53 protein-coding genes (1 of these 53 only partly in view) are annotated in these 57,671 nt (G+C 36.2%); 9 read left to right on the top strand and 44 right to left on the bottom strand.

The genetic code is table 11. From position 1 onward, the window contains the following. Positions 1 to 261: 261 nt before the first annotated feature. The gene (locus LC454_RS20115; RefSeq protein WP_223584195.1) at positions 262 to 2,127 is read left to right on the top strand and encodes a M60 family metallopeptidase; all 1,866 of its coding nucleotides are present in this window, start codon (positions 262 to 264) and stop codon (positions 2,125 to 2,127) included. A 194-nt stretch (positions 2,128 to 2,321) separates the two neighbouring features. Here LC454_RS20115 and LC454_RS20110 read toward each other — a convergent pair whose 3' ends face one another. From LC454_RS20110 to LC454_RS20100, 3 genes are all read right to left on the bottom strand, one after another. Then, a complete protein-coding gene (locus LC454_RS20110) occupies positions 2,322 to 3,230 on the bottom strand; it encodes a DUF4625 domain-containing protein (protein WP_223584194.1) in 909 nt (302 codons plus the stop codon). 361 nt (positions 3,231 to 3,591) lie between these two features. Further along, positions 3,592 to 4,179 (bottom strand): hypothetical protein, encoded by a 588-nt coding sequence (locus LC454_RS20105; RefSeq protein WP_223584193.1) that lies wholly within the window; start codon positions 4,177 to 4,179, stop codon positions 3,592 to 3,594. Positions 4,180 to 4,305: 126 nt separating this feature from the next. Beyond that, complete coding sequence (locus LC454_RS20100) at positions 4,306 to 6,216, bottom strand: polysaccharide biosynthesis protein (RefSeq protein ID WP_223584192.1); 1,911 nt, start codon at positions 6,214 to 6,216, stop codon at positions 4,306 to 4,308. Positions 6,217 to 6,659: 443 nt separating this feature from the next. On the opposite strand from LC454_RS20100, the gene LC454_RS20095 reads away from it, so the two are divergent. Together LC454_RS20095 and LC454_RS20090 are read left to right on the top strand one after the other, a co-directional pair. Then, positions 6,660 to 7,571 carry a hypothetical protein gene (locus LC454_RS20095; protein ID WP_223584191.1) on the top strand — a complete coding sequence of 304 codons (912 nt, stop codon included), beginning with the start codon at positions 6,660 to 6,662 and terminating at the stop codon, positions 7,569 to 7,571. Between the two features lie 362 nt (positions 7,572 to 7,933). Next, positions 7,934 to 8,062, top strand: coding sequence for a transposase (locus LC454_RS20090; protein ID WP_223584190.1), 129 nt, complete (start codon positions 7,934 to 7,936; stop codon positions 8,060 to 8,062). Between the two features lie 545 nt (positions 8,063 to 8,607). On the opposite strand, the gene gldN is transcribed toward LC454_RS20090, so the two are convergent. From gldN to LC454_RS20065, 5 genes are all read right to left on the bottom strand, one after another. Continuing rightward, positions 8,608 to 9,660, bottom strand: coding sequence for a gliding motility protein GldN (gene gldN / locus LC454_RS20085; RefSeq protein WP_223584189.1), 1,053 nt, complete (start codon positions 9,658 to 9,660; stop codon positions 8,608 to 8,610). A 36-nt stretch (positions 9,661 to 9,696) separates the two neighbouring features. After that, positions 9,697 to 10,992, bottom strand: a complete 1,296-nt coding sequence (locus LC454_RS20080) for an SUMF1/EgtB/PvdO family nonheme iron enzyme (RefSeq protein WP_223584188.1) — start codon at positions 10,990 to 10,992, stop codon at positions 9,697 to 9,699. 35 nt (positions 10,993 to 11,027) lie between these two features. Beyond that, positions 11,028 to 11,720, bottom strand: a complete 693-nt coding sequence (locus LC454_RS20075) for an outer membrane beta-barrel protein (protein WP_223584187.1) — start codon at positions 11,718 to 11,720, stop codon at positions 11,028 to 11,030. A 134-nt stretch (positions 11,721 to 11,854) separates the two neighbouring features. Next, on the bottom strand, positions 11,855 to 14,263 hold the full coding sequence (locus tag LC454_RS20070) for a GumC family protein (RefSeq protein ID WP_223584186.1): 2,409 nt from the start codon (positions 14,261 to 14,263) through the stop codon (positions 11,855 to 11,857). Between the two features lie 8 nt (positions 14,264 to 14,271). After that, the gene (locus LC454_RS20065) at positions 14,272 to 15,054 is read right to left on the bottom strand and encodes a polysaccharide biosynthesis/export family protein (protein WP_223584185.1); all 783 of its coding nucleotides are present in this window, start codon (positions 15,052 to 15,054) and stop codon (positions 14,272 to 14,274) included. A gap of 244 nt (positions 15,055 to 15,298) precedes the next feature. Between LC454_RS20065 and LC454_RS20060 the strand changes: the two genes are divergently transcribed. After that, entirely contained in the window at positions 15,299 to 16,402 is a 1,104-nt protein-coding gene (locus tag LC454_RS20060; RefSeq protein WP_223584184.1) for a nucleotidyltransferase family protein, read from the top strand. A gap of 40 nt (positions 16,403 to 16,442) precedes the next feature. Here LC454_RS20060 and LC454_RS20055 read toward each other — a convergent pair whose 3' ends face one another. The 35 genes from LC454_RS20055 to LC454_RS19885 form a co-directional block, all read right to left on the bottom strand. Continuing rightward, a complete protein-coding gene (locus tag LC454_RS20055) occupies positions 16,443 to 17,579 on the bottom strand; it encodes a DegT/DnrJ/EryC1/StrS family aminotransferase (protein WP_223584183.1) in 1,137 nt (378 codons plus the stop codon). Between the two features lie 5 nt (positions 17,580 to 17,584). Continuing rightward, a complete protein-coding gene (locus tag LC454_RS20050; protein WP_223584182.1) occupies positions 17,585 to 18,184 on the bottom strand; it encodes an acetyltransferase in 600 nt (199 codons plus the stop codon). Positions 18,185 to 18,197: 13 nt separating this feature from the next. Beyond that, positions 18,198 to 18,803, bottom strand: coding sequence for a sugar transferase (locus LC454_RS20045; protein WP_223584181.1), 606 nt, complete (start codon positions 18,801 to 18,803; stop codon positions 18,198 to 18,200). Positions 18,804 to 18,822: 19 nt separating this feature from the next. Beyond that, entirely contained in the window at positions 18,823 to 19,935 is a 1,113-nt protein-coding gene (locus LC454_RS20040; protein WP_223584180.1) for an acyltransferase family protein, read from the bottom strand. Positions 19,936 to 19,966: 31 nt separating this feature from the next. Further along, positions 19,967 to 21,079: a right-handed parallel beta-helix repeat-containing protein gene (locus LC454_RS20035; RefSeq protein WP_223584179.1), complete on the bottom strand. Its 1,113-nt coding sequence runs from the start codon at positions 21,077 to 21,079 to the stop codon at positions 19,967 to 19,969. 1 nt (position 21,080) lies between these two features. Further along, positions 21,081 to 22,214, bottom strand: a complete 1,134-nt coding sequence (locus LC454_RS20030) for a glycosyltransferase family 4 protein (RefSeq protein ID WP_223584178.1) — start codon at positions 22,212 to 22,214, stop codon at positions 21,081 to 21,083. Positions 22,215 to 22,219: 5 nt separating this feature from the next. After that, positions 22,220 to 23,380 carry a glycosyltransferase gene (locus tag LC454_RS20025; protein WP_223584177.1) on the bottom strand — a complete coding sequence of 387 codons (1,161 nt, stop codon included), beginning with the start codon at positions 23,378 to 23,380 and terminating at the stop codon, positions 22,220 to 22,222. A 2-nt stretch (positions 23,381 to 23,382) separates the two neighbouring features. After that, positions 23,383 to 24,417, bottom strand: coding sequence for a hypothetical protein (locus LC454_RS20020; protein ID WP_223584176.1), 1,035 nt, complete (start codon positions 24,415 to 24,417; stop codon positions 23,383 to 23,385). Further along, complete coding sequence (locus tag LC454_RS20015) at positions 24,407 to 25,573, bottom strand: hypothetical protein (protein WP_223584175.1); 1,167 nt, start codon at positions 25,571 to 25,573, stop codon at positions 24,407 to 24,409. Before LC454_RS20015 ends, LC454_RS20020 begins: the two co-directional genes overlap by 11 nt. 2 nt (positions 25,574 to 25,575) lie before the next feature. Beyond that, a complete protein-coding gene (locus LC454_RS20010) occupies positions 25,576 to 26,178 on the bottom strand; it encodes a DapH/DapD/GlmU-related protein (RefSeq protein WP_223584174.1) in 603 nt (200 codons plus the stop codon). Next, on the bottom strand, positions 26,175 to 27,629 hold the full coding sequence (locus LC454_RS20005) for an oligosaccharide flippase family protein (protein ID WP_223584173.1): 1,455 nt from the start codon (positions 27,627 to 27,629) through the stop codon (positions 26,175 to 26,177). The genes LC454_RS20010 and LC454_RS20005 overlap by 4 nt, the downstream gene beginning before the upstream one ends. Positions 27,630 to 27,633: 4 nt before the next feature. Continuing rightward, positions 27,634 to 28,488 carry a glucose-1-phosphate thymidylyltransferase RfbA gene (gene rfbA / locus LC454_RS20000; RefSeq protein ID WP_223584172.1) on the bottom strand — a complete coding sequence of 285 codons (855 nt, stop codon included), beginning with the start codon at positions 28,486 to 28,488 and terminating at the stop codon, positions 27,634 to 27,636. Between the two features lie 27 nt (positions 28,489 to 28,515). Then, positions 28,516 to 29,364 (bottom strand): dTDP-4-dehydrorhamnose reductase, encoded by an 849-nt coding sequence (gene rfbD / locus LC454_RS19995; protein ID WP_223584171.1) that lies wholly within the window; start codon positions 29,362 to 29,364, stop codon positions 28,516 to 28,518. A gap of 3 nt (positions 29,365 to 29,367) precedes the next feature. Beyond that, entirely contained in the window at positions 29,368 to 29,922 is a 555-nt protein-coding gene (gene rfbC, locus LC454_RS19990) for a dTDP-4-dehydrorhamnose 3,5-epimerase (protein WP_223584170.1), read from the bottom strand. A gap of 1 nt (position 29,923) precedes the next feature. Next, positions 29,924 to 30,976 (bottom strand): dTDP-glucose 4,6-dehydratase, encoded by a 1,053-nt coding sequence (gene rfbB, locus LC454_RS19985; RefSeq protein ID WP_223584169.1) that lies wholly within the window; start codon positions 30,974 to 30,976, stop codon positions 29,924 to 29,926. Positions 30,977 to 30,986: 10 nt separating this feature from the next. Further along, on the bottom strand, positions 30,987 to 32,276 hold the full coding sequence (locus LC454_RS19980) for a nucleotide sugar dehydrogenase (RefSeq protein WP_223584168.1): 1,290 nt from the start codon (positions 32,274 to 32,276) through the stop codon (positions 30,987 to 30,989). Continuing rightward, positions 32,273 to 34,105, bottom strand: coding sequence for an acyltransferase family protein (locus LC454_RS19975; RefSeq protein WP_223584167.1), 1,833 nt, complete (start codon positions 34,103 to 34,105; stop codon positions 32,273 to 32,275). The genes LC454_RS19980 and LC454_RS19975 overlap by 4 nt, the downstream gene beginning before the upstream one ends. Continuing rightward, entirely contained in the window at positions 34,105 to 35,073 is a 969-nt protein-coding gene (locus tag LC454_RS19970; RefSeq protein WP_223584166.1) for an SDR family oxidoreductase, read from the bottom strand. The genes LC454_RS19975 and LC454_RS19970 overlap by 1 nt, the downstream gene beginning before the upstream one ends. A 14-nt stretch (positions 35,074 to 35,087) precedes the next feature. After that, positions 35,088 to 35,606, bottom strand: coding sequence for an ArsR family transcriptional regulator (locus LC454_RS19965; RefSeq protein WP_223584165.1), 519 nt, complete (start codon positions 35,604 to 35,606; stop codon positions 35,088 to 35,090). Positions 35,607 to 35,833: 227 nt separating this feature from the next. Beyond that, positions 35,834 to 36,211, bottom strand: coding sequence for a hypothetical protein (locus LC454_RS19960; protein ID WP_223584164.1), 378 nt, complete (start codon positions 36,209 to 36,211; stop codon positions 35,834 to 35,836). 360 nt (positions 36,212 to 36,571) lie between these two features. Beyond that, on the bottom strand, positions 36,572 to 37,570 hold the full coding sequence (locus LC454_RS19955; protein WP_223584163.1) for a mannose-1-phosphate guanylyltransferase: 999 nt from the start codon (positions 37,568 to 37,570) through the stop codon (positions 36,572 to 36,574). Between the two features lie 6 nt (positions 37,571 to 37,576). Continuing rightward, entirely contained in the window at positions 37,577 to 37,999 is a 423-nt protein-coding gene (locus LC454_RS19950) for an adenylyltransferase/cytidyltransferase family protein (RefSeq protein ID WP_223584162.1), read from the bottom strand. Beyond that, entirely contained in the window at positions 38,000 to 38,464 is a 465-nt protein-coding gene (locus tag LC454_RS19945) for an adenylyltransferase/cytidyltransferase family protein (protein ID WP_223584161.1), read from the bottom strand. It abuts the gene before it with no gap. Positions 38,465 to 38,580: 116 nt separating this feature from the next. After that, positions 38,581 to 39,102 (bottom strand): 3'-5' exonuclease, encoded by a 522-nt coding sequence (locus LC454_RS19940; protein ID WP_223584160.1) that lies wholly within the window; start codon positions 39,100 to 39,102, stop codon positions 38,581 to 38,583. Positions 39,103 to 39,152: 50 nt separating this feature from the next. After that, entirely contained in the window at positions 39,153 to 40,274 is a 1,122-nt protein-coding gene (locus tag LC454_RS19935; RefSeq protein WP_223584159.1) for a UDP-GlcNAc--UDP-phosphate GlcNAc-1-phosphate transferase, read from the bottom strand. Between the two features lie 199 nt (positions 40,275 to 40,473). Further along, complete coding sequence (locus LC454_RS19930; protein ID WP_223584158.1) at positions 40,474 to 41,082, bottom strand: DapH/DapD/GlmU-related protein; 609 nt, start codon at positions 41,080 to 41,082, stop codon at positions 40,474 to 40,476. A gap of 61 nt (positions 41,083 to 41,143) precedes the next feature. Beyond that, positions 41,144 to 41,944 carry a glycosyltransferase family 2 protein gene (locus LC454_RS19925; protein WP_223584157.1) on the bottom strand — a complete coding sequence of 267 codons (801 nt, stop codon included), beginning with the start codon at positions 41,942 to 41,944 and terminating at the stop codon, positions 41,144 to 41,146. A gap of 16 nt (positions 41,945 to 41,960) precedes the next feature. Further along, positions 41,961 to 43,058 (bottom strand): EpsG family protein, encoded by a 1,098-nt coding sequence (locus LC454_RS19920; RefSeq protein WP_223584156.1) that lies wholly within the window; start codon positions 43,056 to 43,058, stop codon positions 41,961 to 41,963. Position 43,059: 1 nt separating this feature from the next. After that, complete coding sequence (locus LC454_RS19915; RefSeq protein ID WP_223584155.1) at positions 43,060 to 44,205, bottom strand: hypothetical protein; 1,146 nt, start codon at positions 44,203 to 44,205, stop codon at positions 43,060 to 43,062. Next, positions 44,202 to 45,164: a glycosyltransferase family 2 protein gene (locus LC454_RS19910; RefSeq protein ID WP_223584154.1), complete on the bottom strand. Its 963-nt coding sequence runs from the start codon at positions 45,162 to 45,164 to the stop codon at positions 44,202 to 44,204. The genes LC454_RS19915 and LC454_RS19910 overlap by 4 nt, the downstream gene beginning before the upstream one ends. 4 nt (positions 45,165 to 45,168) lie before the next feature. Then, positions 45,169 to 46,275 (bottom strand): glycosyltransferase, encoded by a 1,107-nt coding sequence (locus LC454_RS19905; RefSeq protein WP_223584153.1) that lies wholly within the window; start codon positions 46,273 to 46,275, stop codon positions 45,169 to 45,171. Beyond that, positions 46,272 to 47,165: a glycosyltransferase family 2 protein gene (locus LC454_RS19900; protein ID WP_223584152.1), complete on the bottom strand. Its 894-nt coding sequence runs from the start codon at positions 47,163 to 47,165 to the stop codon at positions 46,272 to 46,274. The genes LC454_RS19905 and LC454_RS19900 overlap by 4 nt, the downstream gene beginning before the upstream one ends. Further along, a complete protein-coding gene (locus LC454_RS19895) occupies positions 47,165 to 48,454 on the bottom strand; it encodes an oligosaccharide flippase family protein (protein WP_223584151.1) in 1,290 nt (429 codons plus the stop codon). Before LC454_RS19895 ends, LC454_RS19900 begins: the two co-directional genes overlap by 1 nt. 11 nt (positions 48,455 to 48,465) lie before the next feature. Next, positions 48,466 to 49,530, bottom strand: a complete 1,065-nt coding sequence (locus LC454_RS19890) for a lipopolysaccharide biosynthesis protein (protein WP_223584150.1) — start codon at positions 49,528 to 49,530, stop codon at positions 48,466 to 48,468. Positions 49,531 to 49,548: 18 nt separating this feature from the next. Further along, positions 49,549 to 52,080, bottom strand: coding sequence for an SLBB domain-containing protein (locus tag LC454_RS19885; protein ID WP_223584149.1), 2,532 nt, complete (start codon positions 52,078 to 52,080; stop codon positions 49,549 to 49,551). A gap of 306 nt (positions 52,081 to 52,386) precedes the next feature. On the opposite strand from LC454_RS19885, the gene LC454_RS19880 reads away from it, so the two are divergent. The 5 genes from LC454_RS19880 to LC454_RS19860 all read left to right on the top strand — a co-directional run bounded on the left by LC454_RS19880 (position 52,387) and on the right by LC454_RS19860 (position 56,878). Further along, positions 52,387 to 53,298, top strand: a complete 912-nt coding sequence (locus LC454_RS19880) for a DUF5106 domain-containing protein (protein ID WP_223584148.1) — start codon at positions 52,387 to 52,389, stop codon at positions 53,296 to 53,298. A 6-nt stretch (positions 53,299 to 53,304) separates the two neighbouring features. Beyond that, entirely contained in the window at positions 53,305 to 53,769 is a 465-nt protein-coding gene (locus LC454_RS19875; RefSeq protein ID WP_223584147.1) for a S24 family peptidase, read from the top strand. Between the two features lie 149 nt (positions 53,770 to 53,918). Next, entirely contained in the window at positions 53,919 to 54,188 is a 270-nt protein-coding gene (locus LC454_RS19870) for a PqqD family protein (RefSeq protein ID WP_223584146.1), read from the top strand. Positions 54,189 to 54,209: 21 nt separating this feature from the next. Next, a complete protein-coding gene (locus tag LC454_RS19865; protein WP_223584145.1) occupies positions 54,210 to 55,838 on the top strand; it encodes an ABC transporter ATP-binding protein in 1,629 nt (542 codons plus the stop codon). 125 nt (positions 55,839 to 55,963) lie between these two features. Continuing rightward, positions 55,964 to 56,878 carry a hypothetical protein gene (locus LC454_RS19860; RefSeq protein WP_223584144.1) on the top strand — a complete coding sequence of 305 codons (915 nt, stop codon included), beginning with the start codon at positions 55,964 to 55,966 and terminating at the stop codon, positions 56,876 to 56,878. 118 nt (positions 56,879 to 56,996) lie between these two features. Here LC454_RS19860 and LC454_RS19855 read toward each other — a convergent pair whose 3' ends face one another. Next, positions 56,997 to 57,671: the 3' portion of a S41 family peptidase gene (locus tag LC454_RS19855; RefSeq protein ID WP_223584143.1), read on the bottom strand. The gene runs 891 nt beyond the window's last position; the window shows 675 of its 1,566 coding nt (coding positions 892-1,566); its start codon lies beyond the right edge, outside the window; the stop codon is at positions 56,997 to 56,999.

Below are 57,671 nucleotides of genomic sequence, written 5' to 3'. Positions count from 1 at the left end.
AGACTGAACATATAACTGACCACTACTTCATAAATCCAATAAACCGTCAATTGGCTAGCCCTTTCTCTGAATATACTTCTTTTTTAAAAAGACGCAATACATCTTACGATACCTAGGGTTCAGATGTAAAAAGAAAAAATTAAACAATCGATTTAAATCAACTATAAAGCCAGAAAAACGTTTTACAAACGCACTCGCTTTCAAGCATTTATTTAATTTCAAATGAAATTATCATAACTTAAACCTTATAAACTAAAAATTATGACTTCAATTAAATTAACCAAAAGGCTCTTTTATAGCCTCACCGTCTGTCTCCTTGCAGTCAGTGCCTGTAAGAAAGAAAATTTAGATTCTTTGGATTCAGCCATGTCAGCAAATAAGAAAGCTACCGTCGTTGACCTGAACAACGGTAGCGTACCGACAAATCCATATTACCAAATCGATTCGCTCGGTCAGGATACCCAAATCTTTTCGGAATATCCGGCAGCTGCAACAGCTAAAGATCGGTTAGCGCTATCATTCTTACCTTCTGATTATTTGCCGACAGGTTTTTATGCCAAGCCAGGTGATACCTTGAAAATTAATGTTCAAAAAACAACAGGCGCCACTTTACCCAAATTACTTGTCGGCACCTACAAAAGGCTAGGAAAAGACTCCTCTCCACAAGAAGTACAGCTACAGGAAGGGAACAATACGATCATTGCTACTAAAAGAGGATCTTTATGGATAAGATATGGAACCGCAAATACACCTTCGAGTACTTCAAAGCTTACCTTTTCGGCAAACATTAGAAAGACTCCGACGTATATAAAAAACCGTACGGTTCAATCTGCATTTTCCGCAACTATTGCAGCCGCTGATACTGCCGTACAAGATCTTCTTTTTGTCGGACAGAATGTCTTTTTAGTGATGCCCAGAAGTAATAATACCTTTAGTAATCAAAATAACAACAACATCATTCAAAAAATTGATCAGGCCTGGGATGCTGAAGAGCGTTTGAGCGGTCTGGATGGTTCTTCAGCTATACATCAGCCCTATCCCATTCCACATACCATGACAATCATGGAACCTGCATTTGCCGGAGCACTTGCCGGTAACTATTCAACTGGATATTCCTACGTGTCAAACTTTTTTGAGACAGATGGCTATGTCTATTGGTTTCAGAAACATGAGTCAGGACATATGCACCAGCAAAAATGGGACTGGCATGCCGAGATCATGGCTGATTTTTATGCTGTAGCAGCAAATATTAACTTGGGATTACCCGCTAATAAAATCGGTCGTGATGGCGCTTGGGCAACGATCTGGACACGCGTAGCTGCTTATTTCAATAAACCGGATGCCGAAAGGGATTATAGTACGATATGGGGAGATGGCGGGGTGCAAGGAAGCCGATATCTAGGATCTGCAATGTTGATCCAATTGAAATATGCCTTTGGTGATACTTTTTATCATAACTTACATAAAATCGTAAGACAGGAAAAACCAACGCTGGCAAATGCAGCAGCTAAACATCAATATTTTATGCGTAAGGCATGCGAAATATCGGGTTACGATCTAACAGTTTTCTTTAAAAAATGGGGTTTTAATTATCCAACAATATATACTGAAATAGCAAATCTCAACCTGCCTAAGCCCGTTGTTGATCCCTCCTTATTCACCGATAGTGAAAGGCCGATATTAGAAAATGGCGCGATCTATCAAATTGTAACTGCTCTAAACAACTCCAGTGTGATCGACGTGAACAACAGTGTACCGTCAAATGGCACACTCGTATCGCTGTGGTCAAAGAATATCCCAGCTTCAAACAATCAAAAGTTTATCGCAAGGAAACAGACGGACGGTACTTTTGTATTCAGATCTTCCGCTGACAGCACCAAAGTACTGGATGTACAAGGTGGAAGTGCGAGTAATGGCACACAGATTATTGTTTATACGTACCATGGCGGTTCATCCCAAAAATGGACACCGTTGAATAGCGGAAATGATTATATTTCTCTGAAATCTAGTGTCGGGACAAACTCTTATTTAGACATCTATAGTTCAAATACTTCCAACGGAACAAAAGTTCAAATTTGGACTGCAGGAACTGGGAATAATCAGAAATTTAAATTTGTAAAGCTTTAAGTTCGGCCTAACAATATGTATTTGTAATATACCTCCTATCGGAGCAAGCCTTAAGAGATGTTGAAACTTTTTAATATACTCTTACAATGAACAAGTACGCTATTTGGCGTCTCAGAGTTTTCCAAGGTAATGTTTATGCCCAAAAAGACCCTACCCTCAAAAGGGATAGGGTCTATATGTCTAAATCGAATATTTTAATACGTTATGGTAATTGGGATCGTCTTGAAGGTACTCATGTTAAACGTTGTGTTCTTATATAGAATGACGAGATTATACTGACCAGATTGCCATTGTCGGTCGCCAGTGATCTGATTGCCCAAACCGTCCTTTTCCGCCCCGATAATAATATCATCACCAGTTATGGCACCATTTGCCAGCTTATACGTGTTAACTTTAGATGCTGGCCCAAGATCTTTATGCTCCACTTTGGAAATAATTATGGCTTTCGTGAGATCCAGCTTATCAACGGTTTCAGGGAAATGATTCAATGTCCGTTTAATCAATGCTGTATATAAGATGCCGTCACCCTGTATTTGTTTAATCTGCGCTCGAGCTGTAAACTTATCCCCTTTTTTGAATACTATCGGGGTCTCAACATAGGTACCCATATAGTAAACCATATCATCGTTTCGGGAAAAGATATCACGGTCCACGACTGGATCGACAGGCATATTAGCAGCATCGAAGATCTGAAAATCTTCTTTTAGCTCCAGCTTCGATCCATTTACATCGTTTACAACGAAAAGGAAATCATATCTTCCCTCGGGTGCTTCCTGTGAAATGGTAAAATGTTTATGTACATTGGCATTTTTTAATCCTTTAAACTCATCCCAGGCGATTTCCATTTTCCATGGTGAGGTATAGCTCTGTCCGGCCTTTGGCAAAATCTTGACCTGAACAGATTCTATTTTATCTCCGGCAAGGAGATCTGCATTAAAATGAAAATCGCGGCCTCTAATCGCCTGCTTATTATTTGCATAACCGATTTCCACATTTTCAGCTGTCGGCTGACTAATTTCGGGCTCTTGTTTATCTTTCTTGCAAGAAACAAATAGTCCAGCGATGAGCATGATTGCGAGAAGAATTTTTACTGACTTGGTCATATGTTTTGGTTTTATTCGTTTTGCTGTTTTATTCATACTGCCAATGAGAAAGGATTAAAATCTTTTTGTTTGGTAAACACGAATGCAACACAGATGCAAATATAACAATCACACACAAAAGCAATACAGTTGCATTAATATTTATAAAATACTCCCCTTTTCACTTAAATTTTATGGCGAAAGCAGGCTGGTTTCCTTAAATTAGAAAGTAAAGAGACACTGTACAGGAACAGTTCGGCCTTTACGGCAAGTATATTGATGAAGCAGTTCAATTCCTCGGTGTACTCCTTCATATTCCAGAAGGAAAAGGCAACTTTGAGTTTATTTTAGGAGGGAGTAGTTTGATATTAACATTGCAGATTTATTGGGCACAACGAAAGCTATCCCATAATCCATTTAGCTTTGTCCACACAGGAGCGGTTCGCTGCTGGGGTGAAAACTGGTGAAAAATAATTGTGTGGTCTGCGCCAGAACATTTTTTTAAATGAACAGTCGCATGGAGGATCATTGGCTTTTTAGCCATGTAATCCACCATTTGTATGGTTCCAGTAAAGGTCGATTCGTCTTCGCCTTGGGGCTCGTCCAACTTCTTGAATTGTGCTTTGGTTTTCTTGATCAGCTCCTTTGGCAAGGCACGCTTTTCGATGTTACGATTTACAAGTCCATCGAAGTACATCGCCAGATTATTTTCGATTGTTTTTGCATCGGGTGCTTGCTGCCCCTCGACATACCACAAGAAAGCATAAGACCAGTATTCATCACTCTCAGGCTTACTCCATCCGGTTGTAAAACGCACATCCTCTACACCTTTGTAAGGAATTTTAGGTGCAAAGTCAATGGGAATCGGAAACCGCTCTATACCCCAGCCATCAAGATCAAGACTATATGGAGCTTGCCAAGCTACAGGATCAAATTTTTCCTGTGCTTGTAGTCCTATATTTATGGCCAAAACACAAATTAATAAAAAGATACATCTTATCATAATCGACTCATTTATTGCGGTTAATCTAAGATAACAATAAATTATTAAGTACGGATAATTTTTATTCAGCCCATTATAAAGAATATATCCCTGTTATTTATCCAATGTTTCAAAAAGAGAGTTTTGAGATCTATATTCAGGAACTATTTCCTTAATCATCTGCACCAGACGCATTTTATCTTCATTTGGATCAGCCGTTTTCGCAAGAGCACATAATTGCTCTACACGTGCTTTCTGCAACTCCAAATCCGGCGTATTGACTTTAGCAATCATTATCTTATCATGATAGGTCTTTTCGGTATTCTCCCCATTAGCCAAAAGCTCTTCAAAGATTTTCTCTCCAGGACGGAGACCTACAATTTTGATATCAATATCTTCGGGATAATTATATCCTTTGAGCCTGATCATTTGCTTGGCCAGGTCTATAATCTTAACAGGCTCGCCCATATCAAAAACAAATATCTCTCCGCCTTTACCCATTACCGCAGCTTCCTGTACCAATTGACAGGCTTCGGGTATTGTCATAAAATAGCGGGTTATATTCGGATCGGTAATTGTCAATGGCCCTCCCTTGAGCATCTGTTTCTCAAACAACGGGATTACGGAGCCATTAGAGCCTAATACATTGCCAAAGCGGGTCACAATAAAATTAGTCTTCGAATGTATATTGATCGTCGATATCGCAATTTCGGCAACACGTTTGGTAGCCCCCATTACGTTTGTGGGATTTACTGCCTTATCCGTCGAAACCATTACAAATTTGGACACATTGTATTTATCAGCCAACAAGGCCACATTGTAGGATCCCCAGACATTTGTTAAAATTGATTCATAAGGATTTGCCTCCATCAAGGGTACATGTTTATAAGCTGCAGCATGGAATACGTAGGTAGGATGATAAATTTGGAACAAAGTGTCCATAAACGACTCGTCTCGCACGTTTCCTACGATAAAGGTACACCGCGAAAAATGAATGGAGTTACTAAGCTCCTGCTGGATATCATATAAAGCTGATTCCGCCTGGTCCACCACGATAAGTTGTTTTAGATCGGTATGAGCGAGCTGGCGTACCAGTTCACCACCGATCGAACCTGCTCCTCCCGTAACCAGCACAATCTGATCTTTCATCTCAGATGCAATAGTAGGATTGTCCAGATCAATCGCCTTTCGGCCTAACAGATCCTCTATACGCAAACTCCGGATTTGTCTTGTCGCTACTTCGCCGGCCAATAGACGGGCCGTGTCTGGAATAATTTTAACAATTAATGGAATCGGCTCGGCGAGTTTAAACACTGTATTTAAACGTTCCGGTTTACGGTCATCTACCGCAATAATAATTTCCGAGGCCTTGCCATGCCTTAATACAAAATCCTTATTTAAGTCATTTATATCATAGATTTTAAAACCTTGAATACGATTGCCTATACGATGTGGATTATCATCCATAATGGCCACAATACGGTATTTGTTGCGGGAAGTATTATGGATAAAGTGGAAGGTGGTATTTCCCATATTACCCGCACCAAAAAGGATAACAGGAATACGGTTATCTTTATTCCCCCACATCAGCTCATGATACAGTGCACGATAAAGCACCCGGCTAAAGGTCATGCCAAAACCTGCTATCAGCGCATGAAAAAGAAGTTGTGTATCCGAAAAAGGAAGCATGTCATCATAGGAGGGATACAACCACTCTATTCCTTTACAAATGAGTTCAGCAGAAAAATAGGCCAATCCAATAGCCAGAACAATACGTTGCAATTCGCGAATACCCGTCTTGTGAACAACTCCTTTAAATGTGCCGAAGATGCAGAACCAGATCAAATAGACTACCGAAACAAGCAATGCCTGCCTGACCATATCATCGATATCTACCGCCCCCCGATGCTTGAATATAAGAACATAACTGACAAAAAAAGCTGTTACGACAATGATCATGTCCAACAGCAAAATTATCCAACGAGGTTTGTTGATGGACAAACCTTCTTTCCATAAATTACTCATTTAAATTCTATAAAGATATTATATACTTTAATCGCAGAATACGATTAAAAAGTATCCCTTTCTGTAATTAAAAATTTTGTAGAAACTCCTTTTTTGCAAACAGTACATTTATCGTACCTAAAATAGCTCGATTGATTATGTTTTTAAAAAAAGAATATTTTCGAGTCATTAATATTGTTTATAGCGGAATATTGAACAACTCTATCTCTTCAAAAATAATTAGAAATTGCGAATTTACTAAATTAAAAGAAGATCAATAGCTATAGAACCTGGACTTCGCTTGGCAATATATTACCAAGATCGAGAAACGAACCCATCTTTTCTAAACAATGGCGGACACCTATAACAGTCGTTTTTTATAATTACACTAAAAAACACTTAAGTTTGAGTAAATATTATAAATATTTATTACTTTTATTAGACATAAATAACCAACTATTAAAATGAAAAAATCACTAATCTATTTGTTTATTTTGCTCTTGATCTCTTGTGGGAAAGATGGTGAAATTGGACCGCAAGGCGAGAAAGGAATTCCAGGAGAAAACGGTTCAACTATCCTTAGTGGACGAACCTCGCCAATAGCTACTCTTGGTAAAAATGGAGATTTTTATTTAAACCTCTCAAATAACCTTCTGTATGGACCGAAAACAAATAATAACTGGGGATTACCCTTAAGTTTAAAAGGGGAAACAGGAAATACTGGCCAAAATGGAAATACAATATTAAGTGGGCAAACAGTTCCAGGCTCTACTATTGGGAAAGAGGGTGATTTTTACATTGACCTAAAAAATATAACGTTATATGGCCCAAAAAAAGGAAATAACTGGGGGGATCCTGTAAGTTTGAAAAGCAATGAGTCTCTAGGTTTGATAATATATAAACTAAGTGCAGATTTCAAGAACAATGCCTCTTCAGTGCTAATAGATACAAATATTGGTCCAGCTCCCATTTATAGATCAATTGGTACATCAGATGTTATTACTATCCCAACATTAGGTGGATATAGGATTAACGAATTTTATTATCAAACTTATTTGCGTGATGAAGAGTTTGAATTTCCAATAACATTTGCCCATCCCAAACCAATAAATTTCGATAAAAGCTTTACATTAAAGAACGTTCGAGCTAACCTGAATGATACATACTATGATTATACTGTGAAAATTAATGACCGTGAGATTTTTGGCAAAGACTTTAAATTTACAATGACAGCAACAACTGTCGCAGATATTGATTTTTCCACCAATGTAAGAATGATTTATTTAAACTTGTATGTAAAATCAATTGAAGTTGATAAGTATAAAACCTTATCAAAAAAATATAAGAATATTGATAAGTTCTTAAGATTAAAGTAGTTACAACAACACTGTGGTCTTCCATAAATAGACAACCTCATACATAAAATATTTAGGGAGGAGTAGACTACTATTTTATTAATTTAAAGAAAATTGCCATAGAAAAGGCTACTTAATCATTTTGGAGCTAATATACAACTTAGCAAAAGCTTATTTCTTAGATTGCACAAGGAAAGTCATAATGAGAAATAACGTTTATACACTCAGGGAATATCGGTGCTTGTAAAGATGAACCGTTTCGATAAACATTGATTAAATAAATTTCCAATTGTATTAAAAATAGAAATATACATTGTTATTCACTGGTAGCCTTACCTGTTTTTCAGGCAAATTAAAAATGTAAAATTTGTTTGTTATATATTATGGAAAAGAGTAAGTTTTCAGAACATCAAATCGTCAATATTCTCAAAGAATATGAGTCAGGCAAGGCAACAAAGGATATTTGTAGAGAACATGATATTTCAGCGCTCACTTTCTATCAATGGAAGTAGAAGTACGGAGGTATGAACGCACAACACCTTAAAGAGTTAAAAGAATACTCGTCTAAAACGGATGCTTGCGGAGCAGGAAAAGGGTACTTCGGGTTTATCCAAATATCAATTTGAAGCTCAGAACCAAACGCAAACGCCACATTCGATCTAGGATTAAAGAGAAACTCCTAGTTCCAGGATCAATTAATGACACTTGGTCGATTGATTTTATGATCGACTCCTTGACGGCGGGCAGAGTGCTCAAAGTCATAGATGATTATAATCGTGAATCATTGATAAATGAGGCATTCTATTCAATACCAGCTGTTATACTGGTAGAAAAATTAAAGGAATTGATCATGTATAGACCTACACCCAAGCGTATAAGAACGGAAAACGAGCCTGAATTTCTGTCCAAGGTCTTCATCTACTTCTATATTGAAAACGGAACAATATTTACTCCGATCTCATTGTCAAATCATTAATAAATCATGAAATTTCAACGAAGAAAGCGAGTTGTTCAACAGAAATTAAACAACTCGCTTTCAATTATTTAATTCTTTGTTTTATAGCTTTTCTTCCGTTTCTTTTTTATTTTCCAAAGTTTCAGATTTACTTTCCTGTAGTTGTTCTAACTGAGATTGTTGTTTTTCAGTCACGGTCTGATTGGACCGATTTCCCTCTAATTCCTCTGCCTTCACGCCCTTTGGATTGCTCCATAATTTCTTTTTATAAGCGTCCAGCTTCTCCTCTACCTTCCGACCATCTAATAATTGTCCACCATTCTCAGATTCTTTTACATTCTGTAACATACCTGGAGATGATTCACGCACAATTGTACTCGCAAATTTGTTCTGCACAAAAAAGTCATCCATGGTCATATCATAAAGCCCTTTATCCGGATCAGAAATATCTACCTGTACCAAGCTATAGCGTAATTGTGGGAAATATAGCCAAAAAGCAGGTGTCGCACCCACAGACTCCGATAACTCAGCAGAAGTAGTAATATTCATTAATGGAGCCACACCGATAATGCGTGTTTCCAATCTGCTCCGTTGTTTATCGAAGAAGATATCTTCTTTAACCCGAAATTTAGTTACCCGGCTTGGATCAAACTCATTCAGCGCCATTTTGGAGTCGATCTGATTTCCCTCACCGTCAAAGATTGGTACCAACACACTATCTGCAAAACGGGCCATACCTTCCTGTGCACTTAAACGACCTTTGAAAGAATCATCATCAGGGCTATAAAGTGAAAGTTTTCCCTTTTCAATTGCTTTCATTACCACTTCAATCAAAGAGTTTCCTGGAATGGCTAAAATATAATTTTTTTCATCCTTTAGATCGATATCGCGCCATACCCGCTTATAGAAACGAATATTCTTCTTGTTCACCTCAGGATAAGCAAATGGCACCGCATCTTCCATGCTATTCGCCTGATAAAATCCATCGGTAGTTGGAATCGTATCCGGATTAACTTCCCCCGAAACGACTGGTATCGCTGACATTACATTATTTAAGGTATCCTGTTTTCTAGGAACCGTATCTATTGTCGTCTCTTGCTGAGCGAACAATGATCCAGTTACCAATGCCATGGTAACTGTCATTACTGCTTTCATGTTCATCATTATCGAATTTATATTTTACAGTCCGAATTAATACTTACGTGTTTTACTTTGCACAGTTGGCATTTCGAATGCAGACATCACACAACGAAAACCAATATAAGAATGCGGCTCGTAATCCACCGAATAATTACGTGTTTCACTATTTAATTGTTCACCATTGTCCTTCCATGAGCCGCCACGTACAACTTTTCGTTTGAGTGCATCCCCATCCTTTGCATCGGCATCATACAATAATGCGGGATTAAGGTCATTGACAAATACGACAGCCGATGGGCTATACGCATCCAATGTCCACTCGGAAACATTACCCGCCATATTGTAAACACCAAATGCATTCGGCATATACGATTTAACAGGTAGTGTGAACGTTGCTCCATCACGTGAGTAAGTACCTTCGCCTTGTTTAAAGTTGACAGCCAGCTTCTTTTTACCTTCTGTACCATCAATAGTCATTCTTGAACCAGCTATTGTATCTTGTGGATCCAGTTTGCCCGACGCGGCATATTGCCATTGTGCTTCTGTTGGTAAGCTTAGGCTTAGTTGATAACCATTGAGGTAGGAATTTTTTAATACCGTAGCCGCCATTTCACTTGCACGCCAATCCGTAAATGCCCGCGCTTGTCTCCATGTTACTCCAACAACGGGATAATAGTCAAAAGAGGGATGCGTAAAATAATTCGCATCCAAAGAAGCTAATTGTGCATTCGGAAAATCCTTTGTCCAGATATCTTCCACGGGCATCACCGCAACGGAATCCGTTACATACCCCTTTTTCATATTTCCTTTTGATTGTAAATACGAGAAGCGGTATTTAATTACCTCCGGATTGAGTGCACGTCTGTTACCGCGCATTTCTAACATTGGTGCTATACGTTCCTGAATGCTTGGATCGTTACTTTTCCATAAAGGAGAGACTTTCTTAACCTTTGCCCAGTTAATTCTTCGCTGTCCTACCTGTTCACCTGCTATCTCCAAAAAGTATTGGTCATCTTGCAGATAATCCGTTACCGCAACAGAGTCCGCTACCCAATTCACAAATTCACGATACTGTTTATTTGTGACTTCAGCCTCATCAATAAAAAAGGCGCTCACACTCACATTTTTCCCCACATTACCGCTATCAAGAGAACCCTTGAATAGAATTGTTCCTGATGGGATATAAACCATTCCTGGTGGCGCAGGCAGTTTACCACCGCGAAAGGCATTTACTTTAGGGGCCTTATATACGGCCGAGTTGGATTTACATGCTGAGAAAGCAATCAAAAGTGCCAAAACACCGAAAGCTATTAAACGATTTCTATAGATCTGTTTTATTATATTCATCTCATTTATTAATTAAATTAGGTTACTTAATTCGCTTATTTTCGATTGAAAAGGGCATATTTTACACCCAGCGATACAAAACCATATTGATCATTATTTTTATTCTTTATACCGTCTAGGTTATCATTGGTGGTTAGGGTGTGCTGGTAGTTGACGTTGATAGCCCATTGTGGCCCATATAAAGTACGCCCAAAAGGAATATCGAAGCCCACGTTTAGAGGGATTACAAAATGTATTTCTCCTAGATCTTCAGCCAGCTCTCCTCCTTGGTTAATAATACCATCGGTATATTCAGGGGCCAAATGTCGAGCTATACGATTTTTCACTAATCCAGCGCCGGCCCCAACATAAACGTTGGAAAGAATACGCGAGAATGTATTTGTCTGTAAAGTATAATAGCTGTAATTGTCTGCGTGCCCCATAAATTGCCCTAAACGAACTTTTCCATTTATGTTTCCGGCGAAGTAGCGATTTTCAAAATCACTATTATATCCACTCCCACTCAATGTACCTTTTTCCCCGTGTAGACCAACCGATATAAATGGATTAATCAGATAATCTGCTTCACCATAAAAAGCGAAATTAGCGTCTACATTCGCTAGATCTGTTAAATTATAAGCCACACCAGCACCCGCGCCAACGCTAATAGGCCTTGAAAATTGCGCCGACACGGTACCTATCATAAAACATGAAATTCCTAGTGCTGTAAATAATAGTCTTTTTCTCATAGTGAGTTGATTAGTATTAAAAATATTACAATCATAACGGATTGTAATAAAAATTATTATAAAATAAAACCCCAAGCCGAATATTCGACTTGGGGTTAAACAACAATAAGGCCAAAATCTATAAAATTATAGATCTATTTTATATTTAATCGTTCCTTAATATCCTGCCATATTTTAGCCAGGCCTGTCTTCTTATTCTTACCTTTATCGCCATAGCCATAACCATAACCGTAGCCGTAGCCGTAGCCTCTAGCAAAATCTACGTCATTGACTACTGCAGCAACATTTTTCAACTTGCCTTCGACATAAAGTTCACGAGGTACTTGCAATAAACGCTTATCAAGATAATTAACACGTGATACATATAATGTCAGATCGGCATTATGTGCAATAAGCAAAGTATCTGTCACCAAACTAACTGGTGCAGTATCCACCAATATATAGTCATAATGCTCACGCGTATACTTAATCACATCATCAAAATGACCGTTCATAAGCAATTCCGCAGGATTTGGTGCAATGTACCCTGAGTAAATGACATCAAAATCATAATTACCCGGCTTTTTAATAATAATATTATTAACGTCCATTTCTGGATTAATCAAGAATTGAGTTATTCCGACGTTGGTGTGCTGTAAATGTGACAAGCCCAAATAATCCAATACTTTTGGGCTTCGAATATCAGCTCCAATCAATACCACCTTTTTACCCGACATGGATAATATCTGCGCTAGGTTAGTTGTAACAAATGATTTTCCTTCTCCTGAAATTGTTGAGGTAACAAATACAACTTTGGAAGTGTCTTTCTGATCAGCACCAAACATAAAATTCATATTGGTACGCAGAATACGAAAGGCCTCTGCTAAGGAAGACCGGTCATTAAGATGTACAATCGTATCTTCAGCAGTAGGTATTTCACCCAAAACGGGAACTTTAACAATTTCTTCAATGTCTTTTCGGGAGTGAATCTTGTTATCTAATAAAAATTTCAAATACAGAATTCCAAATGGTATCAAAAGACCTAAAATAAGAGCCGCAGATAATACAATAGATTTTCTAGGTGCAACCGGTAGGCCATTACCATAAGCCGCGTCAATTATTTTTAAATTGTCTGGAGTGGCAGCTGCTTTTACTTCGCTTTCCTCTCTTTTTTGTAACAACAACAGATAAAGTGATTCTACAATTTGCTGCTGTCTCGAAATTTTCTTAAAACCTTGTTCTTGACTTGGAATTGAACTAATTCGTCCTCTGATCTCGTTTGACTTACTCTCTATACTATTTAATGCTAGCTGTGTCACGTTTTGATAGTTCTTGAGTGATTGTCGAATATTTTTATTGCTTTCGTTCAAATTTTCATTTAGAGCAATAACAGCAGGATTTTGATCCGAAGCTGATTTCAATAAATCGTCTCGTTCAAGAACTAGCCGATTATATGCTTCAATAGAACCAGTAATTGAGGCATCTTGAAGACCAATATTTGAAGGCAACAACTTCCCCACTTCCTGACTCTTCAAATAGTCATTCATGTGATCAACAAGTTTTAATTGAGTCCGATATTCTAATACTTTTTTATCATTTTCCGATGCATTATTGAGAAATACACCAGCCTCAGTTGCCATATCAACCATAGAATTAGCAGACTTAAAATCAGCTGCTTGCTCATCGGCTCCCGAAAGGTCTTTAGAAATTAACATTAAACGCTTGTTGATAAATTCTGAAGTTGCCCTAGTCATGCGCAGTTTATCATTTGTTAAATCGGCATTGTAAACATCAATAAGTGTGTTAATTATTAACTCAGCTTTTTTATCCAAGGTTGATAACATCGAAAAATTCACCACATAAGATTGATTTTCTTTGCTTGGAACAATGCTTATAGCATTTAAATTACCATCAACAGCCCAGTCTTTAGGAATAATATTGATCAAAAACTCTGTATCTGCATTAATTTTCTTTGTTTTCTTAACATTATTCTCCTTGAAAATCAAATTATTTCTACCGATTTTAACAGCTTTATCAAAGATAACATCAAATTTCTCTTTGGATATCAAATTAATTACCTCCAGGCGATTTGAATCTTTGTAACGTGCTTGAATATTTAGACGAGTCGAGTCCTGATTTCCTTGTGGTTCAACGATGAAAGGCATTTCGCGTTCCAAAAGCTCTGACGATCGTATATTTCCTTTAATAGAGTAAACTATATTCAAATTATGTTGATCAACGACCTTACGCATCAATCTTCGGGAATAAAGAACTTCAATTTGATCAGTTACAAAAGCAGAACGACTCCCACCGAAGCCCATACTGCTACTAAGTTCTGCGATACCTGCTAATTCCCCCGCCGAAGCACTCTTTTCATCTTTTAGTAAGATTTTTGCAGTAGTATTGTAGGTCTTTTGTGCATAACGTAAATATGCGAAAGCAATTCCTATAGATAGAATGACGCATACCAAGAACCATTTCCAATAAAATAAATACTGTTCGAAAAGCTGTCTCAAGTTAATTTCTTCTTCTTGATTCCTGTTGTATATAGATTGGTTTTCCATGTATATTATTAACGTGTCAATACTGATATTACAGTGATTAATAAACTAGCAATTGAAATAATAATATTAGTATTTGCACCTAGCTTGGAATTATTAATCTGTGCCTTATTGGGTTCAACATAAATTACATCATTTTGAACTAAATAATAATAAGGCGAATTTAGTGTACTTTTTTTTGTCAAATCAACTTGATGCATAGTTTTTTGCCCATTAACTTCACGAATTAAAGTTACATTTTGACGAACACCTCGAATAGTCAAATCACCAGCCATACCCAATGCTTCTAAGATTGTAACTCGCTCTGTTGGCATAATAAAAGATCCAGGGCGTGCAACCTCTCCTAACACAGAAACTCGAAAGTTATTAAAATTGATATTGACTCCAGGATCCTTTATATATTGGCTCAACTCATTTCTTAATTTTTCAATAGCTTCAAGACGAGTCATACCTCCGACATGTACACTTCCCAACATAGGAAGTATTATATTACCCTTATCATCAACGGTATAAGTAGGACGCAATGCCATATCTGTTTGCTGTGTCAGGTTACTCGTTGCCATTGTACTTACGGGATTAAATGGAGCAGTTACTTTTGGGTCCGCGGCTGTAACAACAACAGTCAATATATCATTTGGCTGGATTTTAGGCACATGTTGTTCATAAATAGAATTTATTACGGTAGAATCTTGCTGAAGATAAACCATATCCTTACGTGAACCACAAGAACAAAAGATTATTAAGAGGGTTATAACTTGTACTATATGTACACTATACTTTGATATTAAATGCATGTGCTCTTTGAATTATAAATTGATTTTCTATTTACCGACAAAAATATACTTTTTTATTCATACTACCTTGGCAAAAATGCCAATTCAAATAGTTGATTTGAATCCGCAAGAGGCAAGCAAGATTTATGCCTAAATTTAGGTTTTGATCTTTTCAATCAAAACTTTTCTTTTGGAACACATATAACAGCTTTTTATCCTTTCAACTCCATAATTTATTATATTTGAATTATTCTTTAAATAAATAATGGATAACAAACTAAAAACAGCATTTTTTCATCTATTGCAAATTGGTCTATGGGGCAAACTTCCTCCTACATCAATAAAACCTTTAACAGATAGAGAATGGGAGCATATATATACATTTTCTATAACACATACAGTGGAGTGTATAATTTTTGATAGTTTTCTTTTTTTAGACCATACAATGCTTCCTCCACAATACCTTCGCTTAAAGTGGGCTGTTAGAGTAGATCAAGTTGAACGCCAAAATACAAAAATGAATATTGCAATTGAAAATCAACACAAAATATTCATAGAGAACGGATTGTCACCGATTTTACAAAAAGGGCAAGGAGTTGCTTTTTGTTATAACAATCCTTTACATCGTATTTCCGGAGATATTGATTGGTACTTCGAGGATCGAGGTTACACCAAAGCACGAGAAATTTTGAAGGAAAAATCTATTGATTTTACCGACACAGCGGGTTTTAGTTTGATTTATGACTGGAATGGAATTGACATCGAGCATCACAAAAATCTTTTTGATCTACGCAGCCCTTTGAAGGCATCCTATCTAAAAAAAATAGAAAAGCTTTATCAAAATAACCAACTTAGAATTAATATTGGAAATACGCCAATTAAAATTTTAGCTCCTGAATTGCAAATGCTGCAAGTTAATGGCCACATTTTAAAACATATGATTTCTTTCGGAATGGGGCTAAGGCAATTCTGTGATTCAGCAAAGCTTTATTCTTATTATAGTGAGAAAATAGATAAGGATCTTCTTAAAAAAATCTATAAAAATACAGGTATTCTCAAGTGGACTCACCTCCTTCATAAAATTCTTGTAGATTACATTGGACTACCGCCTGCGCAACTTCCATTCAATTACCCGGATAAAATTAATGTAAACTGGATGCTTAAAGAGATTTGGCATGGTGGAAATTTTGGATATTATGATGATCGTTATGTTGGGGGGAAAGTCAATGAGAAAATATCGATTCAGCCTGATGGGGCAAAAAGACTTTGGGCCAATTTCTGGAGATATTTACCCTATGCACCCCAAGAAGCATTTTTTTTCCCCTTCGTCCATTTATACTCGAAATTCATCGGTATAGATAGAAGCTAGAAAAAGAGCCTTAATGTTGAATTAAGGCTATTTTTCTATACTATTTAGCAAATACATTTTCAATTTTATTGCGAATTCGATATTTATCAGTGTCTATTAAATTTGACCCTGATGGTAAACAAAGTCCATCATTAAATAATTCTTCTGCTATATTTTCACCATAATATGGTGTATTTGCAAAAACAGGCTGTAAATGCATGGGTTTCCAAAGAGGACGCGATTCAATATTATCTTCAAGCAGTGCAAGACGGAGGTCCTCTCGAGAGACATTAGCTTTAGCACTATCAATCGTAATCGCTGTTAACCAATGATTAGAGTAAAAGTCTTGATTAGGCTCGGTTAAAACATTAACACCACTAATGCCAGAAAACAATTCCATATAAAACCTTTTCATAGCTCGGCGGGCTTCAATTCGAGTATCCAATACTTCCATCTGTCCTCGACCGATACCCGCACAAATATTAGACATTCTATAATTGAAACCTATATGAGAATGTTGATAATGAGGAGCATTATCGCGAGCTTGAGTCGACAAAAATACAATTTTTTCCTTATCTTCTTCTGTATGACAAACTAAAGCTCCCCCGCCTGAAGTAGTAATTATTTTGTTTCCATTAAAACTCAAGACTCCAAAGCGGCCAAATGTACCACAATGCTTACCCTTATATGATGATCCCAATGCCTCAGCAGCATCTTCAATTAATGGTATATCAAATTCATCAGCAACAGCAAGTATTTGATCCATTTTTGCCGGCATACCGTACAGGTGTACAACAATAATAGCTTTGGGTTTTTTCCCCTTTCTTAATCGGTCAATCAACGCCTCCTTCAATGCTATAGGACACATATTCCAAGTTTCTTTTTCAGAATCTACAAAAACGGGTATCGCCCCTTGATAAGCGATTGGATTTGCAGAAGCAGAAAATGTCATTGACTGGCAGATCACCTCGTCTCCATACGTTACACCACATTCGATCAAGGCCAAATGCAGGGCAGCAGTTCCGGCGGAAAGTGCAGCCACTTTTACATCTGAATCTAAAAAATTTTCTAAATCCGTCTCAAAACCATTTACATTTGGGCCTAGAGGCGCTACCCAATTGTTTTCAAAAGCTTCATGAATGTATCTTAATTCATTTCCCCCCATATGAGGAGAAGAAAGCCATATTTTATCTGACATCGCGTTTAAAGTTTATGTTCTATTTTCCTAATAATTTTCCCAGGGTTCCCCACAACTGTACATCCATCTGGGATATCTCTAATGATAACCGCTCCGGCACCAATTGTACACCAACGGCCTATTTTAACCCCTTGTATTACACATGCCCCAATACCGACATGGGTGCCCTCACCTACAAATACGTTTCCTGCTAATGCAACGTTTGGTGATAAATGTACAAAATCTTCTATAATACAATCGTGATCTACTGATGCATTTGTATTAATTATACAATGTTGACCGATATTTACATCAACATTAATAGTTGCGCCAGCCATAACAACCGTTCCTTTACCTAAAACACTTCTATGGGAAAGATTTGCGCTATTAGATATGAGCTTTGGAAATATGCAACTGTATTGATTAGCTATTCTTTTTCTAACTTCATTATTTCCAATAGCAATTACAACTTCCAACGGTCCGTCCGGATATTCGTGAAAAACTCTATAACCTAATAACGAAATTTTATCTAGATCAGTATCAATAAATCCGTCAATACATAAATTAAGACTCTCTATAATTTCTGCAACTACCTTTCCATGACCACTTGCCCCAAATAAATACATAACATTTTAATTATTAATTATTTCCATTAAAGGGTTCTATCGTTGCATGCCCTTCGGCTGAAATACCCTCCCTAATAAAAACCTTTTTAAATGTGGTAAAAAAAACTTTTAAATCAGTGAGAAATGATATGTTATCTACATACCATACATCTAACTCTAACTTTTTTCTCCAAGATATAGCGTTTCTCCCGTTTACTTGAGCCCAACCAGTGATACCTGGTCTAACTTCATGGCGTCTAGATTGTTCATAATTATAAAGGGGGAGATATTGTATTAACAAAGGGCGGGGTCCAATCAAAGACATATCTCCTTTCAAGACGTTTATTAATTGAGGAATTTCGTCCAAAGACGTTTTTCGCACAAAAGTTCCTACAAATGTTAGGCGATCAACATCAGGCAGCAAATTCCCATGGGGGTCACATTTATCGTTCATCGTTTTAAATTTAATTATTTTAAAAATCTTTCCCCCTTTGCCAGGTCTCGATTGAAAAAAGAATGGTTTTCGATCATTAACACAATAAAGCAAAATGATAATTACCAAAAGAATCGGACTTAATACCAGCAATCCTACTAATGCCACAATAAAATCAATGAGCCTTTTGAATACATTTTTATACATAAATTAATTACTATTTCTTTTAAACCTTAATATTTGACGATTCTACAACTGAGTATCTTGTTTTCATATTTAAAAATTTCTGTTCGAAATAATAATAACTCACATGAGCCATTATTAGAGAACTTACCAGAACACTTAAAAAAATTATTACCACATTTAACAGTTCGTTCGAGAAAAAATGAAAATCTATAAATTTATAAAATCCAACAATAAAAAGAGGGTGGTAAACATATAAACCAAAGGATAGCTTTCCTATATAAGAAAAAAGTGGATTCTCCAAATTAACAATTCTATTTTTTATTTTTATTTGTCCTATTATAATGATTAATGTTACAACTTCAATAACAAATATTTCTATAATAGAGTTAAAAAAGATAAATTTATTAACAACAAGTAAAAGAACTATAATCCAACAAGAAATTTGCAACAACCTGTTATTTAATATATCAATGATTTTATTATTACGATGAACTAAAAATGCCCCTAGCGCTCCAATTAACATACAATCAAACCTATTGACCACAGAAAATAGAGCCATTAAAGAAAAAGGTGAAACATACCATATAAAAACACGAGCCACTGAAAGTACGATTATTACCGATAGTACACATACTACAAAGTTACGTCTTACAAAAAAAAGGAATAAAACTGGCCAAAATAAATAAAACTGTTCTTCCACACTGATTGACCATAGATGATTCATTGCAAGATAGCTCTGAGATTTTATAAATGGAACATTCGCAAAAAAAGTAAGATAATAAACTAAATTAAGATCTGGCACAATATATTTCCAAAGAATAATCAAGGTCATTGATATATATAAAAAGTACAATGGCCATATCCGAAGTATTCTTCTCATATAAAATTTACCAATATTAATAAAGGAAGTTTTATCGTATTCTTTCAATAACAAGTAGGTAATCAGAAAACCACTCAAAACGAAAAACATTGTAACACCGTGTTCACCGAGGCTCCAACTATCTTGATTACCATTTTTGTCAAAACCAAAAAGAGATATGTTGAACATTTTAAATTCTCGCAAAGAAAGATTAATATGCGACAATAAAACACCAAGAGCAGCTATTGTTCTAATACCATTTAATCCATTTAAAAAAATAGGCTTATTTTCCATTGTTACATGTTATGAAATTTATCAAATAAAATTATTGTACCGATATATTATTAATACTCTTTGATATCTTCGTAAAATCAGCTTTACTCGATTTTACCTTATTGCTGCCCATTATTTTCAATTTAATATTATTATTGGGACTATTATTAGGTACGAAGAATCCCGACGAAACAGAACCAGACCAATTCGGATTATTAATCAATATCTCTCCATTCAAATTTTTCCATTGTTTCTTGTTATCTCCAGGATAAAACGCCATGCCATATTTTGAATATAAGTCCACATGATTATTAATTTGAATATTCACATCCCTTTTGCTAAATCCAGGCAAATTCATCAATGCAATTAAAATCCCTCGATTAAAATTGTTATAAGTAATTGGGTCATTTAATTTTATTTCATCAACAATGTGGCTATTCTTATCTGGTTCAATATCAATTCCAGCCATTGGTGCTGTGCCATAAGTGTTTGTCGCAAGCAAATTGTTTATTGTTATATTTTTCGCATATACTATAGATACCCCATTTCTTCTATTATAGTCCACGTGTACGCGGTTCAATAAAATATCTTGAGAATAATCATCTAAGTATACACCATCACCCCAACAATGCGAGATATAAGCGTTACTTATTAAGATATTTCTTGAGCCTCTTATAGAAATTCCCATTCCAAACTCGCCGGATTTACCGATATGGGACTCTCGATCTCCTTTTAAACTAGCAAAATAAACTTTGGTATCTCGGAGATTATACAGTCTTAAAATTTGGTAGTCAATTCTACTAGACTTCTCCAATATAATTTTGGAATATTTATTGAAGATCACTATACTATTACTCTTCAAAGCAATGCCTTTGTCGTTAATCTTTACAGGAAAATTCGGAAAAATCACGTTCTGATAATTATCTATTCCCTTTTGTAGAAATTGAGTATAATCAACAGAACCATCCGTGACATAGGGACGAGGCAAAGCTTTAGTCAGATCATATAAATTATTCGTTGAAGCAATAATCCTTTTCCTAGACTCGTCGCTAACTTCATAAGGTTTCAAAATATTAATTGGAATATTTCGATAAACAAACTTCGACTGTGCATTCGCAACGATATTTGCAAATAAAATACAAATACATAAAACACCATTTTTCATACTAATAAGATTTATACTCCTCTAACAAGCAATTCCAAACAAATTTCTTATCAAATTTATTTATTATATTATTTTTCGCATTTCTCCCCATCTCTAATAGATTGTATTTTCCTACGATCATTTTCTCCATTTCTTGCTTTAAACATTTTTCATTTCTAGGTTCAATAATTACACCATTATATAAATTTGAAATTATCTCATTAGAACCATTGATATTAGTTACTATACTAGGTAAGCACATAGCTCCTGCCTGCAACACTACATTTGGGAAGCCTTCTCTATAGCTCGGAAAAACAAATACATCCGCAAGCTTTAAGTAGGGACGTATATCTTTTTTAAATCCAACATGAACAATCCTCGAATTATTGCCAATCAAATGTAAAGTACTATCATCTATAGGATCTAAATCAAAATCACCAACCAATATTAACTTCACATTTTTATATCCCTTACTTAATTCATCAAAACATTTTATTAATTCATTTATGCCTTTATCTCGAACTAAACGACCCACAAAAACAAAAGTAAATTCTCCCGGATTACTACGGCATTCTATTTTAGTTTCCTCAGAAACGTTGACATTCAAAGAGTCAAAATACTCTATGTCAACTCCATTTACGTTACCGTTTCCAATAATCTTTAGAGGTTTATTCGTTACAGAATAATTTATGAGATCGTTTTTTACACCTAATCCCTCGGGATAGACATGAGTCGCACAATAGCACAATAATTTGTCCATAGCAATAAGAATGGTCTTTATAAGTCCGCTTTTAGTAGGAAATATTAACCCAGTAAAGGTGTGACACCTTATAGGGCATCCCGCAAAATACGCTGCTAGCATTGATAATAAACCAGCTTTGGGTGTAATAGAGTGTACTATATCGGGTTTTTCCTTTTTAAAAAGACGATATAACATTATCAAAGAAATCAAGTCTTTTATAGGGGATATTTTTCTTTCTATTTTTATTGATTTCGTTTTTACTCCTTCTCTCTCTTTTACTGTCTCTAAAGAATCTCCGGGTGAAGATACAGCCAAAACATCAAAAAAATTATTAAGAAAACGCAATTGACCTTTTAATAATAGATCTAGAGAAATTGGAACTGTAGAAACCCTAATCACTTTTTTTTTCATCATATTATCTAATTTTCGTATTCTAGAAGCTTAACAAAATTATCGAATATTTTGTTAATTGAATAACAATTAGATCTTTCGATACTCTTCAATGAATACATCTTTAATACTGATTGATGACTGAACAGATATGTTAGTGCTCTTGCTAAACCTTCATCATCATTCACATTAACTAGAATTCCATACTTAGCTAAAAAATATTTTCCGGGCTCAATTTCAACTTGCGAATTCTCATTTAAAATCTCCAAAGGTCCCGAAAGACAATTTGTGGAGATAACTGGTAAGCCAACTGCCATTGCCTCAATTAAAGCATTTGGGAAACCTTCAGAATTTGATGTCATTACGAAAACATCAAATTCTAGAATCTTATTGTAGACATCTCCAACATTTCCCCAAAACTTTATTCTATTTTGAAGTCCCAATCTTTTACCTAACGAATATAAATTTTCCCTTTCTTGTCCGTCACCAAGGAAATTTACGAACAATTCCAAGTCATCAATTCGTTTCATCGATTTAATAAGCATACTTTGATTTTTCGTAGGTATTAATCGCCCAACACTTACAATCTGTAGCATTTCTAAATCCAAATAATTTGTTTCCTTTTTTGTTACTTCAGGAAGCAATATCGGGTTGTAAATAACAGACATTCTAGCATTTATATTAAAGTTCTCTTTTAGATCCTTATTAATCCATAATGAATTAGAAAAAAGTACATCAGCTTTATTATACAATAAAGGAATTAAAACTTTATATAAATAATATCTATATCTTGAAGAATTGTATTCAATGGAAGGATAGTTTCGTTCACTCATAATTACCCGTAACCTTTTTCCATACATGAATTTCATAGTTCCATTTAGAAAATTAGGCCTTGTTAAAAACGAAACAGAAACTTCGATCTTCTTTCTTCTAATTAAGTTCCAATATTTCCAAATAAAAACAGGAAACAAAAAAATCTTTTCTAAAATCGAAAGCGATTTTTTAGAAGAGAGTATGACAACCTCCAAATCTTCTGGCAATTCAAAATGAAAATTATTATAGAATAAAACCAGAATAACCTTGTTATTTCTCATCAATTTAGGAGTGAGTAGGCTGATAACTTTCTCAGCACCACCACTCCCCATAGACATTGCTAAAATCGCGATCTTCTTCTGTACGTTGCCTTCCATTTTTAAATAATTGTCTGTTCAAAACACGATCTCACTTTATCAGCGATCACATTTACATCAAAATTTTCTAAAACAACTCTGTAACCATTTTCTCCCATTCTTGATTGTAAATCAGATGAATTAATTATATTTTCCATTGATGAAATCCAATCATCTTTACTATCAGCGCCAAAGCCAACCTCATTTATTTTTAATACCTCCTCATTCATGCCATAAGGAGAGACTACTACAGGTAATTTTCCCGCCATATAACACAGCATTTTATAACTACATTTTCCTTTAGAAAATTCATCATCTGCAATTGGCATAATTCCGAGATTCGCTGAAACAATAGAACTAAATTCAATTTCCTTTGACCAAGCTTCGTAAAGAAAATCCTTCTCTTCAAGAATCGAAAATAGAGGTCGTTCATTGGAGATAATTTTAATTTTAACAAATGGGTACTTATCAACTATATATTTTAAAGCACTTTCAATTTTATAGAGATATTTATAATTAGAACTTGTACCAGTCCAAAGGATTTCGAAATACTCTTTAGATTTTTCCACTATACTATTGTCATATTTTGAAATATCAACAGCTGTCGGAATAATATCTATATTTTTGTTAAATTTAGAAAAATGGTTAGCTAAGTAATTATTACCACAAATAATTCTTTCAGAAATTAATGCAATTTTCTCTGCAAATCCATTAGTGTTACCAAGAAAAATCGCATCGTCTACATCAAACACAATAGGTTTCATTAAAAATCTTTCAAAAGTAAAATGCTTAGAGAACAAAGGTTTTTGCAGCCACGACACATCACATTTTGGTTGATCTTTTAATAGTATCTTAGTAAAATTTTCAGTTAGATTACTAGCTGCCCATTGAATTTGATTTAACTTCCCCGGAGGTGGATAAGCACCACTTTTCGAATAAAATTCATTGACTTCAACATCTTGCTCCTTCAAATATGGTATCAATTGCCTAACCCTATATCTAGCACTCGGAGTGACTAGACCCGTAGTAAAAGCATTTACAGATATTTTATTTCTCATAGTGCACAGTAAGATAGTTTATATACACAATTATAAAAGGTATCAAAAATAAGAAACGAGTATTAATTAATATTGGATACCCAATTTCAAAAATTATAATTACTAAAAATAAAACAAGTCCAAGATTTCGATTAATTACATTCGCCTTAATAAAACGGTAAAAAGAATAATAGATAACCAAAGTTAAAACGATTGTCCCCCTCAATGTATATAAAATAAACCCTGAATCGGAATAATATAATTTATCAGAAACGGTCAATCCCACAGGAGAGAAAGGATTATTTAGAATATAATTAATAGTTGGTAATAATGGAGATTGCGTTGAATATCTGGCAGAAAACCCATTTTTATCGCTACTTAGAATACTATCAACATTAAATGAAAAGAATAGCTCTCTTATGCTATCATTACCCATCAAAAAAACAAGAAATATTATGAAAACACCTAATATAGGCAATAAAGTTAATCTCTTTTGTTTTCCCAAATAAAAGAATAGCAATATAATCGAGATTCCACAATAAAAAATTGATGTATTAGATCTTATAAAAAATAACAATACCAGCAAAATCATAGAATTAACAAAATAAATGATCTTGGCTGTCTTATTGAATGTCCAAAGATTTAGAAAAAAAAACAAGAAAATAAATAACGCTGCGACTGAGTGAGTTGCAAAAGTAATTACGGGTTTCCTTAGAGCCAACATATTTGGCACAAGATCGTCATAACTCGCCGTATAATTTCTTTTAATGAAATTGACAATAAATTCATTTTGCAATACAATTCCTCCTCCAAGAATAATAATTATAAATGTAATAAGGGTAAATGAAAGCTGGATATGTTTATAACTATTTACTTCTTTCAAATTCAGGAAGAAAGATAACGTTAGCAAGAAAAAGCTTGGGAAAATACCAAATGAATACGTAGGAAATGTGGTTGAAGCTGTTATTGTAAATAATATTAGTAAAATATTTACCAATAAAAAAGCAACTATATTCCAACTGGTACCAGCTTTCGGTATAAAAAAATAGCAACAGAAAAGAAGAACAAAGGCAAAGTAATAATATTGGATATTTGTTATCTCCCCAACAGATGTTGGAAAGAGAACTCCTAAAAATAATAGGGGAACAAATATCCATTTCCTTATATAGTTTATCATTTTTATATAGTCTTTAAAACAGTTGCGGGAGCCCCTGCAACTATACTATTTGCAACAATACTTTTAGTGACAACTGAATTAGCCCCGATAATCACATTATCCCCGATAATCACATTCGCCAGTATACTAACATTTTGACCAATCCAAACATTATCTCCGATAATAACAGGGCCTTTTGAAGATAATTCCCGTTTCTCAGGAGCTAGTGTAACATCACCAAAATCAGATCTACCATGTGCATGATCTGATATAAATACGTTACTGGCCATCAATACATTAGAACCTATCTCAATCTTGTTTATCGCGACAATTTGGCAATTTGGATTTATGATCACATTGTCTCCAATTATTATTTTTGGAGAAAATTGACCATTTCTATAATGGTCAATTGCTTGCAATCTTAATCTACTCCCAGCCTGAAATGATTTGCCAATTTCGATATATTCCAATCCCTTTATAACACTAGGATACTGAAATCTTGAGAATCCGTCTGTTTTCCTTAATTTTCTATTCACTGAGTGTGATATTAAATGGCTGTACATGCTATTTAGATATGAAAAAAAACGGTAACCAAAGATATGAGACAATAATTTTATAATAATCATAAGCCAATATTTAGTTTTTTCTTAATGAAATTTAAATATGATTTGTTAGTAATCAATACTATGATAAAATAACATATAATTCCCAAAACTATTTTAAGAAATAACATTACAATAGTATTAGCTTGCCCAAATAGCTTCATAACAATAAACATTAATACTGCATATCCAACACTTTTAAACAATTCTTTATACACCAATGGTATTTCTATTAATCGAGAAGTTATTAAATAGGTTAGTATAACCGCTGTAGAGTTCACAAAAAGACCTGTCCAGATTGCTGCAATATATCCGTATCTAGGAATAAATATAATGTTTAAAACAATATTCATAAAAGCTACCAATAGCAAGATTAACATTTGATATTTTGTTTCCTTTTTTAAATAAAAAAACAAATCAAAATAGTAGCTTTTCAAACCTATAATAAAAGCATTTAAAGAGACTATGGGTAGAACTAATGCATCTAACTTCTTGAAATTTTCACCAAGAAGAAGGTCAGTTAAATCTTTGGAACAAGTTAGGAAAATAACTACCACAGGCAACGAAACCAAAAACAACATGTTCAAAGATTGGTTCATATGTTTTTTTAGTTCCTGAGTATTTCCATTTTCGGAGTATAGTTTTATTGCAATTGGAGTAGCTGATGTAGCTGCAATTGCAATAAAAACCCCAATACTCTGCTGACTAAAATCAAATCCTAAAGAGAAAAGCCCTGTCTCTTCAATAGACCTATAATATCCTATAATAAATCTGCTAGAATATGATAATAAAAAACTTAATCCAGCAGATGCTGTCAAAGGTATACTATATGCCAGAATTTGCTTCAAAAGTGAATTATCATACTTATTTAAGCGTAAAGTGAATTTCTGCTTTAAAACAATCCAAGAGTATATAAATGGAAGAAAATAACCTACTATCAAACCAATCAAAAGTGATTTATAACCTAAACCCAGGTGTATAAAAAAAATACTAATAGAAATTGTTAAAATAGATTTACCGATATTGGCAATACTGAAATAAATAGGTTTAAGATCTGTAACAAAAATTTGAGTAATCAATGTGAATAGGTATTGCAATATAATTACGCATAAAATCAGAGTTATAGTATTAGGTTTGAATTCTTTAACCACACCAGTGTTTGCCGCTATAAATAGAATAATTCCAAGGATTGATATAAAAAGAATATTTAAAACTGCGGTCTTCTGTGTAAAGTCCAAAAAATATTCTCTTCGATTCTCAACTACAAATTCAGGTAAATATCTTGACATACCATATCGGAACCAATCGAAAAAAATAATATTAACAATTCCTGCTATACTCACGATCAATGAATAATAACCATAGTCATTGGCAGTTAAATGCTTAGAAAAATATAATATCCCTAAAAATGTTACTAAACCAGGTAACCCTTTCCCTAGAAAATATATTACAGTATGTCTTATAAAAGTATTCATCTAATTATAAGCTTGACAAGTATTCTCCATAACCGCTTTTTCTTAATGGCTCTGCAATTTCAAGCAATTTCTTTTTGTCAATATATCCCATTCGATAGGCGACCTCCTCAATGCATCCTATTTTGAGCCCTTGCCGCTCTTCTATCACTTGCACAAACTGTCCTGCTTGTATTAAGGACTGAATAGTGCCCGTATCTAGCCAAGCTGTACCTCTATCAAATACACCAACTTTTAGTTTTCCTCTATGCAAGTATTCTCTGTTTATGTCAGTGATTTCTAATTCGCCTCTTGAAGATGGTTTAATATTTTTTGCAATTTCTATCACGTCATTATCGTAGAAATACAACCCTGGTACCGCGTAGTTTGATTTTGGTAAATGCGGCTTCTCTTCTATCGAAACCACATTCTGATTAACATCAAATTCAACAACGCCATAACGCTCAGGATCGTTGACAGGGTAAGCAAATACATAACCTCCATCAGGATTGGCACAAGCCTGTAACAATTTAGACATTCCCGAACCGTAGAATATATTATCACCCAAAATTAATGCAACATTATCTTTGCCAATAAATTCCTCGCCCAAAATAAATGCTTGGGCTAACCCATCTGGGCTGGGTTGCTCTATATATTCGAATCTACACCCAATCTGGCTTCCATCTCCAAGTAGCTTTTTAAAGTTTGGCAAATCCTGTGGGGTCGAAATAATCAATATTTCATTTATACCTGCTAACATCAGTGTTGATAATGGATAATAAATCATCGGCTTGTCATACACCGGCATGAGTTGTTTTGAAACAGCTAAAGTTAATGGATGTAAACGAGTACCAGAACCTCCAGCTAATATTATTCCTTTCATATCTATATCTCTTGATTATTTTTTGCCCTAAAGTTTCGCTAACATATGCGTTAAACTATCTTTCCAATCTGGAATCATTAATTTGAATGTTTCTCTAATTTTTTCTTTATCCAATAAAGAATAATTAGGTCTTCTCGCTGGAGTAGGATATTGTTCTGTCGATATCGGATTAATTCTACAGTCTAAACCATGCAGCTCCCGAATAGCCATAGCAAAATTATACCAGGAGATCTCACCTTCATTGGAAAAATGGTAAATACCTTTCTCCCACCGATCACTATGTGTAATCTTTAGAATAATCTGCGCTAAATCATGAGCGTAAGTCGGTGAACCTATCTGATCTGCAATAACAGAAATTTCGTCTCGTTCGATCATTAAACGAATCATCGTTTTCACAAAATTAGTACCGTATGTTGAGTACACCCACGCCGTGCGAATTATAATTGCGTCAGCCCCAGAGAAGACTACAGCCTCTTCTCCCTTTTGTTTAGTTAAACCATATATATTAATCGGATTAGTGGGTTCATCTTCCTTTAAAGGTGTACTACTATTTCCCTGAAATACATAATCTGTTGAAATATGAATAAGTTTCCTATTATTTTGTTTTGCCCATCTAGCCATTGTCGCCACAGCTTGATGATTGATAATATCAACCAATTCTGCTTCGGATTCTGCTTTATCTACTGCAGTATATGCTCCGCAGTTAACAATCAAATCTGGATTGACATTTTCGACAACTCTTAAAACTTGCGATAAATCGTCTAATGGCATTTCTACTCGGTCTAAGAAAATAAACGTATCATCAATATAGTTGATACTAAGTTCTTTTATTTCTGACCCCAATTGACCTGAGGCTCCCGTTACAAGTATTTTCATATTTTAAATTTTCGAACCGAAAACCTCTTTAAAACTTTGTGCGTCGTTATCCTTATCTGAAAAGATCAATTTTTCCACTGGCAACCGCCAATCAACACCAACAGTTGCATCTAAAGGATGAACCCCACACTCAGACTCTTTATTGTAAAAGTTATCACATTTATAAAAGAAAGTTGCTATATCACTCAGCACAACGAATCCATGTAAAAACCCACGGGGAACAAAAAGCTGAAGGTTATTTTCTACTGAAAGCTCTACAGCAATATGTTCCCCAAATGTAGGTGAATCTGGACGAACATCTACTGCTACGTCTAATACACTACCATGAAGAACACGAACCAATTTTGCTTGTGCGTGCTCTCCGCTCTGCGCATGCAGTCCTCGCAAAACGCCCTTAGAGGAAAATGACTGATTATCTTGTACAAAATGTGTATCTGTACCAGTCAGTGAACGAAAAGTTTTATCATTAAAGCTCTCAAAAAAATATCCACGGCTATCACCATATTTTACTGGCTCCAAAATAAAACAGCCTTTCAATTTTGTTTCCGTTGCTTTCATATTAGCCTTGATATTGTTTTTGATAGTAATTTTGATATTCTCCAGAAGCCACCTGGTCCAACCAATCTTGATTGCTAAGGTACCAATCGATTGTTTTAGAGAGTCCCTCTTCAAATGTCACAGAAGGTTGGTACCCCAGTTCCTTATTAATTTTGGAAGCATCAATTGCATAGCGAAAATCATGCCCAGGGCGATCTTTGACAAACGTAATCAATTTCGCTGCCGTTCCCTGAGGCCTCTTCAACTTTTCATCCACTTGTTTACAGAGCTCATTTACTAAATCAATATTTTGCCATTCGTTAAAACCACCGACATTATAAGATTCTCCTAATTTCCCATCATGGAAAACCAAATCAATGGCTTTGGCATGATCAATGACAAATAACCAATCTCTTGTGAACTTACCATCTCCATATATAGGAAGCGGCCTATTATTTAAAATATTGTGGATACAAAGAGGGATTAGCTTTTCCGGAAAATGGTTGGGTCCATAATTATTTGAACAATTGGTTAAAACAACTGGAAAATCATAAGTATCATGATATGCACGAACAAAATGATCGGATGAAGCCTTAGATGCAGAATATGGCGAGTGTGGATCATAAGATGTCTCTTCGGTAAATAGTCCAGTTTCGCCCAATGTACCATAAACTTCATCTGTTGAAACATGATGAAAACGCTTACCTTCAAAATTACCTTCCCAAATTATTTTTGCAGCGTTTAATAGATTGACCGTACCAATTACGTTTGTCATGACAAATGCCAAAGGATCTGCAATTGATCGATCTACATGTGATTCAGCCGCCAAATGAATAACTCCATCAGGTTGATACTCTCTAAATGTGGATAAAACTTTTTCTGCATCAGTAATATCTACTTTTACAAAAGTATAGTTTGTTAGATTCTCAATATCTTTTAAATTGGCCAAATTGCCAGCATATGTTAATGCATCAAGATTGACAATATGATAGCCAGGATATTTTAATACAAATTCGCGAACAACGTGTGAACCTATAAACCCCGCTCCACCAGTAATAATTATTGTTTTCTTCATATGCACAAGTTTATAAGCGAGAATCAGCCAATTGCGAAATTACTCCCTTTACATCGTAAATAATCGAGTTTTCCTTTTTCAGATTTTCAAAATCAATATTTAAGAACTCATTATGTGCAACCCCCAAAACAACTCCATCAAATCTCCTATTCGGCAATTCACATACACTCTCAATTCCATATTCATGTTCCACTTCCGCAGGATTCGCCCAGTGGTCATAAGTAGTTACAAGAATACCATAATCTTCCAATGCACGAATTACATCTACAATTTTGGTATTTCTAACATCAGGACAATTCTCCTTAAATGTAACACCCAACATCAATACCTCAGCACCATTTACGTTAATTCCCTTCTTAATCATCGTCTTTACAACTTGTGAAGCTACATATTCACCCATAGAATCGTTCAAACGACGACCTGCCAATATAATTTCCGGATGGTAGCCATGCTCTTGGGCCTTTTGTGCTAAATAATATGGATCTACTCCGATACAATGCCCTCCTACTAAACCAGGTTTAAATGGCAAAAAGTTCCATTTAGTTCCAGCAGCCTCTAATACAGCGTGTGTATCTATATTCAAAATATTGAAAATTTTTGCCAGCTCATTTACAAAAGCAATATTGATATCACGTTGTGAGTTTTCAATTACTTTGGCCGCTTCAGCAACTTTAATACATGGAGCTAAATGTGTACCTGCAGTAATTACCTCCTTGTAAACAGCATCTACTTCTTCACCAATCTCAGGAGTGGAACCCGAAGTTACTTTTAAAATTTTCTCAACCGTATGTTGTTTATCACCTGGATTGATTCGCTCTGGAGAATACCCTGCGAAGAAATCTTCGTTAAATTTTAAGCCAGAAATTTTTTCCAAGACTGGAATACATTCTTCTTCGGTAACACCTGGATATACTGTAGATTCATAAACAACAATATCACCCTTTTTCAAAACTTTACCTACTGTTTCTGAAGCCTTATACAAAGGAGTCAAATCTGGGCGGTTATTCTTATCAACAGGTGTAGGTACCGTAATGACATAGAAGTTTGCTTGTTCAATATCAGTTAGCTGATTTGAACAATACAACCCATTAATATTATTCGTATGTGGATTACCATTTGATAAAACTGCCTGAAGAATACTATCTTCTACTTCTAATGTCAAATCCTTTCCAGAACGCAGTTCATCAATACGTTTTTGGTTGATATCAAAACCGACAACCGGAAATTTTGTAGCAAATAATCTTGCTAATGGAAGGCCTACATAGCCTAATCCTATTACAGCTATTTTTTTTATCTTCATTTCATTAAAGTTTTTATTTTTAGCACGACATCATCTTCTATATCCTTGGCTATTATTCTTGCACCATAGTCATTTAAATGACCTTCATCATAATACATGATAGTATCTTTATTGAAGGGTACGATTTTTGTCCCATTTTCATATCTTAAGTTCATAATCCGAACATTGTTATACTTTTCCGAAATATCCTCAACATACATTGGTAAGGTTTTCAAAAAAACATTATACTTATTTTCCATTAAATCCTTTTTTAGAAAGCCTCGATTAATCTTTATAGGGTTTTTGTCTACAGTAGGAAAATCACTAAGTATAATAATTTCTTTGTTAGGATGAGTTTTAACAAAATTCTCCAGAGCTGAAGATAATGTTTGGATCTCATCCTTCCAAACTGAAGATACTATTATTAACTTACACTTTTCTACCTCTTCGTTTGTAATTTTTATCAATTTCTCGTATTGATTAAATAGCTTCAGATTGGAAAAATCCCGTCGTTGGATGCCCGGTATATTGGGATATTTGTCATTAGTTATTGTCCTAAAATTTAATCTATTTTGTTTACCAATTTCATCTAGTATGCTTTTATAAACTAATGCATGACTGTCTCCTATCAATAATATTGAATCCGTTGAAATTTGAATGTTCCCGATATATTGTACTTTTTTAAAAGATGCCCCGTGAGACTCGAGACCAAATGTTGGAGAACTAAATCTCTCTGGTATAGCCAAAACATCTCTATTTAGTCGCGGAGAAAGAAAAAAGACAGAGCCCAAAATCAGAAAAGAGATCCCATATATTACAAAAGCTTTTTTATTTGCTATTTTTCTATATTTTATTTCGATAAACTTGTAAGAAGTAATAGACAAAAGATAAGTAACTATCACTATTAAAAAGGACTCCCAAAAAGTAAAAGAATATCTATTATTGTAATATCTCAAAAACGCCATTATGACCCAATGCCATAAATAGACTGAATAAGAGATCTCTCCTATATGTACTAAAAATTTATTACTTAAAATTTTCTGATTAAATAATGAATCTTTAAAACATAATATCAATCCCGTTGCAATACAAGGGATCAAAACAATAATACCTGGGAAATTAAGAGTTTTTGAGAAAAATATACTAGAAAATAAGATTAAAAGAAAAGCCACCCCTACAAAAAAATCACCATATTTACCATATTTATTCACTAGAATTTTTCCAGTCAAAGCAAACACTACTCCAATCAAAAATTCTGGAATTCGTGATAATAAGGAGAAATACATCGTGTTTTTATTGTCTAAAAATGTGCTATTATAATAGGAATATCCCAACAGCAACAGAACGATCAAGATTGTAAAACTTAACAAAAATTCTCTTTTTACAACTTTAAGATAGATAGGTAATAAAAAATAAAATTGCATCTCTATAGACAATGTCCATGTATGCAGCAGAGGGTTTTCACTACTTTTTGCACCAAAATAATCATCAAGAGTTGCTAAGAAATAATTGGAGTTAAAAATAGCAGACCAAAAGACGTTCTTTCTTAATGTATTTATGTCTATACTTAGGTAAATAAATGTACCAACAACAGTCGTTATTATTAAAAAAACTAAGTAGACGGGTAATAATCGTCTAAATCTTCCCAAATAAAAATCCAAAAATCTGAAAGATCTCTGTTCGGAGTTGATGTTATTTAATACAATCTTTGAAACTAAATAGCCAGATATTACAAAAAAAATATCTACTCCAACAAAACCTCCGCTTAAATAAGCGGAATTTAAATGAAAAATAAATACCAATAATACAGCTAGAGCTCTCAGCCCTTGTATGTCATACCTATATTCCATTATTTTAAATTATCCCAATACCATTTTACTGCCTCTTTTAACCCTTCACGGATCACATGGGTAGGTTTATAGCCCAACAACTGGCGAGCCTTATCAATTGAAGCTAACGAATGTGGAATATCTCCTTGTCTATTCGGCCCATGAATAATCTCCACCTTCGCAATTTCAGCGTCGTATTCTGTCAAAAATTCCTTCAGGTAACCAACTAATTGATTTAGGGTTGTACGATCACCAACAGCCGTATTGTAAACCGTATTAACAGCCTCCAAATTATCTGTTGTCATCGCACGTTCATTCATCTGAATCACATTGTCAATGTAGGTAAAGTCACGAGAATAATCTCCAGTACCATTGATCACTGGACTTTCATGATTCATAAATTTCTTTACAAATAATGGAATAACTGCAGCATAGGCGCCATTTGGATCCTGACGGCGACCAAATACATTAAAATAACGAAGACCGATTGTTTCTAATCCGTAAGTTTTAGAGAAAATATCTGCATATAATTCATTGACATATTTTGTAATTGCATAAGGTGACAATGGCTTACCAATGATATCTTCCACTTTGGGAAGGCTTTCAGAATCTCCATAGGTAGAAGATGAAGCCGCGTAAATAAAACGTTTCACACCTGCATCACGCGCCGCTACCAACATATTTAAAAAACCAGTTACATTTACTTCATTGGACGTTTGCGGATCCTTGATCGAACGTGGTACAGATCCTAACGCTGCCTGATGTAAAACAAAGTCAGTACCTTCAACTGCTTTTTGGCAATCCGCATTATTACGAATATCACCCTCAATTAAAGTAAAATCCGGATTATCGCTATGCTGCACCAAATTATGGCGATGCCCTGTTGCGAAATTATCCAAGACAACAACTTGATGTCCTTTACCTAAAAAATGCTCTACGAGATTGGACCCTATAAATCCGGCCCCGCCAGTAATTAATATTTTACTCATCTTATTGAAAGTAATTATATAGTGGAATTATTTGTATACAAATTGATATAACGTTGCTCTCCCCGAGGTTCTTCAAAAGAAAGATTTACTTTCTTAGTCAATTTTTTACCAACCTTTTCCGCTAACTGCAATAAATATGCCTGATTTATATTTTCTCCTAAAATTAATACATCTATTTCTCCAGAATCTACCCCCGCAGCATAGTCCCCTAGTAGTCCAACTTCCTGAATATCTCCTGATTTCTGCAGAATATATTCCACGATTTCATCAATCCCTAGGTAGGTATGAATTAATTTTTGAAGTGGTTTAAACAAAGAGTGAGAAGTATTGGCTCTGTACAGAATTTTATTTTTGGATGTGTTTTTTTCCAAATACCCTGCTTCCGAAAGTTGATTAAGTTCCTTGCGAATGGCATTGGTCGACTCCTGAAACTCATCCGCTAGACCGCGCAAATGCCCCTGACTACTTGCAGAGACAAAAAACTTAATCAACAGTTTGAGCCGGGTTTTGGAAGTGATCAATGAATCCAACATCGGTTTAGTATTAATGAGTAACAAAAGTACTCAACACAGATCAGCTATGCAAATAAAGAAATTGTTAAATAATTACAAAAATCACCCAAACCTCATTTAGATTGCTGGTTGACAACCTTTAAAACAGTAGAATTCACGTGGAACATCAATCTGAAATGAATATAAAATGAGGTTCCTTGTAACAAGGAACCCTAAAAAAATAAAAAACAAGAGTTATTTTGACACAATTAAATCTCAGCTTCTTGATAGAGATCTGAAATAGGTAAAGTTGCTGTAAATGATTCCGGCCTATTTTGCTCAAAATTTAATACACCTGAGATAGTTACCCGTCCACCGGTTAAGTTTTCAATCTTTGCTGTTTTCCTATTGACCTTAAAACGAACAGAAACATCAGATTTTGTATTATCTTTCCGTTCAAACGGAATAACCAAAATTTGCTCCAAATTAACATCCAAAGCTGAATGTAATGGCTTTACTTTTCGAATAACAATATTCTTTAGCCGGTCATCATTTCGTTCGGCTTTGAAGACAAACACCCCACTTCTGGCGTTTCGATCCCCACTATATTGCCCTGGACGCTCCTGAAACATATAGCTTACAGTCATTCCAACGCTTCTATTAAATCGTTGTTCCTGTTGTCTTTTCCTCCAGAAAAGATAACCTCCTAAAAATAAAAAAATAAGTATGGCTATGGTCATCATATCAATATGTTGGTTAAAATTAAATGACTAAGGTGTTGCACACATCGGTGCTATTAAACAAAACCAAATATCAGATATTACTATTAATTCAACATTAAATCGACCAGGGACAAATAAGGGACATTTGAGAATGCACTTGCAAACAACCAGCTATGAAGATTAACTTTTTGTTAACAAAGTACCTTACGGGTATAGCTTTGAATAAAAAGTACAATTCCGAAACAAAGGAGCCGGATCATGTTATGAACCGGCTCCTTTATCAATCTAGTCAATCAGTTTGGACTGATGTCGCTCTAAGGTATTATATATTTTTTTGACGTCCTGCGACTTTTCTTTCTGTAGTACAAGAATGGCATCTTTGGTATGAACAAGTATACTATCTTTTAAACCAACAAAGGCGGTATAGACGTCTGTACCAATCACCATATTCCCATTTTCATCCACAGGATGCCCTGTCTGCTTCAGATAATCATACATGGATTCAAAGGATCCGAGATCTGACCATTGAAAACTCGTGGCAACTACACGAATTTTTTTAGACCGTTCCATTACGGCATAATCAATGGAAATGGATGGAATTTCTTTCGACAAAGTCAGGTCAAGCTCCCCATCCTGGCGATGCTGCCAGGCATTAAACGCTGTTGCATATACCTTGGGTTCAAAATTCTGTAATTCACTCAGGAAAGTATCTGCACGAAAGCAAAACATCCCCGAATTCCACAGAAAATTGCCTCGCTCTATAAAATCCTCTGCGGTATCCTGATTGGGCTTCTCTCGAAAAGACAATACCTTATCATCTTTGTATTCAATATATCCGTAACCTGTTTCAGGTCGTGTTGGCTGAATACCAAAAGTGACAATATAGCCTTTATTAGCTTTTTCTATCCCAGCTTGGATGGATTTTGCATAGGCCTCATCCCCCACAATAACATGATCCGATGGTGTTACTATCAGAATATCATCAGGTTGAGCCGCAAAGGCTGCAAATGCAATTGCCGCAGCGGTATTACGTGGAGTGGCTTCAACAATATCAATATAGTCCACTTTATTGTTTTCCATCACCTCACGGCTCAGACCATGATTGTCACGATTGCCCACGACAATCACCTGACCGCACAAGGACTGATTGCGCTTTATCGTCATCTCAAATAAAGATCCCTCTTTGAACAAAGAAAGATACTGTTTTGGATAACTCTTACGTGATAAAGGCCAAAGACGGCTACCAACACCTCCAGTCAATACCACATGAATAATATTACTCATTGTTAGTTATTTTTTTTCTGATTCTTTATCCGCAACAACCTTACGCAAACCCTCACTCGAAAAACGATGTGTACGTTTATTGTAATAGATTTCTATATTTTCTTCGACACAGTACAGACGACCTGAAAAATCAGTATCCCGATATTCCTCACCAATAATACGCATCTGAATAGGAAGAGCCTTGATCATATCAATGAGGTCTTGTTCGGTCTCGTAAGGGATTATCTCATCCACATAACGACAGCCTTCCAATTGAATATAACGTTCGACAATAGTCTGTGTAGGTTTGGCTTTCTCTGGAAATACCTCTGAAGGATCCGTATTAAGCCCAATAATCAAATAATCACAATGTCTTTTCGCTTCCTCCAACATCATTATATGGCCAGCGTGCAATAAATCGAATACACCGAAAGTAATTCCTATTTTCATCTAAATAGATTTTAAAACTGTTTCCTCATTTGAATTGGCATCCGCGACAATTTTACGTAGGCCTGAACTGGAAAAACGGTGATCACGACTATTAAAATAGAGCTCAATCCCCTTCTCCTCACAATATGATCGACCTGTAAAATTCTTTTCCCGATACTCATCCCCCACAATGCGTACATCGACCTTAAAAGACCTTAGGATATCTTCCAGATCCTGCTCAGTAGCATAAGGTACAATCTGATCCACATATTTACAGCCCTTAAGCTGAATATAACGTTCCACAACAGTTTGCGCAGGTTTATTTTTCTCTGGCCGATCCAAGGTCGGATCGGTCTGCAAACCGCAGATTAGGAAATCACATTGACGCCTAGCATCTTCAAGCATCTTGATATGTCCAGCATGTAACAAATCAAATGCACTAAAGGTAATACCAATGCGCATATTCTTAGCTGGGATAGTTATCATAATTGCAATAAATTTAAAGTAACAAAAAGAAATAGCTATTTCATCTCTCAAAGATAAAATTTATAATGAGAACATTGGGAAATTACCTTTTGTTCCCCCATAATTTAACGTAAATATCATGCCAAAGAAGGGACATCAGCATGTCTAAGGTACAAATTGGCACAGGCACGTGCATCAGAAAGTGCCTCATGGTGATTAAGTTCAATCCCTAGCACTTCACAACAAGCGTTCAGTCGGGCTGGTTTAAATCCTTTTTCCTGATAAATCTTGAATGTGCATTCCCATTTTTCCATTAAACCCAAACTATCGTAAGGTAGATTATAATAACTCATGGTCTTACGCAATACCCCACGGTCAAACAACTCATTATGCGCAACCATAATTCGATTATTGATCAAAGGAAAGATACGAGGAAACAAATCCATAAATGTAGGCGCTTGTGCTGTATCTCTCGGTCTGATCCCATGAACACGCGTTGTCTGCCACATATATTGGTTTTGAGGAGGCTGGATCAGCGAATAGAACTCCTCAACGATTACCCCCTGCTCCACCACCACCAGGCCAATGGCACAAGCGGAATTTTGGTTGGCTGTAGCCGTTTCGAAATCTATTGCTGTAAAACTTAATCCTGATTGCATGTTCACTCCTCCTAAAAGTCGAGGTAAAATTAGAGGTTTTTTAGATCATATCAAACCCCCGTTTGCAACAAGCCCTCCTGCTTCTCTTTTTTAGGCATTTCGATAATTTTTGCTTCTTTGACTACTGCCACTTCTGGAATCCGCTGTGCTCCCCTGCTTCTACGCGCTCTCACCATCTGTATACGTCGACGGCGTACAGCATGCTCGATTTCGCCTTTTATATGATAATTGTTAAAAATATATTGTTTGACAATGAGATAAAAAGCGCTCAATGCTGATAATATAGCTATAGCAAAGGACCATTGTACGGAAGCGTCAAACCGGACAATATAAATAACCGATGCACCAAGTACCAATTGAACCAGTCCATAAGCAGTGGATACCAATAAACTGCTATGACCAACTTCATTGCTTAACATATGAAGTAAGAATGTGCGATGCGGCTCAAAGATATGGTAACCTTGATAAACACGGCGTGCAACGGACCATCCGATTTCAATCCCGTAAACTCCAAGAAAGAGGATATAGGTAAAATCACCTGTTTTTAAGATCAGCTTACCAAGAGCAAACAATAGCATAAAGGAAAGTACGGCAGGCCCTACATCCCCAGCGAAACAAGCCGCTTTCTTTCGAAAGTTAAAAAATCCAAAAACGACCACGCCCAATAAGGTAAAGATCAGAAAATCTTGTTCAATATAATTTATCTTGGTATTAACGTAAAATAAGAGACCACCCATGACCAATGTACAAAAGGCTGTCATGCCATTGATACCATCCATAAAATTGTAGGCATTGATAACTCCAATTGTAAATACAAAGGCCAAAACAAGATAATACCAAGGGTAATTGAATATACCGAACTCATATACCATGAGTAACACCGAGGCTAGATGAACAGTTAGTCTTGCTGTTGGATGTACTCCCCGAATATCATCCAAGAATGAAATATAAGTTAAAAGCGTTAACCCCAAAAAGAACCAGGGATACTGGAAATCGTTATTTATAAAATATATAATTGCAGCAACATAAAAAATAATTCCAGCCCCACGAATGGTAACCTTTGTATGTGAAGAACGCTCGTTGGGTTTATCAATTATATTTAACCGATCTGCAATTTTTAAATAAAGAAATTCTAAGGCGAAAAGGAATATAAGAGTAAAGATATAAATCATAAAATGTAATTAGTGAGTCAAATAAAGCTGTGCAAATATAATAATATTAAGTTTTATTTAACAAACGTTACTAACAACATTTTCGCTACATTAAGAAAATATTTTTTTTATGTTAGTTGTTATTCCCAAGAAAAAAAAATAAATCAATTAGAAGTATGCGGTGACCAAACGCAAATATTTTTCCTTCCCAGCGCTTTTTCTAAAGTATATCTGCGACCAAAATCCACCTATTAGTCTCGAAATCATATTGTTTAACCACTTTTGCAGGTATTCCAACAGCAATACTGTAATCAGGAATACTCTTGGTCACCACTGACATCGAACCAATAACACAACCTCGCCCAATTGTAACTCCAGGTAAAATACACACATTCTCCCCAATCCACACATTATCTTTTATGTGAACAGGTTTAGTAAATAGTAATCGTTCATTGGGTTTGGTTAGTGGACTATCTTGCTCCTCTCCTGAATACGACCCATGATTCAAATCTGAAATAAAAACACGGCTAGCAATTAATACATCATTGCCGATAACAACCTTCTCGCCTGCCGCTATGTGCACATAATCATTAAGCTGAACATTATTGCCAAAAATCAAGCATTTTTGCTCGTTCTTTTCAACCGGATGAACTTCAAGGCGGCAACCGAAACCTGTTGTTAAGTTATTACCAAGATCGATCAACCTCCGATTTCTTACATCGAATGGCAAACGGATCAATCTAGCCCTAGGATAGAACAACCTAGTATGTAATGTACTTATCAATAAACGTATAACTCCTAATAATCCATAACGTTTATACATTTCCATATAAAATCATTTTATTTATTAATTCTACCCTCGCTATTAGCTAGGCTATAAAATTTCGGATCTAGCGCAAAAATACTATTAATACCCGTCGAGCATATTTTAAAAGCGAAAACACATTAAAAAATAAATACTCAGCACTATTGATTATCCCCATCTTTAGTGCCATTCTAATATTTTTAAGCTCTCCTTTTTCCATTTCCCATAAATTACTTGAAAGCCCTGACTCTCCAAAATCATGTTTACCACCTCCAGTAATCACCAAGCTTTCATTCAAAAGATAACTTTTACATTTATTTGCTATGCGAATGAAATAATTGCCTTCTTCTGCATAGCGTTGAGTTTCGTCAAAATATCCCACCCGATCAATAATCTCACGTTTAAAAATAATTGTCGGTGTAACAAAGACAAACTTGAAAAGCAATTCTTTGGCTGATATCTGATTGATTACATCCAATTTTCGGAGGGCCAATTGTTGAATGTACTCGCCATTCCTGGTTGTCCCCAGAAAATCTATGGTCGGATCTGCCTCCAGCACCTGTAGTTGTCGTTCTAATTTGTTTGGCAGCCAGGTATCATCCGAGTCCAGTAAGCAAATCCAATCACCTGTACAGCGCTTCATACCTTCGTTGCGGGCTCTGGACACACCAGCATTCGTTTGGTTCACTAATCTGATATTATCTCTTTGTTGATCTTTGATATAATTTTCAACTAATATTTTTGAATCGTCAGTCGATCCATCATTAATAATGATAATCTCTATGTCCCCTTGCCAGGTCTGCGCATACACGGAATTAATGGTTTGCAAAATTGATTTTGCTGCATTATACATCGGTATGACAACCGATACTTTGATTTGATTCATGTAAAATAATTATCTGCTATCCGATCTCCGTTGGTAGATCTTTATTAAAAATTGATTTATACGGTACATACAATTCCTCATAAAAAGAAACGTTACTCTTTAACCGCATTAAATAAAACAGAAATACAACTAACAATACTAAATTTCGATTTGACCTAAACTCAAAACGCATAATGAAGAATGGAATAAGCAAAAACTGAAAATATTCGTAATACTGCGCCATACGAGCAACAGCAACAGAAACTGGTGTGATAATAACAAATATACACATGCCTGCGAAGTAGAGATTAAATAAACCTCTAAATGTTACATTCTCTTTATACAGATCATAAAAAAATCCTATTATTAACAGCAATAACAAAATGCGATAGCTTGAACCAACCAACATAATTTGAAAAGCAGAACGAGTAGGCTCCGCAGCATAATCGCCACCTTCCTCCGCATAAGTTAACGCCTTTTCAGAAATAATACCAAAATTAATCTGCCCAAGAAATTTCAGTCCGATCTCGAAAATTATAGAAAGAAAAAAAGATATTAACATTCCCATTAATATCTGTTTTCGAGTAAAAGTCTTATTATATAAAAAATAGGCTGGTATAAATAATATTGCTGATCGATGAAATAAAAAGGCTAAAATGACACAAAGCAAAAATTTCCAAAACTTCCTCTCTTCTATGAATACAAATGAAAACAAAGTCAATGCCACGGCAACGTTAAAACGGACGAAAAAGATGGAACCCATATAGAAGCCAAACCAAATCATCAACGAAACGAAAGGTTGTAGCGAATACTTCCGAAAAATATAAAAGTGCAGAGAATATATAATAAGTGCCTGTATTACAAGGACGATTGTATAATTATCACTAACCGCTGCTACAAAATAATTGAGATAATAGAACCCTGGTTCAAAAGCCAAGAGATAAAAAACGTTATCCACGTTTTCAAATAATCCAATATAGGCTCCCCAGTCTGTGCCCCGTTCCCATCGTAAACTTGCCAAACAAAATAATAACAGAAAAGGAATTATTAACACCTTACTTAAAAGATATTTCCCGCGATTAATTTCGAAGAAAGCAAGTACTGCGAATAATATATAGATTAAATATAGATACATGTTAAAGATTCATCTTCATCTGCTGAGCGCCAAAAATATATCGTGCCGCCTTTAAATTTACAGAAAATTGCTTTAAATCCACCTCGCCCCGCATCACTTGTTCCACGACCTCATAAATTTCTTCTTTGCTATCACAAAGAAATCCAATAGGCCCACAGGCATTGAAGACAGACTCAAAATAATCGTTTCGCAAAGCAATAATAAACTTATCTTGTTGAATTGCATCAAATATAGCTCCACTAGCAGTGAATTGATAATGTCTATTATCGTAAAAAAACAAGATATAGTCTAATATACCGACCTCTTTATCGAATTCGTTGCGATCAAGAAATACATTCGGACCGGAAGCAAACTTTATCCATGGATATTCATCTGTTTCAAAATTATGCCAGCCAATGAGGTGTGCTGAAAATTGCTCTGGGTATTTTTCTGAGAAATAATGGGAGATCTCATCAAAAATTTTAAATCCCTTCGCTTGCGTCGCAACACCGACCCAGCCAAATCGAGTCATTACTCCCCTTTTATTGACTTTTGGAAGAGATTCATTGAAAATATAAGGATGATGCATGGTGACAATATTTCCCGTCAAATTTGGATAATGCCGAGTGAAATTCTGGACAATAGATGGCCCAAGGATAATCAATTTTAGATTTTTAGGCAACGTGCCCCGAAAAAAAGGTTTCAAAAAAGAAGAATACCAATATAATGGACTAGTTATCCTATACGTTGAGAATAAATAACCCAGCTCACCGTGGCAAACAACATAGACCTCTGTTTCTAACATTCTTAAAATGATTTTTAAGAAAACAGCAAATACCGGATTGAGCGCTGGGAATACTATACGCGATGACTTAAACTTCAATAAATAAAAAATATTTAGAAAAGTTCCAAAAAGATATCTAAAAAATATAGCGTAAAATGAATTTCCTTTTGGGAGGTTTTTTGGTTTAAATGTTATCCGATTTGAAAGCCCTTGAAATTCCTGATCTTCCTTTAATAACTTTACTATTGCATTGATAGCCGATTTGTCTGCTATATAGAGCAAAGGGCTCGTTGAACTATTTAAAATAACATATAAAAACGAAGTATTAAACATTTCGTGAAACCCACCAATAGAAAAAGTATCGACAATAACAGTCTTTTTCATGATTTCCGTTTTAACACATTTATGATTCTATTTTTTTTTAATGCCATAAAATAGCTCAACACTAATTTCAGTGCATTAACGGAAATGCCAGCATCTACTATCAATTTTTTAAAATCCTGATATCCCATCTCAGCATGCACACTACCTGCTTGAACTGAAAGCCAACGTAAACACAATTGATCCGTTATAGCGATCTCATTTTCTGTAGTTACATGTTTTAGCCAGCTAATATATTGGCTCGCGGCGATCAATTTCTTTTCAACGACTGATTTGGATTTTATATCTGACGAAATGTTGAAACCACTAAAACGCCAATAAACATTCGAGCTGAGCGCTGTAATTTGCTTACCATTATTTAACGAATATAGAAACCAGGTAGCGTCATCTGATGCCCAACCCAAAGGGAAATTTACGAATTTAAATCTTTCATATAGCGATCGGTGAAAAATATACTCTACTGCAAAACTCCGAAAGCCATTGCATGCCAACCTATTACTGATAAAGTCAATTGAGCTGATTGATACCGCAATATCATTTAGGTGATCAAATTTCGTATAGCTAGGGTGCAATTTCCCATGCTCATCAATAACTTTGGTATGAAATTTATATAACAAGCTGTGTTCGTTATAGCTATTATAGAACACCTCTACTGCATTGCATTCGATCAAATCATCATCAGAAAAAAGCCAGACCCAATCTTCATGTGTTAAATCAATACATCTTTCCCATTGTTTTGTCAAAGATTCACCACCTAAGTTAACTTCAAAACGATGATATCTTATTTTTAATTTATCGCAGTATTTGTCCAATATTGGTTGAATTGAATAAGGACTATTATCGTCACCAATGTATACTGTAAAGTTTTTAACCGTCTGAAGGCTTAGACTTTCTAATGTATTTTCGATAAACTTATTTTTATAATATGGAATGACTATCGCCAATTTGGATTTACACATCATTATATCAACGATCTAAATATGAATGAATTTTTTTTACAATCAGAGACCAGCTAAATTCCTGTTTAGCTCGAGATACGATATCCGTTTCTGCAGGTAGCCTTATCTCTTCATTAATAATTGACTGTAAAATAAAGGTCAGCTTTTTAACATTACCAACTTCAAAAAAAATGCCGTAAGGTCCTGCGATTTCTATAGCAGGGGTTAATTCGGTAGATACAATAAAACATCCGCATGACATCCCCTCCAGCAAAGCTATACCAAAGCTTTCAAACTTTGATGTTTGAACAAAAATCTTGGAATTTCGGAGCCTTCTCAATAACATGTTTCTATCGGATATTGGTCCTGTAAAGAAAACCTTATTTTTAAGTCGTGGATTTGCTTCAAAAAAGAGGTCAATATCTCTTTGAAAGGTTTCGTCTATAGGACCTATAAATTCGACTTTCCAAGCTTGTAGATCTAGCATACACAATGTATTGAGCATCGTTAAATTATCCTTTTCCGGCGCACCAACTCGTCCCACTAATACGATAATTTTTTCTTTGTCCTTATTAAGATCTTGTTCGGTAAGAAATGATAACTTTTCAAAATCAAAACCGTTCGGAATATAAGCGACACGCATAGATACATCTTGTTCGAAGAAATTTTGCAAAGATCTGCTTTCAACAGATATCAGATCTGCTTTATTATATAAACTAACTTTAAATTTCTTCCATAATCCTTTAGATTTAGCAAAACTGCTTTCTTTTATGCTATCATTTGCATCCAATTTAAAATAAAACTTGACTCTATTACCGGTAATCACTTTAATAAACAAAGCAATTAAAGTTTTGATAAATGACTGATGAAAGAACATGACAACATCGAATCTTCTCAAATGACATAAAAGAAAAAAAAAGATATTTAGATTTTCATTTTCAAATATTTTTTTGATTCTATAGTAGGATAGACCTTTTACCTCGGTATCAAGATATTCCATGGACTCCCTTTTTTCATAGCAAGCAACGGATGATTTGTAATAACCTTCTTTTTGTAAAAAATAGGGAATCATGCCTACATCTTTAATCAAATGGATATTAGCTCCACCAGGAAAAATTGTTATAAAACGTTTCATAAACTTTCAATCTTACGTATTAACTGCAACTTACGCTTATAGCTTGCAACTTTTGAAGGTGATCGCTTGAGCTTATTATAAATGATGACCAATGTATAGAAAAATGTATCAACTTTGTATGAAAGGCGAATCAAGTAGCGCTGATTTGTTTTGGTATAATAGAGCTTCTCGCTTTTACGCATTCTATAAGCTACTTTTTCATCGTTAGGCTCGCTCTGTCCCTCTAAATGAATAATCTTTGCATTTGGAAGAGACATAACATCATACCCTAATTGCCGAACTCTAAATGTTAATTCTGTTTCTTCATAGTACATGAAAAAATCCTCATCAAAGCCACCTGCCTTGATAAATATAGATTTTGGTATAAATAAATCTGCACCAGAAATATATCCTACTTTTTGGGGAATACCTGTGTTATTAAAACTACCTACTCGTCCTAGGATTTTTCCAAGCTTAAAAAAACATAAAAAATCAATTTCCGCCGTTACACTTGGAAGAAAACTCCAACAAGAAAATGCTGGTTGGAGATTGGCGTCATATAAATTGCCTCCTACGATCCCAACCTGTTCATTGCTTTCACAGAAATCATAAAATTTAGCTATGGCATTATTTAACAAGACTGTATCGGGATTTAATAGAAAAAGATATTTTCCTTTGGCTACTTTTGCTCCAAAATTGTTTCCGGAGCCAAAGCCGCGATTTTCTGGATTCTTGAGAAATATAACCTCGTTATAATGTTCGTGTATTCGTTCGATGTCACGCTGTGGGGAGTCGTTGTCTACTACAATGATCTCAAAATTTATACCGATAGTATGTTTGTAGACAGACTCAATCGAACTGAGTATCAACCGAAAAGAATTATAATTAACGATTATAATAGAGACATCCATTACTTTAAAATATTTTTACAAATACTTATTACAGCGCCCAAAGAAAATTTATTGACCAATAGTATATTTACATTTTTCTTAACCAAAGTAATGTAAAGTGCCCCTAAAACAAAGAGTTCTATCAGCAAATAACTATAACTTGTTCCGATAAAACCATATTGAGAACTTAACACCAAATTGAGTAAAAAACCTATGCATGCAGCCATTGCCGTAACGCGAAAAAAATCTTTATCCATCTTCAAATTCAACATGGTTTGTATACCCAAAAATGTATTGACCATGGAGATAAGAGGAAGGAATGCCAGAATCTTAAGCGGTGTAATTGCGTTATCAAATTTATTACCATAAATTAAATGAATCGAAAAAGGAGCTAGAAAGAAAATGAGAATTCCAACAACTGACAAAACATATATCAAAACAGGCAGTAAACTTCTCAATACATTTAATCCCTCTTCGATATTCGCATTAAACGCCTTTGAAATATAAGGGAAGAGCACTGTAGATAGTGGCAAATTAAGTACATTAATAACAATAAATATTAACGATTGCGCTGTGGTATAATAGCCAACATCCGCTTTTGAAGCGAAAAAACCCAACACGATAATATTCGTTGTAGTATAAATAGAGACCACAAAGGAAGATAAATACATCATTCTTTCTTCTATCAGGAGGCCCCAAACTCTTTTAGTGGATATCACGTTAAACTGGATATGAAACTTCTTGACAGCAAAAGCAACCAAAAACCCCGAAATCCCAAAACTCAAAAAGAAATTAATAAGTGGCAGGACAATAAGATCATCTGCTTTTTTTACCAAAATCAAAATAAATATACAATTAAGCAAACCCCTTAAAAAATTAGTAAATGCAAAAATATTCAAGTGCTGCATACCCTGAAACACGTATTGTGGTGTTAAACAGGTAGAAATACAGGAGCAAAACACAATTATTGCTACAGCTTTATTACTAGCCAGGGGACTGAAAACAAATAATGCGATGATAAATAAGAATACTGAAACCAAAAATAAGTACGCCCGAGCTGTCATAACTTCCGAAAAAACTTTGCTTAAGGAAGAGGGTTCTGCCGCTATGCGTCGGGTTGCTGTATAGTCAAAACCGTAAGAGATCAGTATATTGAAATAAGCCACAAAAGCGGTCGCGTAATTAATAATTCCATAACCCTCGGGGCCGATAATCCGAGACACATAAGGTATGGTAATTAATGGGAACACATAATTGATCAACTGTACAAGTCCCAATGAAGCAAAGCTCTGCAGTAAATTCTTTCGCATTCTAAGTAATTTTAAGCAATTTGCTCCTCACTCATCGCTGATTTGTAAAATCTAATCAATGTTAATATAAAGGCGGAACACACAAAACACAAAATAAAACCTATAAAGAAATAGAACTTTTTGCTTACTACTTTATTTTCCAGTGGAAATGTCGGAACGTCGATCAATTGGATGAGGGGAGATTCCTTTAATAGGGTCATTTTTGCAATTTCCAAATTTTGAACCAGCTGGTTTAAAATAGCTTTATTTGTTTCGGCTGAAAATTGTGAACGTTGACTAGGTATTATACGCTGTGCCTGCCGTGTCGGGTTCAAATTCGGTGTAGCATCAACAATAGAGGCCATTGTACTAATGTTTCCATTCATCATACCACGGATAGAGTCTGCTTGCTGTTGTATCAATTGAATATTATGCTGGGCCCTTTTTGTTTTGGTCTGCATGTAAAAGTCATTAACTTCCTGCACTAAGGCTGTATTAAATTCTTTAGCGAAGGACTCGTCAAATGCTGTAATTTCCACTTTTATAATCGACAACTTTTTATCCAATTTATCTACTTTCAGATTTTTCTTGATAAGCTGCCCAATGACTTTATTCATCAGACTATCACGTTGTCTTACTTCAGATCCGGCATAATGTTTTCGAAAATCGATCTGCTTATCTTTTTTCTGTTTCTCCTCTTCGAATTCTAAATAACGGTCAATCAAAAGCTTACTAGTATCTGACGCAGAAGTCTTAAGTAAAGTAGCTTGAAGCATTTTGCGGGATTTATAAAATTCCAGTAAATTATCGCCCTGAAAAATCCCGGCCCCGGATCCGCCAATGTCCATACCCACCATTGAAGCCAAACCTTCATATTGACTAAATCCACTACTTTTCTCACCAGATTCTAAAACAAAGGTTGTGACAGCAGTATAAGCCGTCCTTTTGGTACTTGCATAAAATGCCCCCACAGCACCACCTATTAGTCCAGCAATAATTAGAATATACCATTTACCAAGTAGAAATTTTAGCCATTTTTGAATTAAATGCACCAATTCTTTTAATGACAGCTCACCTTTTTCTCGCGTATTATCCATCTCAGCCAATATGTTAAATTAACGCAACAATGATACAATAATAGCCGCCAACGAGGCAATGCCCGTTCCTAGACCAACCCAACCTTGAGCGCTCATCCGCTCTCTTGGTGCACGCTTCGGAACAACGATCTCCGCTCCCGGTTTTACCTCAGGATACCCACCCGATTTACCTTTTACAGCACCATTGGCATACTGAACAAAGACACGTTTTTTCAATGCATTGTCCGTAAATCCACCAGCTTGATTGATATAGTATTTTAGGTTTTTACCTTTTACATATACGACATTATTTGGATTCAAAACCTCTCCTACGACCTTAACTGTTTCCAGTTCTTTTGGCACAGTAATAATATCACCATCCAATACCAATAAGTCGCCTTTTTCGTAAGGCTTCTCCAAAATTTTATTTAACTCAATCCCAACAAGATCACTTGGCTCAACATCAGACGCTGACATCCCTTGCTGTGACACCTTCGCCAAGGCACTACTTTTTGCCTTTGAACTGTCTGTATTCTCCTCGTCGTTTTCCTTTTCTTGTTTATTTTTCTTATTATCTCCAATCGCGTCCAAACTATCTTGCTCCAGCTCTTTTTTCAAACGTTCTTTCTCTTTTTTCTCCTCTGCTTTCAATTTAGACATCCCTGTACGTTTTAAAGATGCTCCTTCAGTATAAGCGTAAGTGGTCAATCCTCCGGCCCGCTTGACGATGTCGGAGATACGTTCATCCTCGCGTGAAATGGTATAAATACCCGGATATAGGACCTCACCCTCAATCGTCACTTGCCGTTGTGTACGGAACCCTGCGTCTCCTAATACCGAAACAACATCGTAAGGTTGTAAAGCAATAGTCGGATCTGTAAGGATACCTTCTTTGATATCAACTAAAATAGTTTGCGATGAGCTATGATCGTCAGCAGTGCGCTGTTTAAGTCTTCGAGCAATCTCCACACGAGCATTTTTAGCCGCTTCTGTCAGCCCACCAGCTTTTTGAATAACATCACCTAGTGTTGCATTGCTAGCGAAAGGTAGATCACCAGGAAAACGTACTTCGCCCTGAACGGTAAATTTATATTCGTCACGTAAATCAAAAATAGAAGCTATTTCGATCTTGTCCTCACGCTTCAATGGAATATCAGCAACTGTACCAGCCAATACCTCACGTACATTAAAATTGATCAGTTCTGAAGTATTATCTGCTTTCAAACGGTTAATGATCCCTCGTTCCAAAAAAGCATCCTCACGTACACCATCGGCCATTTCAAGCACTTGCTTGAGTGTCAGACCTGACTCCAAACCAAATATACCCGGACGGAATACCGCACCAAGAACAGATACCCGATTGGCATAACGTTCCAATATCGGCTCAACAATATATTGATCTCCACCCTTAGGCGTATAATTTGCGAACTGGTCAGCATAGACATTTTGCACACTGCGCTCACGTCCTGTTGTTTGCAAAACTTTGATCTTCGCAGTATAGGCATTCTCTGTAAAATCGCCCGCATAACGCAAGATATCTGATAAGGATTCTCCGGCTACCGTCTCGAAAATAGCAGGTCGCTTTACTTCACCTTCAAACTGCACACGCGCTCCATATACAGGAATATGGATAATATCTTGATCCTGTAAACGTATATTACCTTGTTGTATACCATTAGCCAAAAAATCATAAACATCAATTGTACTGACGACACGATTACCACGGATCACTTGGATCTGACGGTAGGTACCATTTTTATTGGGGCCTCCAGAAGCATAAAGTGCATTGAAGACTGTAGCTAAAGAAGGTAAACTATAGGTACCCGGTTTGGTAACAGCTCCGGTCAAGGTAACACGGATCGTACGGATATTACCAATTGTTACACTTACATTGGTTCTTCCTGAACGGATTGCAGGATAGGTTCCACTCAAACGCTGTTCAATCTTACTCTTCGCCGCAGCGATCGATAAGCCCGCAACATTAATCTGACCAACATATTCCACCTTGATCATTCCATCTGGGCTGACAAGAAGTGTATAAGAAGCTTCATTATCACCAGTGATATCCAATAAGATCTCATCATCAGGACCAATGATATAAGAACTTGGCGTCGCCATCCGAAGATTGGGTTCAAAAGTAATGCTATTATTCTTAAACAAGTCCGCGCCAAAAATCTTCAATTTTCCATCATCATGCTGAACGGAATCGGGATTATTATTGCGTTTATTTTGTAAGGAATCTGTCGTATTTACCCCCCCCACTTGACGGCCGGCTGCCCGCCCTGCGGTAGCGGTCGTATTGTTTCGCTGGGATTGATCGGATTGTTGTTTCTTGCGTTTAATTTTCGCCAAACGATCTTTTAGTTTTTGCACTTCAACAGCAGAGATCCCTTGTGCACGGGCAAAACCATCCAATTGGCTTTCATCATAGCCCATTAATGCTGCCTGTTTTACGTATTGCTCGATTTGAGCATCCGTCAAATTATCCACCTTGATGTTGGCCGGATTGGTCTGTGCGTATATTGAGCCCACAAATCCGATCATGCAAAACCATAAAATTACTTTTTTCATTCGATATATTGGCATTTGCCGCAAAATTAGTAAAACTATTTAATTAAATCGTTTAAAATATTTACACCAGAGGTTTTAAACTGGCCGGAAAGAGGTCTCTACCTCCTCGCTAGAATCTTTCGCTATTCAGGTATCTAACGTAAAAGACAGCGCTTTTGCTACGTCTTACTCTTTATTCTATCAGGTATCATTGATTTATTACAACGCTAAGGGCAAGTCAGTGACAACAATCGCTTCATGCGAATGATTCTGTCCATGGAATCCTGAAAGTTTTATTAACTTAGCAAAGTTAAGCATTAAATTAGAATGAAAAGTTCAACTCTTGGTTTTTGGTTGCCAATGGCCCTGATCGCAGGCCTGCTATGGGCATGCAATGGAAATAATAAATCAAAAAAAGAAAGTAACGAAACAATATCGCAAAAAGCGAGTACGATGAGTGCCGCAGATAGTAGCTTGTTACATTTCTGGGATAAGTTCGACATGAAAGACACTGCTCAGGTTAAAAATCCAGACAAAGGAGAGCAGCAACTCGCTGATTTTATCGGTTTATTATCAAAAACACCTGATTCTGCCATGCGGGACAAAGCGGTAGACCTGATGTTAGACAAGGCCAAATCCAATAGGACCAGTTTCGACTACTTCATTAAACTATACGAACGTTATCTCTATAATGGTAATTCACCAATGCGAAATGATATCATCTACGAATCTGTTCTACGTTACATGATCAAAACTGACCTATTATCGGATCTAGAGAAAGAAGCCTATAGACCTACCTATAAATTAGTAATGCGCAATAAGGTAGGGCAGCCCGCAGAGGACTTTAGTTATGAACTGGCCAATGGAACAAAACAAAAACTATCGCAGACAAAAGCTAAATATACCTTCTTGATCTTTTACGACCCGGATTGCTCGCATTGCAAAGAAACCATCCATCAACTCCGCGATACTCCAGAATTGGTGCAACTTTTCACCAAATTAGAGGTACAGGTACTCGCGATTGACCCCTGGGGAGACCGCAGTAAATGGAAAAATTATATGCCTGAAATGTCCGAAAAATGGATCAATGGTTTTGATACCGATAGCAAGATACTGTCGTTCAACTTATACGATCTCAAGGCATCGCCAACAATATATCTCTTGGATGAAAACAAAAAGGTTATATTAAAAGACACTTACCTACAGCCAGTGATCCAATATTTTGTTCAACCCAAGTAATAATATATGACCGAACATTCGGAAGACAATAAGACACGAATTATTTCCAATGACCTCTATTTTACCGAAGTACAACGGATGCTGGATGAAGGTAAGGAGGTCCGTATCCGTATCAAAGGTGGTAGCATGCGTCCGTTTATCGAGGATGGAGACAGCGTTTTATTGCTGGCCTATCGGGGTAGGGTTTTGCAGCTGGGGAGTAATCTATTGGCCAAACACCAAGGGAAGTATGTTTTTCATCGCTATGTCGGAAAGAAAAATGGACAGATCGTCTTAGCTGGAGACGGTAATCTCGTATTACGGGAGTATATAGACACAACGGACATTATTGCTGTCGCTTCGGTCCATTATCCACTGCAATCAGCCGAGGAAATTAATTTAAATCACTGCTGGGCAAGATTGCGTGGCTTGGCATGGTACCGTATCCGTCTGCTCCGGCGGATTGTTGCCAAATTGAAACGTATGGTATAACGATATACAGGTTATGCTGATGGAAAATAATTATTAACTTTGGTTTTATTTATTCTATTGTCCTAATATATCACGTCGACATGTTGCATAAACAAACGAACAGTGCACCTGGAAACGGATATGACCATTAAAAAACAGATAATTTATATATGAAATTGAGATCGGATTTAGTATTGAGAACAATTGGTTCAGATCATTTAATTGTGGATCCTAGCCAGGATATGGTTGACCTATCGACCGTGTACACCCTGAATAGCACTGCGGCATGGCTTTGGGAGCAACTCAAAGGAACAGAATTTGAACTAAATACCATCGTTGGCCTGCTCTGTGACAACTATGAGGTCGATAAGGAGCAGGCGCAATCCGATGCTAAAGTTTTACTTGCGGATTTTGAGAAACAAGGACTATTGGAAAAATAACCTTTCCATTGATCTATCCAAATGAACAACAACAGCCTGAAACAACATGCGCGCTGGGCATGGTCAGTCAGCGATGGTTACCGTGGTAGATTGCTCCTATACTTTGTATTGGAACTGATCTGTATCGGTCTTTCCCTGATCTTTGTATACCTGTCCAAAAAAGCAGTTGATGTAGCGACTTCCCCAGGAGAATTACCCCTTAAGTGGCTGTTGATCGGCATTATTGGAAGCATCACGCTAAATGTGGCAATAAAAGGCTATTCAGGTCGTCTGTTGGAGCGCGTCAAGCTGATGATGACACTGGAATTGCAGCGCCATATGCTCGACGCACAGATGCTATCGGTATGGCGGCTGATCAAAAACTGGCATACAGGTGATATCCAGATCCGGATTCAGACCGATTGTGAAGAAGTGGCCAATACCATCGCCAGTACTGCACTTTCCTTTGTATTGACGATTATTCAACTACTGGCTTCTGTGGGCTTCCTATGGTATATGGATCCGATGCTTGCCCTGATGATCCTGGCCATATCACCTTTATTTGTATTCTCAAAGATTTACTTCCGCAGAATGCGCAAATTGAGCAAGGAGGTAAAAGAGGAGGAAAGTAATTTTTCAAAAGTTCTCCAAGAAAATCTGCGCTTCCGGCTGCTGATCCGTGCCATGGGCATTTTTCCTAAAAGACGTGCGAAATTGACTGAAAGCCAACAACAGCTTTTTATGCTGAAAATGCGTCAGATCAACTTTTCGACCTATACCCAAGGTGCCATGAAAGTCGCCATGAATGCGGGTTATTTAGTCGCCTTTATCTGGGGCGTCTATCGGCTGCAATCCGGGCAGATTACTTTTGGAACAATGACTGCCTTTTTGCAATTGGTCGCTCGAATTCAAACACCAATTCTTGCATTGATTGCTTATATTCCAGGTTTTGTTCGCTTTCGGGTATCTGCAGATCGGCTTTTGGAATTACAAGAAGGCGAGATTGAACCTCTGGTAGAACAGTATCGATTAAATGGGACAAAAGAACTGCGCATCACTGACCTATCCTTTCGCTATGAAGACAAATGGGTGCTGCAGCAGTTAAATCTTTCCCTCAAAGTGGGTGAACCAACAGCAATTATTGGCCCCAGTGGAAAAGGAAAGACGACCTTGATCCGTCTGTTGCTATCGCTGCTAAAAGCTGAAAAAGGCGATATCACATTGGTAGATACAGATGGAGAACGATCATTGGAGGCAAAGCACCGCATCAATTTTGCCTATATTCCGCAGGGTAATTCGCTGTTCAGTGGAACAATACGTGAAAACCTGTTGCTCCATGTCAAAGAAGATAGTCCACTTGATATAGATAAAGCGCTATGGCTGGCCTGTGCAGAATTTGTATTTGAATTTCCAGATGGCGTAGACACTTTAGTGGGAGAATCGGGTATAGGTCTATCGGAGGGACAAGCGCAACGTATCGCTATTGCTCGTGCACTGATGCACGATGGTGATATCTGGCTCTTTGACGAAGTAACCTCTGCATTAGATAGAACGACTTCAGATATGCTAACACAACGCCTGCTCGAATATGGAAAACATAAAATATGTCTTTTTGTAACACACGACTTACATCTCGCAGATAAATGTCAGCACCGCATCTACCTTGATTAAATAAAGTAATAGCTGTGATTAGCAAATACAAATAGCTATGAAAACAATCTGGATAGGCTATAAATATTAAAAGATGAACCGAGCCTTCAAGCTCATGAAGTAATTATTCACATAGGAACTGAATTATGAATATAACGAATTCACCGGAGTTATCTCAAACCCGCTATCGTATAGCGGACTTAATTTTGGAATTTAACCATCCGACTCATATTGCTTTGAATTATATCTTGGATTCCTTTCGGGATTTTCAGATCGATATTGCTGACGGAAAAGCTGATATTACAATTAATATTAGTCTAGAAAAAACTCCGGTAACAGTGGATATGGGATTATTGCGGACAGATGAGTCTATTGCTTGGGGAGATCGCTTTCGCTTTTATGAGAAGGAGGACACATTTATTACAACAATAGTAAATGAGCAGGGCAACGGGACATGGTATCAGTATAGTAACCGCAACTTTGAACAATCGACGATTTATGTTCCTGAGAGTTCAGCCGCTGAACAGAGCGCTGTGATCACTTGGATGTCGATGATGATATTTGGCCAAGCCAGTCTCTTGCACGATACCATTATGATTCATGCTTCCGTGGTCAATCATGAAGGTAACGGAATCGCATTTTTAGGGAAAAGTGGAACTGGAAAAAGTACACATAGTAGGCTGTGGCTTACCCATATTCCCAACACTGTATTGCTCAATGATGATAATCCGGCTGTCCGCATAACAGCGGAGGGCATTTTTATCTATGGAACACCATGGAGCGGCAAGACCCCTTGTTATAAAAATGAACGATTACCACTAAAAGCGTTCGTACGGCTACAGCAGGCTCCGGCCAATACCTTTACCTGGCAACCGGGACTCAAAGGATTTATTGCGGTGCTACCAAGTTGCACGGCAATCCGATGGAATAAAGATCTCTTTGCAGGGATGAATACAATTCTCGAAAAAATTGTAGCTGAAATACCGGTAGGTTATTTACAGTGCTTGCCAGACGCGGCTGCTGCCCAGCTGTGTCATTCATTCATATTTGGCAGTAAATAATTCGTATTAAGATTTCTAATAAACTAAAAGGTCACGGGATAATATGATTATCCTGTGACCTTCATAGCTGTCATAGCTATTCTCATACTTGCTCTCTTCGCAAGTAGCGGCAGTAAACCTATTTGCTCTTTGTCTTGATCATACCACGCTCCGGCCTTGTATGCATTTTGCCCTGATCCACTGTTTGGATCGTACGTGCCGAGATACTGCGCATAGCCGCCCGTGATTTGCTTGTGGGAGCTGCATCAGCTAAAGCTGTTGCCAGCATTTTCTCCTGAGGATCTCCGACATCGGCTGACACATCGTCACCGACACCACTCTTATCAGGAACAAGTCCGTCCCAATAATCACGCAGACCGGATTCAGTTCCCTTGTTATATTTCTCGCCGAGATTTCCGCGTGAATTCTTTAGAATAAATGAAGCCGGCCAATAAGATACTTTGTCCCGGACTTTCTGCTCAAAAAAACCAACAGGCTTACCATAGGTTCTTGATTCGGTGGCTATAATCTGGACCGGAAGATGCGGCGTAAGCACATTGATCAGCATCTCAGCCGCTGAAGCAGTCTCTTCGCTCACCAAGAAATAAACTTTATTAAGATTTAACGTACTTAGTCCGTCAAAGTAGGTATCAGACATATGCAGTTGATCTCTTAAGTTCTTTGCCGCATCCGACTGCATGTACTTATTCATTTCATAGGTCAGCATCAGTTTACCTTTGGTCTTGGCGCCGCCGATCTTATCCGCAATATAGATAGCCGCATCTACATAGCCTCCGCCATTGTACCGCAGATC

This window comes from Sphingobacterium sp. GVS05A (genome assembly GCF_019969845.1).
GTDB lineage: Bacteria > Bacteroidota > Bacteroidia > Sphingobacteriales > Sphingobacteriaceae > Sphingobacterium.
Note: the sequence above shows the minus strand (reverse complement) of the source record. Positions and strands in the feature narration are given on the sequence as shown.

Coding starts and splice junctions, on each gene's coding strand:
- LC454_RS19905 (WP_223584153.1), bottom strand. CDS start 46,275: ATGAAACGTTTTATAACAATTTTTCCTGGTGGAGCTAATATCCATTTG.
- LC454_RS20005 (WP_223584173.1), bottom strand. CDS start 27,629: ATGAATACTTTTATAAGACATACTGTAATATATTTTCTAGGGAAAGGG.
- LC454_RS20040 (WP_223584180.1), bottom strand. CDS start 19,935: ATGGAAAATAAGCCTATTTTTTTAAATGGATTAAATGGTATTAGAACA.
- LC454_RS20115 (WP_223584195.1), top strand. CDS start 262: ATGACTTCAATTAAATTAACCAAAAGGCTCTTTTATAGCCTCACCGTC.
- LC454_RS19930 (WP_223584158.1), bottom strand. CDS start 41,082: ATGGAAATGTATAAACGTTATGGATTATTAGGAGTTATACGTTTATTG.
- LC454_RS19965 (WP_223584165.1), bottom strand. CDS start 35,606: ATGTTGGATTCATTGATCACTTCCAAAACCCGGCTCAAACTGTTGATT.
- LC454_RS20110 (WP_223584194.1), bottom strand. CDS start 3,230: ATGACCAAGTCAGTAAAAATTCTTCTCGCAATCATGCTCATCGCTGGA.
- LC454_RS19925 (WP_223584157.1), bottom strand. CDS start 41,944: ATGAATCAAATCAAAGTATCGGTTGTCATACCGATGTATAATGCAGCA.
- LC454_RS20100 (WP_223584192.1), bottom strand. CDS start 6,216: ATGAGTAATTTATGGAAAGAAGGTTTGTCCATCAACAAACCTCGTTGG.
- LC454_RS20060 (WP_223584184.1), top strand. CDS start 15,299: ATGGATAACAAACTAAAAACAGCATTTTTTCATCTATTGCAAATTGGT.
- LC454_RS19910 (WP_223584154.1), bottom strand. CDS start 45,164: ATGATGTGTAAATCCAAATTGGCGATAGTCATTCCATATTATAAAAAT.
- LC454_RS20030 (WP_223584178.1), bottom strand. CDS start 22,214: ATGATGAAAAAAAAAGTGATTAGGGTTTCTACAGTTCCAATTTCTCTA.
- LC454_RS19960 (WP_223584164.1), bottom strand. CDS start 36,211: ATGACTGTAAGCTATATGTTTCAGGAGCGTCCAGGGCAATATAGTGGG.
- LC454_RS19975 (WP_223584167.1), bottom strand. CDS start 34,105: ATGGAATATAGGTATGACATACAAGGGCTGAGAGCTCTAGCTGTATTA.
- LC454_RS19900 (WP_223584152.1), bottom strand. CDS start 47,165: ATGGATGTCTCTATTATAATCGTTAATTATAATTCTTTTCGGTTGATA.
- LC454_RS19945 (WP_223584161.1), bottom strand. CDS start 38,464: ATGATAACTATCCCAGCTAAGAATATGCGCATTGGTATTACCTTTAGT.
- LC454_RS20055 (WP_223584183.1), bottom strand. CDS start 17,579: ATGTCAGATAAAATATGGCTTTCTTCTCCTCATATGGGGGGAAATGAA.
- LC454_RS20010 (WP_223584174.1), bottom strand. CDS start 26,178: ATGATTATTATAAAATTATTGTCTCATATCTTTGGTTACCGTTTTTTT.
- LC454_RS20020 (WP_223584176.1), bottom strand. CDS start 24,417: ATGAGAAATAAAATATCTGTAAATGCTTTTACTACGGGTCTAGTCACT.
- LC454_RS19875 (WP_223584147.1), top strand. CDS start 53,305: ATGACCGAACATTCGGAAGACAATAAGACACGAATTATTTCCAATGAC.
- LC454_RS19880 (WP_223584148.1), top strand. CDS start 52,387: ATGAAAAGTTCAACTCTTGGTTTTTGGTTGCCAATGGCCCTGATCGCA.
- LC454_RS19870 (WP_223584146.1), top strand. CDS start 53,919: ATGAAATTGAGATCGGATTTAGTATTGAGAACAATTGGTTCAGATCAT.
- LC454_RS19860 (WP_223584144.1), top strand. CDS start 55,964: ATGAATATAACGAATTCACCGGAGTTATCTCAAACCCGCTATCGTATA.
- LC454_RS19970 (WP_223584166.1), bottom strand. CDS start 35,073: ATGAGTAAAATATTAATTACTGGCGGGGCCGGATTTATAGGGTCCAAT.
- LC454_RS20095 (WP_223584191.1), top strand. CDS start 6,660: ATGAAAAAATCACTAATCTATTTGTTTATTTTGCTCTTGATCTCTTGT.
- LC454_RS20090 (WP_223584190.1), top strand. CDS start 7,934: ATGGAAAAGAGTAAGTTTTCAGAACATCAAATCGTCAATATTCTCAAA.
- rfbC (WP_223584170.1), bottom strand. CDS start 29,922: ATGAAAGCAACGGAAACAAAATTGAAAGGCTGTTTTATTTTGGAGCCA.
- LC454_RS20065 (WP_223584185.1), bottom strand. CDS start 15,054: ATGCATTTAATATCAAAGTATAGTGTACATATAGTACAAGTTATAACC.
- LC454_RS19885 (WP_223584149.1), bottom strand. CDS start 52,080: ATGAAAAAAGTAATTTTATGGTTTTGCATGATCGGATTTGTGGGCTCA.
- LC454_RS19955 (WP_223584163.1), bottom strand. CDS start 37,570: ATGAGTAATATTATTCATGTGGTATTGACTGGAGGTGTTGGTAGCCGT.
- rfbB (WP_223584169.1), bottom strand. CDS start 30,976: ATGAAGAAAACAATAATTATTACTGGTGGAGCGGGGTTTATAGGTTCA.
- rfbD (WP_223584171.1), bottom strand. CDS start 29,364: ATGAAAATACTTGTAACGGGAGCCTCAGGTCAATTGGGGTCAGAAATA.
- LC454_RS20080 (WP_223584188.1), bottom strand. CDS start 10,992: ATGAATATAATAAAACAGATCTATAGAAATCGTTTAATAGCTTTCGGT.
- LC454_RS20035 (WP_223584179.1), bottom strand. CDS start 21,079: ATGAAAAATGGTGTTTTATGTATTTGTATTTTATTTGCAAATATCGTT.
- LC454_RS19940 (WP_223584160.1), bottom strand. CDS start 39,102: ATGCAATCAGGATTAAGTTTTACAGCAATAGATTTCGAAACGGCTACA.
- LC454_RS20025 (WP_223584177.1), bottom strand. CDS start 23,380: ATGGAAGGCAACGTACAGAAGAAGATCGCGATTTTAGCAATGTCTATG.
- rfbA (WP_223584172.1), bottom strand. CDS start 28,488: ATGAAAGGAATAATATTAGCTGGAGGTTCTGGTACTCGTTTACATCCA.
- LC454_RS19920 (WP_223584156.1), bottom strand. CDS start 43,058: ATGTATCTATATTTAATCTATATATTATTCGCAGTACTTGCTTTCTTC.
- LC454_RS19915 (WP_223584155.1), bottom strand. CDS start 44,205: ATGAAAAAGACTGTTATTGTCGATACTTTTTCTATTGGTGGGTTTCAC.
- LC454_RS19890 (WP_223584150.1), bottom strand. CDS start 49,530: ATGGATAATACGCGAGAAAAAGGTGAGCTGTCATTAAAAGAATTGGTG.
- LC454_RS20075 (WP_223584187.1), bottom strand. CDS start 11,720: ATGAGAAAAAGACTATTATTTACAGCACTAGGAATTTCATGTTTTATG.
- LC454_RS20045 (WP_223584181.1), bottom strand. CDS start 18,803: ATGTATAAAAATGTATTCAAAAGGCTCATTGATTTTATTGTGGCATTA.
- LC454_RS20050 (WP_223584182.1), bottom strand. CDS start 18,184: ATGTATTTATTTGGGGCAAGTGGTCATGGAAAGGTAGTTGCAGAAATT.
- LC454_RS19980 (WP_223584168.1), bottom strand. CDS start 32,276: ATGAAGATAAAAAAAATAGCTGTAATAGGATTAGGCTATGTAGGCCTT.
- LC454_RS19895 (WP_223584151.1), bottom strand. CDS start 48,454: ATGCGAAAGAATTTACTGCAGAGCTTTGCTTCATTGGGACTTGTACAG.
- gldN (WP_223584189.1), bottom strand. CDS start 9,660: ATGAAAGCAGTAATGACAGTTACCATGGCATTGGTAACTGGATCATTG.
- LC454_RS19935 (WP_223584159.1), bottom strand. CDS start 40,274: ATGATTTATATCTTTACTCTTATATTCCTTTTCGCCTTAGAATTTCTT.
- LC454_RS19950 (WP_223584162.1), bottom strand. CDS start 37,999: ATGAAAATAGGAATTACTTTCGGTGTATTCGATTTATTGCACGCTGGC.
- LC454_RS20015 (WP_223584175.1), bottom strand. CDS start 25,573: ATGATAAACTATATAAGGAAATGGATATTTGTTCCCCTATTATTTTTA.
- LC454_RS19865 (WP_223584145.1), top strand. CDS start 54,210: ATGAACAACAACAGCCTGAAACAACATGCGCGCTGGGCATGGTCAGTC.
- LC454_RS20070 (WP_223584186.1), bottom strand. CDS start 14,263: ATGGAAAACCAATCTATATACAACAGGAATCAAGAAGAAGAAATTAAC.